This is a genomic window from Sheuella amnicola (assembly GCF_010499255.1).
GTDB classification, from domain to species: domain Bacteria; phylum Pseudomonadota; class Gammaproteobacteria; order Burkholderiales; family Burkholderiaceae_B; genus Zwartia; species Zwartia amnicola.
Genome location: NZ_JAAGRN010000005.1, coordinates 285,544 through 343,214 on the forward strand (window position 1 = coordinate 285,544; position 57,671 = coordinate 343,214).

Genomic DNA, 57,671 nt, shown 5'->3' on the forward strand with positions numbered 1-57,671 from the left:
CGCTTCAACATGCTGGTAAAGAGGTTTATTTTGTTCTGAATATTCCAATCGGCTCTGAATTAAATCCCAAGCATCGAATTCAGCGCTCTATCCTTCATTTCCCAAATATATTAAGTACACGTGAAGGGGGATTAAGCTATCAGATGCTGAATAGTCGCTATGGTCAAATTCGGTCTGACCTGATTGAAATGGCTAATCAGAATGGTGCAATTTTGATCGATCCAGAAAAGTCACTTTGCAGTGAAGATCTTTGCCCCAGTGTTGATCGCTCTGGAACCGCGATTTATCTCGACTCAACGCACTTACACCCTACCTTCGCCCGCCAGCAAGCCAATTTCATTGATCAAACGGTTATTGAGACAGTGACGAAATAATGCAGCCACAAACTCACCCTAAATATCGTTCTGACATTGATGGTCTTCGCGCTGTTGCTGTGCTTTCAGTAGTCGGTTTTCATGCTTTTCCTTCCCTGATACCTGGGGGATTTATTGGTGTTGATATTTTTTTTGTCATTTCCGGCTTTTTGATTTCCAGCATTATTTTTCAAAACCTTGAACTCAATCAGTTCAATATTCTTGATTTTTATGTGCGTCGGATTAAACGGATTTTCCCTGCTTTATCACTTGTTCTTTTCGCTTGTCTTACCTTTGGGTGGTTTACACTTCTCGCTGATGAGTATGCACAACTTGGCAAACACACCGCAGCAGGTGCGGGATTTGTCTCTAACTTTGTTTTATTGAGCGAGAGTGGTTACTTCGATACAGCGTCCGATACCAAACCTTTACTCCATTTATGGAGTCTTGGTATTGAAGAACAGTTTTATATATTTTGGCCTTTATTAGCGTGGATCGCCTGGCGTTGTAATCGATCACTTTTAACGACGTTACTTTTTTGTGTGGCTGTTTCTTTTGGATTGAATGTCTTTACCATTCAGACTGATCAGGCATCAACCTTTTACCTTCCTCAGACACGTGTCTGGGAGCTTTGGATTGGCGCAGTGGTCGCCTGGTTAAATCTTTATCGAAAGAATCTTTGGCAGAGCTTATCTAATTCACAGACCAATTTTTTATCTTTTACTGGGTTTGCACTTATTTTTTTAGGCTTAGGTCTAACCAATAAGCAATCTTTATTCCCTGGGGCATGGTCCTTATTACCTTGCCTAGGTGCCGCCTTGATCATTTTTGCAGGCGAGCACACTTATCTGAATAAAATATTTTTAACATCTAGACCCGTTATTTGGTTTGGTTTAATCAGTTTTCCGCTCTATCTTTGGCATTGGCCTTTACTGTCCTTCGCTCATATTCTTGAAAATGAAACACCTTCTAGAGAAATTCGTCTAGCAGCAATTATTTTGGCCGTCATACTTGCATGGTTAACTTACAAACTCATTGAACGTCCTATTCGCTTTTCGCGTGCGAATAAATTTGTCACCATCACCTTGGTGGTCATCATATTTTGTCTTGGGACTTCTGGATATCTGATTTTCAAAGACGATGGAATCTCTTCTCGAGGGATTGTTGTTCGGCATAGCGATCCACGTCAAACAGCAGACTTTGCTTCATTTCCCGCCTCTTCTTGCCTTCCTGAAACGAGTCCATTTTTAGCTAATCAGTTTTGTACTAAGTACTCGCCCCCTCACCCCAGTAAAACCCTTCTTCTTTGGGGCGACTCGTCTACAGGTGCCTGGTTACCAGTATTTCAAAAAATTGGCTATGAACAAGGGTTTGCTGTTATCAACATCATGCACCCTTCATGCCCACCGATTTTGCACGCCAGGAAAACAAGATTTGATTATCCTGAAAGCAGAAAATATTGTGAAAACGGAAACACTCAAAGTGAAGTGATTGAACTCATTCGGAAGATTGAGCCTGATGAAATTATCGTCATTGCAGCTTGGAATTCTTATAGCGCTTATAGCAAACGCGAATTCTTGACTGACTCAAGAAGTAAAAGTGCCGACACTGCGACAACCTCAAAAGTTTTGGAAACTCGCATCCCGGAAACATTGAAGACACTCTCCAACATTGCTCCAACGATTATTTTTAAAAGCTGGCCGATCTTGCCTTACATGCCAATGAATAGGAACGTGGAGCTTCTTGGAACGCGCAAACGAATTGTTTATGTTAATAAAAATGAATTTATTCAAGATAATGCGCAGATCAATAGAATTTTTGATCAAATTCATGATCAGAATATTATATTTTTTGATCCCGCCTATAAAGTTTGCCAGTCCGATCAGTGCACTTCTGTTTTGAACGGCGTCAATCTATACACCGACAAATACCATATCACGCCTCAAGGTACGTTGCTATTTAAAACAGAAATTGAACAATTGCTTAACTCTAAACACCAGATAAATAAGTAATCACAATTCAGTAATTGATCTTCAGCGCCCGGGGATCAGAACTACTTGATCAATAATTGTTGTTCGAGATAACTAGCCTGCTCTTTCACAAAGAATGGTCGTAAGTGATGGCTATCCTTATATATCGGCTTTTTATCTTTCGTAAGACGCAGACATTGCCCCTGCGGACAGAGTGCTGCCTGCTGATCAATCACATTGACACGTGCTTGTTGCGCAATTTTTTTAAGTCTTTCGTTTAATTCGACCTGCTCAGGATCAAGTTGGATCTCTTCTTTTAAGTGTTGGTCCCCTTTAAAGTCAAGTCGATTTCCTATCAAATTACGAGGGTTATAAGACTCTCCAAAGGGGTTATCCAGCAACAAATAAACCTCATGGCCTTTTGAGAGCAATTTCAAAAATTGCTCAAGCTCCGCTATCGCCATATCAGCCCCAGCACCTCCTCTAAAAGGGTGGCGCACCTGTCCCTCATTGAAGTAATAATTCAGGCCTTTATCAGTTGAGTTTATTTTTTTAGTTTCGTGTAAAAAATAACAATTCCAACATCCACCCAGAACAACCTTCTTAATGGTTTTCGATTTTTTTAATACATCCAAAATCGAGTTGAAGGTGTCGTCACAACGCTTCAAACTGTCTTCTCGCACCTGAGGTATTAAAGGACAGCCTCCCCCAATCATGACGATGGTAGGTGGAAACTTTCCTTCTTCACTTAGCTTCTTGATACGCGGTAAAAACTGCTCAATATGTGAATCTCCAATCATAAGAATCTCAGGGGGCAAAGTTGAATTTGCCATCACTTGATGACCAAGATAATTCAAATCTTCTAAATTTCGTCCCCCCTCCCAGTCTTCTATTGCCTCAGAAACGTTTTTAAATTCTGCGGCAAAATTTCGTTCCGGATATCCGTCCGCACGATAGGTCTGATAACCAAGCACACCAACGAGGATCATGGCTACCGTCAGGAACGACGTCTTGAGTCGTGGAAACCTTCCAAATCTCAAGGGCTTTTCTATCAATAAATAAGTTGCGATCGCTAATATAAATGTAAAGGCAACAGCAATGAGGCGATGGAAAACAGAAGGTCTGGTTCCCTCAATGATTGTCGCAATTGACAATAACGGCCAGTGCCATAAATAAAGAGGGTAACTAATCAACCCTACCCACACAAGTATGGGATGTGTTAGTAAGGCTCGATTCACCCAGCCCCTAATACCAATCGCAATCAGTATGACTGCACCAACTGTTGGCAACAAGGCCCACCAGCCCGGAAAATCTTTTTGTGGATTGATGAAAATCAGACCCGAAATAACCGCTAACAAACCTACCATTGATAAGAGGTTGGCACGTTTTTCCAATGTATTGCTAACAATTTGAGAAAAACGAATATTGATCCATTGGTTTCTTGATTCTGTATGCTGGCACAACGCCAGAAGCGTTCCTAACAACAACTCCCACACGCGGGTTTGCGGCGAATAAAATTTTGTTGTCGGATCTGCCGTTGTGAATACATTCAAAAAAAACGAGACAACTGCCAGCAGTCCGACAATTTTGATCATGTTAGATTTTGATCGCCACAACAACCACAATAGTGGTGGTAAAAATATATAAAACTGTTCTTCTACGCCTAAAGACCACAAATGCAATAACGGTTTGGTCTCGCCAGATACATCGAAGTAACCACTTTCTTGCATATACGCGATATTTGAAAAGAACGCAGCTCCAGCAGCGATATGCTTTCCAAGTTGCTTGAATTCACTACCCGTAAATAAAAAATAGCCTGCCACATAGCAAGCAATCAACATACATAAAAGTGCTGGAAATATTCTCCTGATCCTTTTTTGATAAAACGTCTGCAAACTGTATGTGTTTGAGCTTAATGACTTAATCAGATTTGAAGAAATTAAATATCCAGAGATGATGAAGAAGACATCTACACCAACAAAACCACCTTTGAAAATACTCGGAAAGGCATGAAAACCGATCACCATCATCACCGCTATTGCACGTAGTCCATCGATATCTGAACGATAGGGGTGATCCAGCGGCATTTTGGGTGTCAACGCTGGTTTGTATTTTTTAAATAAATTCATTTCGTCGCTAATGCTTCTTCACATAATTTCGGAATATAAATACTCAGGGAAGCATCACGATATAAAAATGTTGTTTTAGGTGTTTTGTATTTTTTAAACAAAACAAAATCTTCAGGAATTTTTGCAATGTCTGAACCGTCATTTGCGAGTTCCTGAAGGATCAAAATATCTCGATCTTTTTTTAACTTTTGCTCAATATTCAAGTCCGGACGCAAATTACTAATCGCATCGGATGTCCAATGCGCAGCAATCTGATACCGTTCAAACGGACTAATCACGACTAAAAAACTGTCTTGCGTCATGTTGTAGTGATATTTCAGCTTGCATACAGCATGTACCTTTTTCAGATCTGCTTCAATTTCATTATAAAAACCTATTGCATCTGCTTCCCATTTCTGATTTCTGAAATAGCTGGGGGTGAAAACTGTTTTGGTATTTTTAATTTTATTTTCATTCGGCCAAAAATAATTAGTTGTACTGAAGCTATCACCTGACCCAGTTGGTGCAATCGTTATCGAAAGGGTGATGGCAAGAACAGCAAAAAGCGCGAACTGAGCCTTGATTTTTCGGCCAACCATGTAAACGTTCACCAGTCCAATCATTCCTCCAGTCGCAAGGCGAAAAATTTCGGGCAAATGCAACGCGCTCGATATCAATAACATAGACAGCAGCGCAACTTTAAAATTATTCGAATAACTTTGCCTGTACTGACTACTGAGTACCCCCAAGACGACAACCCCTCCATTGATCAGTACTGTCATGAGGATCAACATCCACCGCACATCCAGTCTCAAAACCCCACTCACAATTTGCTTGATAAACGGGACAATCAATCCCATTCCCTTCATGTGAGGAAAAAACTCTGCTGCATATAACTGAGGCAAGTTCCACGACATTGTTTTCCAGTAGTTAAGAATGTCGTGACTATATAAATACGCAATAAAAATGAGTATCGGTAGTACAAATCCCGCTAGGCTGACGAGCCCTTCTCTAATTTTTTTAATCTTGCTTTCTGATTCATTCAAAACATCAATAATGATCACCGCCACCAAGTACAAAAGCACTGGAGGCAATAAGCCTTCTCTTGTCAGTACAGCCAGTGCAAAGGCAAAGCCGCTAATAAAATATCTGATTGATTTTTGTTCTTTACTCAAACTATTGAATAGCCCAAGCATCAACAGAGGGAATGCCAGGTAGTTTGACCACGGATAAATAGCAAAGGGATGTACTAGAAAATAAGTCAGTACGATAGCAAGCGCAATTTTCTGATTTGATTCAACTCGCTCAGCTATGAAATAAACAAGCAAGAGCCCACACGCATAAAAAACCGAAGTCACTAAAATCAATGACTGTAAATTTGCACCTAAATATTTATATGCAAAGGCATGTATCGATGTCGTCAAAAAACCATACAAAATATAAATATTTTTGTATGGTGCTAGGCCCTCAGCCATATCTTTGGCATTGCTGATCATTGATCCCCAATGCGCATGATCAATACTGTATTGTCCTTGCCAGACGGCGCCAAAGACAGACAATGCAAACATGACAGCCAATGACAGATAAATTGTCTTGTTGAATTGGCTTTTCATCCAAATCCCTTTTCAAAGCAAGCTTACGCCAGTATCAGGCCGAAATCATTCTAGTAAGCTTGTTCGTTATTCGTGTTGCCAAAGACTTTTTTTCTTCGCTTTGAATCAGATATTTGTTCGTATCAGGGATTTTCTTTCGAGGTGATTCTAGAATGCCTTCAACAAAATTCGGGACGACCGATTGAACAACACCCGCTGCTTTCCATAATGCGTGGCGATATGGTTCGTAAATGCTGTAAGGAATAATTTCATTATCCATGTAAACACGGGGCATCGCCGTAAAGCCACCGTCTTCTATCATTTTGTACCCGTGGTAGTGGTAAAAAATTAATGGGTGTTCATTAATTGTGACTCGGCCATTATTTTCTGCGATCTGATAAGAAGCAAAGTTCCAGGGACCAACCCCTGCACCAAGGTGCTGTATGACGTGGACGCCATTAAAGTATGTTGTCCAGTTATCCAGATATTTTTGATCGCCAAAGCGCCCATCCTCTGAGCGATTGAAACACCACTCTAAACACTTTTCCCGCCACCAGTTTAGAGTTTTCAAACCATCTTGATCTCGTCGAAATCCAACCCACTGCACGTTGTATTTGCCATTGACGATCGACTCTTCGAAACCTTTTGAAAATCGATGCTCAATAATGCTGACCGAGGTTTGTCCCAACTCATCAAATATGGGCTGCGGATCACTAAAGAACAGCAGGTCTGCATCTAAATAGGTCAGATACTCGATGTCTGCGTGCTGATTCATGACGTAGCTAATAATACTTGGGGTGCATGTCCAGCAATACTCAGCTACAGATCGCTCCGACTTAACTGCAAGCAGCTCCGGACTTTCAAAGTCAATTCGTTTGATCAGCACTGCTTTTTCAAGCTTAAGTTTGTCAAGTATCTGATAGGTTGTTTCGTCCATGCACAACACAAACAAACACATATTCTTTGTATGTGCGGCAAGTGATTGATACATTGCCAGGCCTTTAATCAAATAGTTTTGATCAAATAGCGTACAAAACCATTTTTTATCGTGGGCCTGTATATTCATTCTGAATTCACTCTTCAGTCGTAAAGTCATTTACCGCAGCGATGACTGTCTGTACGTCACGGTCACTCATTTGAGGATGGCAGGGTAATGACAAACACGTATTAGCATGGCACTCACTGTGACCCAACCCTTGTGGATCACGAGCAACTTGTTGACACGGCACTTGGTTATGTATCGGAATCGGATAATGAATCAATGCCTGGATACCGTTCTTGTGCAGATGTGCTTGCAATTCATCACGCTTCTCACACAGCACGACAAATAAATGATACACATGCGCCGTTTTGAACTGAGGCTCTGCAAGCAAACGAACTGCTTTGTTATTCAGACCTACTCGATATAAGGCAGCAATCTCTTGACGGCGTTGGGTATTAGCCTCAAGCCACTTCAAACGCGTATGTAATATTGCGGCCTGCAACTCATCCAGCCGGCTATTCATGCCCAGTTCCGGATGCTGATAGCGAACACTTTGTCCATAATTTCTAAGACATTGTGCTCGCGTTGCAATTGTCTCTGTATTTGTAACAAGCATCCCCGCATCACCTGGCGCACCAAGATTTTTAGTCGGGTAGAAACTATACGCGCCTAAAACCCCAAAATGTCCTGCCACACGACCATTCATACTTGCAAGGTGTGATTGTGCACAATCTTCAACTAATGCAATTTTATTTTTATGACAAAAGTTGACCCAATTTTGCATGTCACGTATTTGTCCATACAAATGGACAAGAACAACTGCTTTTGTTTTTTCAGACAGACAACGGTTGACGCTTTCCAATGATAAGAGACCTGTTTCCGGGTCGATATCCGCAAGCACAGGCGTTGCACCGGCTCTAATCACCGCAAGTACAGTTGCAAAAGCCGTCATTGGTGTCGTGATAACTTCATCTCCCGGACCGATATCTAAACAGCGCAGACCGATTTCAATCGCATCGACCCCATTGCCTACACCGACACCAAAATCCACACCACACAGCTTTGCCCATGCAGCTTCAAACGCTGCAACTTCGGGCCCAAGAACATACCAACCTGAGTCGAATACTCGCTTAGCCGCCTCAAGCATTGCATCACGAACCTCTACCGGTTCGGCCTTGAAGTCATTCATTAAAATCATGACTGTATATCCCAGTAGTGTCTGTGGTGTTCTTTGTAATATTGAAGTGTCTTTTCAAGACCATTTTTCAGACTCGTTTTGGGTTGCCACCCAAGTTCATGACGAATCAACGAAAAATCACTGTAATAATCCCCAATATCAATCGCTTTACGCTCAGGAGGAAATGGAATCATCTTGTATTGTGCGCCAGGAGATATTCCTATCATCAGTTGCGCCAAACTCTTTAAATCTATGACTTCCTGACTGCCAAGGTTATAGACTTTTCCATTTGCTGTTTCACTTTGGCCAGCAAGCAATAAAGCCTCTACGCAATCATCGACGTGATTAAAGTCTCTTTTTTGTAATCCATCGCCAAATATCTCAATTGGATCCCCCTCGATCATGCGTCGAATCCAAATACCCAAAAATGTCTGCCGCGCGTCCTTGACGCGCATTCCGTTACCGTAGGTATTCGTTAGCCTCAAGGCACACGTTCTCAAACCGTAGACATTGTTGTAGAGCAAGTGATACCACTCACCGGCCAGCTTATTAATTCCATTGACATCAACCGGTCGGATGGGATGTTTTTCATCCACGGGAAGATAATCAGGTTTGCCGTACAACTGTCGCGTGCTGGCAAATATAATCTTTGTCTGGGGATTCTTGGCGCGACAGACTTCCAACAGACTCAACTGCGCAGCAGCATTAATATCCAGATCCGTTTTAGGATCTGTCATTGAATCTAGATGGCTAGTCTGTCCTGCTAAATTAAATACATATTCCTGATCTTTAATCAGATATTCCATCGCATAAGTATCGCGAACATCACTGATGTTGATGACGACTTCATTTTTAATATCATCAATATTGAAGTTATTACCGCCATACTGCGGAATCAGACTATCGATCAGGGTAACTTTGGCGCCCTGATTTACTAAGGATCGAGCAAGATTTGAACCAATAAAACCTAATCCTCCAGTAATTAAAATTTTTTTATTTAAGTAAAACATTACTTTAACCCTTATTCGTTTTACAAAAAATATGACCTTTCCATACTGCTCTATCGTCTAAATTATCTATTGCTAGGAAATCTTCAATTAAAGTATAGTTATTATTAACTAATAATTGGATTACTTTATTTTCAATTAAAAACCAGCACGGATACGTAGCAGAATATATACTGTCAGGAACAGTTTGGATTCTTAATAAATCAATTATTGAATTTTTATAATAACAAGTTCTATCTAAAACAATAACATCAGCATTTATTTTAATTAGATCTTTTAATATTTGGTATGGGTCAGGTAAATATTGCAATACGGAAGACAACAAAATTACATTTGGAATATTTTCCAATAAACAATTAGATAAATTATCATAAAAATTTATGGTTTTATTTTTAAAATATTTATTTCCAGCAACGACATAATTTGGTTGCTCAATCACGTTCCATTTAATAGTAGGCAGTAAATTAAGAAATTTTCTATTTTGATAATAACTACTACCTAAAGATCCACCATAGTCAATAACATTTAGATTTCCATTTGAACGCGAAGAGGCAAGTAATAGTCCAGCAAGCAAGGGCCATGAATATTCGATATGATCAAACAGCACTGAGTCTCTTTCATATACGGCAGCCCCACTCGCAACTAATTTAGTTGATGAAATGACCTTTTCTAAAATATCTGAACTATTGTATCCAATACAATTCTGAAGCGCATCTTCCCATTTAAAATATTCACCATTAAAGACAATTTGCTCCTGAGGTTCAGAGTTTTTAGTATCTTTAGTGCTTTTTTTTATTAGAAAAAAATTATTGTACAAAGTAAAAAAAATTGGGGGTGTAATTAATCTAATTATTGATTTTATTTTATTCTTGATTTGAGAGTTCGTTTGAATAAAGCCTTTATTTCTCATGAAATTTTCAAATGCAGTATATGCTCTTTTCGATACCTCAATTTTGATATCTTGAATTTCTATAGGATCACGACTCGTAATAGATTCGTATTTATCAGTCATGCCCGAGTGAGTGCCAGAATTATCATGTCCTATATTATTGACTAATGTTTTTCCAGGATATAAAGTCAACATATTCTCAAGATACATAGACGCATGCCAACGAATTGCCCAAGATTGATTTTGACCTTTCACCTGACTGGAAAGCATTTCTGAATAAGGATAAGCGCCATGAAAATCGAAATCTTCGATCAAATCACTATTTTTTAACTTTCTCAAAAGCTCCATACCATCGGGATTAAATTTTTGCCACGCTCTACGCCAAGTGGCCCATCCCCAACAATCGGCCCCCCTTAAAAAGAAAGTATTTGGTAATTTTTGTTCTACCGGATATACATATCCATGGATACTAGCTACTTGATTTTCATATTTATATTTCACTAATCCAGTATTCATGAAACGTAAAAAGTATGGTGAAGTTAAAATATCATCTTCTAAAACAATAATATTTTCATACTTTTCAAGAATTTCTGTAACCCCATTTATTATTGACTTTGCCAATCCATAATTAATATTACGTTCAATTATATGTATTGATTTAAAACCTCTTACAGTTCTTACGTAATCTCTTACCTGTGAAACCAATTCTAAATCCTGGTTTCCGCGCGGGCCATCACAATATATATATAATTCCGATTCACTTGCCTCTTTGTTTAAGAGTAAAGCATCTATTACTAATTTAGTATGATCAGGACGACGGAATGCAAATAAAGCTATTGGAGCAAACATTAATTCCATTCCCATTTAATCTAAAGATCGACTACTTCATTATTAATATTAGAAATATTCAATCTCGGCTTTCAAAAAATATTGTGTTATACACTTTGCAAATCGGATCATACCCAACACTACTTAAATACATTGACAAAGGACACTCACTTATTTTGTCAATATTCGTTCGAAGTGTTTCTGCCAAAATATACTTTGGTCTATATTTTAACCAATTATTAGACTGTAAAACTTCAAGATCTTTACCTTCAACATCTATTGACATGAAATCGATACTTTGACTTGGACTCAAATGAATATCTAATATCTCTTCAAGTCGCCTGACCTCAACCTTAACCACATTAATAATCTTGTATGGAGAAACACTTTTTATTTTTGCTTCTTCCTGATCAAATGTATTTAAAGCAGGTTCATTAAATTGATAATAATTTTCTTCTCCTTTCGATAGTCCAATTCCGCACTCTATATTTATGTCTCGAGGCCTATGTTTCTTAAAGACATCCATCGATTCAGGTTGAGCATCAACGTTAATACCACTCCAACCTCTTAAATAAAATAAATACGTATTTGAAAACCTTGTTGGGTGATGAGCGCCTATATCTATATAAAACCCTTTTTCATTATTTTCTAACAATCTTGCCAAAACCAAATCCTCACCATCTTGCGCATAACAAATTTGAGGTGGAGTTAATCCTGACTTTAATATCTCTATGGTTGTTTTTCCATTTGAATTTTGTTCCAAAATACTATTATCTTTTCCTTTAAAAAATTTTTTAAAAATAAAATCAATTTTTTTATATGCTTTCAAATCATTGGCCTTAATTTATAGTTATGTATTTATCAGATTAACGAAAAATTAAATAACATCACCAAAACTTGGTGATAATCTCTTAAAGAGTAAACTTCCAATTGACATAAAAATGATAACCAAGGACCAAAAATATAGCGTTGAAATAAAAAAATGCGGTCCAAAAGGCTCACCTAATATTGATGCGCGATAGCCATGGATTGGATAATAAAAAGGATTAGCGTACATCACGAAAGCAATTGCTTTGGGAAACCTCTCGGGTTCCCAAAATATTGGTGATATCCAAAAATCTAATTGTAAAAAAATACTAACTATGTGTCTCGTATCTTTCCAAAATACACCTAAAGTTGATACTATCCAACTAATTCCCAGCAGCAATGTACTAACACATATAAAGTAATAAATGACTCCAAAAATATTATATTTAATATTTAAATCAAATACTAAATATAGAACTATGATTACTCCAAGAATTAAAAATATGTGTATATATGTCGAGGCATAAATTTTTATAAGACCAAGTAGTCTCATATCAAATGATTTATGCCTATTTAAATAACCATACTCTCTTATCATGTTTACAGACGAGTTCATTGTCGCACTTATAAATGTCCAAAGAATAATCTGTGGTAACACCCACGCTACGAATGGAATGTCGCTTGTAGTAGTGTTTTTCATTGTGAATTGAAAAAATACTAACGTGACTAAAACACTAATAAGTGGATCAATAATCAGCCAAGCATTCCCAAACACCGAACCCGTGTAAGCCGATGACATATCACGTTTTGCCAATTCTACGATTAGAGTTCTCTTCGTTATTATGGACTTAAAGAATTCAAACATTTTTTACATACTCAAAATCACCTTGTGGAATCAAAACGTAGCCGCCTTGATTTTCTGTAATATGATTTTTCTTATGATTTATATAAATCGTTGAATCATAATCATATTTTTCTAACAAATGTCCATCATTACCTTCTGAACAACCAAGTGTAATAGAATAATCATCAGATGCTAGGAAAGGAATTTCAAATTTGAATTTTGCTATATTTAAACTTTGAGATTCAAATTTTTCTTTTGTTTGATTAAAGAATTCAGAGTTTATATGTATTGCAATCATACCTTGACGATTATGTATCGTTACACCAAAAGAGTGCATCTCAATAAATTCTTTCGTTCTGAATTCAATCTGAAACTCAACCCATTTACCTGCACATAACTCTGACAGGGACGATTCATTTTCAACATCATAAAATCTGTATTTAGTTATCTCTATCTTTGTACTTTTAACAGTATGTCTATTTTCGTTTGGTATGGTCCATAATTCTTCATTAATATCTCTATTATTTTGAATTTGAGACCCTTTTTTTTGAATTCTTGTACTCGGCATTGTGCCATGCATCATGTAACTTCTAAAATCTTCCGATACAGTTTTTGCATCGCCTGAAGATATTAAGTGACCTGAATTAATCCATGCTGCTTTATCACAAAAGGTTTTAACCGCATTGATGTCATGCGTTACCAGTACTATAGTTTTTCCAGCATTTTTAAATTCCCGCATTTTTGCTAGACATTTTTGCGTAAAACTAATGTCACCAACAGAAAGTACCTCATCGGCGATCAAAATATCAGGGTTACCTGCGATTGCTGTTGCGAATGCTAGTCTTGAATACATTCCTGATGAGTATGTTTTAACTGGATAGTCAATAAAATCTCCTAACTCAGAAAAATCTGTAACAAAGTCTGTGATCTGCTCGTGATCACTGACTAAATTTTGAGCCATTCTTGAGTACTTTATATTTTCTTTTCCTGTTAACTCAGGATCAAATCCTAAACCTAATTGCAATAATGCAACATTACCAACGCAATTAATTTCTCCGCTTGTCGCGCTTAATTGCCCTGCAATTATTTTTAATAAGGTTGACTTTCCAGATCCATTTTTACCTAATATTCCCCAAAATTCACCCTTATGAATTTCAAACGATACTGAATTTAATGCTTGAAATTCTTTAAATTTTACATTTAGTCCAAATGCCTCTTTTAATCGATCCTTGGGACTCGAATATATTTTATATTTTTTTGATACATCTCTAATATCTATCGCTAAATTATCAATTTTCATATTGGCCGCTAATTTAAATTTCAGTATCTGTATTTTGCCGATATAAATCAGTAGATATTTTATTAGTTTATTTACTTTATTTGTAATGTTTATTTTTTTATAAATATCGTTCGCCAGCCGTGATCATTGTACGGGCCTGGGCCCCAATATTCTTCAATTTTGAACCCACTAGATTTTGAAACTTCTTCAACAATTCGGTAAGCTTCTCGCTCTGCATTATCTAGTACGATATAACCACCATCCTTGATTTTCGGTAATGCATGCATGAAACACGAAGGTCTAGATCTTCCATCTATAAGAATTAAATCAAAATATTTATCTTCATATTGATCAATCGTTGTTACATAGTCTTTGAATGATTGGCCTGACATCGACTCATCTGTTGTTGTGTACAGAGAAGGATCTGCTCCATCACCAGTTATTGGTATTTCTGTGACTCTCGGTTGTTTCAAATAACCTGTCCATTTCAAATCTTTTACATCAGACATTACATTTTTAGTTCTTAAAAACCATTCTGAATCATGTTCAACGCTTATTAATTCCCCAACTCTCTTTGAAAAAAAGACTGTTGAGCCCCCGATTCCAAATTCGAAGACCTTACTTTCTTTATTTAATAATGTTTCCATGTACTCCATTGCATTAAATGGCACCCATGGATAACCATCCTGTAAAGGTCCACCAACAGATTGCTTTGTTATTAACCATTTTTTTTCATATTCTTTTGCTTTTTCTTGACTAACGCAATTTGGATGTTCTTTTAGTAATTCTGAAATAAATTGCCAATAATTGTTTTTTAGTTTTGTTTCTTGTTTTTTTTGCTTCAATATCTTTAATAATGCTGAAATCATTATCATTCCTCGTCTATTCAAGACGCTAAGTCTACTAATCTAATTAATATAGAAATTTTTATTTTGTTATCTCATAATAACTTCTAAATACTGGCCAGACGACCCCACCTTGCTTTATATTTTTTCTTGCCAACATTACCCACTCATCATTGCTTGTTGGAATTGTTATATTTTTTTTGTTTATTGCTTCATTATTTTCAAATAATTTATTTTTTTTAATATCTTCTATTTTTTCAATTACTTTTATTTTTACTTTTGGCTCAACTTCGGCCATAAGGTATCCCATTATAAGCAAACCCGATACGACGCTGATTATTTTATTTATTTTTTCAACCTTCTTCATTACAATTCCAACTATCCAAGCATAACCTAGTACAACTATTGCTTGTGATGCAATCCATTGTCTTGGTAATATCCAATATGATTGAGTGTATGATATAAATGCTAGTAGTGAAGAAATAATTAATGCGCCTATGATCATAATTGATGGCTCTACAAACTCTTTTATATTTATTTTATTTTTTCTTGGCAGAATTACATAAATCAATGGGCAGAATACCGCTAGAGAGATATATATCCGCGCATTACTTATAAATGCAAAGTGACTAAATGCCGTAAACTCCACCCATAATGTTTGTGTTATCCACTGAAATGGATCGAATTTAAATATTTCAGTTCTTGTTCTTAACCACGTCAAACTTCCCAAACCAATTGTCAGTACTAATACTGTACATGCTAATTGAACATTTATTAAATTAGCCAATTCCTTCATTTTCAAACGTTTTTGATTATTGAACCATTTACTCCATATCGAAAAAATACATACTGCGAACCAATATAAAATAAAATAGGGATGCATTAGAGCACCCCATAACACCGAACTCCAACCTAAAATATTTACTATTGCTTTATCTCTATTGTCTTCAGTTATCGAGTAATAGGCTAACACTCCCACTACTGAAGATGCCAATGGCATGTATGGCCTTGCCTCTCCAATATAATTCATCAAATTAACTTGTCCAAATAATGCAACTACATAAGCAATTTGACCTATCAACCCTATTTTTTTTGCCCTTAAAAAAATTATTCCTGCAATGATTAGTAAGCATCCGCTAATTAAACTTGGCAATCTCATTGCAAACGCATTTGCACCAAAAATTTTAAGCAAATAGTAATCAATTAACATATAAAAGCCAGTCTGGCCATGATTAAATGTTTTCGTGGTTTTATCGATTACTTTTAATACTTCTACTGTACTTTCAAATCCGCCGAGTGCAAAATGAAGGAACTCATCAATCCATATTGGCTTTGCGTAAGGAATATACAGCGCTAACAATGCTACTGAAATTATAAACAATATGCTGTTTGTGCACCAAGTATAAATTAAACGATTTCTCCTCGTTCTTTCTTTTATTAAGAATGAACTGATGTCATTTAATTTATTTTTTTTAATATTCATTCTCTTACTACATATAATTTAATTTTTTCATCTTCGAATACTGAATCAAAATTTCCACTTTTATTCAGTATATTCGCAATATTGATCCATTCAACATCATTACATTTGTCTATCAGAATATACTTCGGACGATATTTCTCAATAACTAATAATCGATCTTTTTCTTCCGTTTTTGGATTAAAAAATTCTTCTACATCACTAAATCTCTGATCGTGATCTTTTACAAACGCATGAGGCAATGTCAACGTAATAATCTTTGCACCAAATGTTGGCAGAATCCAACTTGTTCTTGCATTTGCTAAAATTAAATCATCTGGATTAATTTTATTTATTAATATATTTAAGTATCCAAAAGTTTGTTGATTCAGTATTTGTCGTCCGTGCACAATACTATTTGTTATTGTCAATAATCTCGTTATCGACGATTTTATCGTTGCGTAAAATGCCATGAATAAAATCGTGATTATTAAAATATGAATATATTTAACGATGTAACGATTTTTTTGGTATATATAGCTCTCTAGTTCCGCAATACGCAGGGCAAATATTATTTGAATCAACATGACGATATAACTTATAACTCGACCATATGAATATTTATTCGTAATCCACGCTAATATATATATTCCCATTAATAGCATTATTAATACTAAAATCTTTCTACTTTCTACCTTAAAGATTTTTTTTATAAAAATAGGGATTGTGATAAATACTGGCCATAATGTCAATATCACATTGTCATATACGCCTTTGTTTGAAAGGTGGTACACATTTGCTTCTCCTTTCAATAAATCTATAAGTGGGTAGTATGGCCACAACAAGGCTCCACACACAGCACAAAGGAGCAGGCTTATTAAAATTACTGTTTTTTGAGTCTTATTTTGATTATGAACTACTGTTCCGGCAACAACTCCAGTGCAAAGAAATATAAATGCAACCGCATGCGTTAATAAAACGCATATTGTTATCAGTAAAACTCCAATTAAATATTTGCTTTCTCTTGTCGTGTTTAATTTATTATTTAGTGCAATTCCTATTAATGCTAATCCTGTTGCAAATGATGAAGGATATGGAAGAGAAAAATTAATTATATTGCTGTGAAAAAAACCACTGTAATTCCACGGATTCTTGCCCCAGAAATATAGAATCAATAATAAACTATAGAAATAGGTGGCCCTTTTATGTTCTTGATAATTTGTACTAATAAATACTTTTACTCCGTAGAGCAGTAAGCTCAAATTTATAATCCCAAATAGGCTTAAACTTTCTACTGAGTTCAAATGACATAGCTTTGCCACCATTGCAACTAGCAAGCTATAGGGCGTAAGAAATACATGAGGTAAATCGATACCTAGCTGAGGATGATGCGGGTGCCACGGACGACGAATGAGTTCACTGACAGCAGCGCTGTGGTCCCAAAAATCATCTACCCACACCCCGTTGGATGCATGGAGTAGATAACCAAGAAAAACACCCGTTAGTAGTAATGGGGTGCGGAATCTATATAACCATTCGTCCATAACACCGCCAGTGTTTGATGGCAATGCTGCCATTACGGTGCAAAGTCACCCTTTTAAATGCTTCGCTCACTTCACAACCTTTTTGTACACACTCAAAATACTTTTACCTAGTGCGTGTCCAGTCAGAGGGTCAGTGATTCGTGAGACAGGTACCATCAGACGATCCCATATTTTTACTTGTCCCAGTGTTGGATTTCCTGATTTGAGCAACAATTTATTGCCCAAACTCGCTAGCATTCCAACGCTATCCATGTACTTCAAACAAACAATCTCGAGGCTATCAGGTTTGATTGCTTTTAGTTTCTGCTTGTTATAGCGGCGACAGTGTCCGACCTGTCGATCAAATTCTGTAAACAGGTATTGATGAGCAGGAGACAATACGATGACATGTCCACCCGGTTTTAAGTGCTTTGCAATATTTTCAAGCTCGGTTCTATCTTCTTCGATGTGCTCGAGCACATCGATATATAAAACAGTATCGAACAATTCGTCAGCGGACAAATCATGTGCAGTACCGACTCTCACCTCTATTGAAGACGGGATTGTTCCATTTTGTTGCCCTTGCACAATTCGTTCGACGAGCTTGGGGTCCGGTTCTAGTTCGACCCAAGTTTTGTATGTTCTTCTGCTCAGGTTAATTGCCGTCGCGCCAATTCCGGCACCGACATCCAACACTTCTTCTCCCAGATAGGGTGCAATCATTTTGGCCCAGTAGGCCTTCCAATTTTTGACATGACTGAACACATCAAGCTCAGAGCCAACGTAATCTATTTCTGTGCCCGAACGATTGGTCATGTATGGATATTCCTGTTTTTTTATTTCGTAAAAAGCAAAAATCTATTATTTACTTCTGGTTCATCACTTTGACGGTGTAGTAAAAATCGTTCGCGAGTCCAAACCGGTTCAAATTCAAAAATATATTCTTTTGCTTTGCTAAATTTTCATTAAATATTGATGCACATGGCAAAGCTTGATCCCAGCACTGGGCACCTGTTGTCGGTACCCAAACGGTCAATCCCGTTGATGTTGTCTTCCCTTCAACTGCTTGAGTTGGGATCTCTTTCCATCCGCTCAGTGATATTGAATTCAAGCCTGTCAATTTCAGTGAAGCTAGGCAAATACACACCATTCCTATGTTGATCAGTGCTTTTTGACTTCCACACCAAGTTTTGTGTGTCTGAACAAACAACAATCGAATACCTGCTGCCCAAAACCAAATAGACAATGCAATGCTTAACACCGGAATCGACCCTAGAAAACGGGGATCAGGTGCTGTTGTAAACCAAAAAATCAATGTGGCGATTAGCGGCAAATAAAGCGGAGATAAAACGCCCACGACTCGTCGCATTTTATCAACTAACAATAAAAGAAACGCCGCCAACATCAGGGTCACTGCTGAACCCAGAAAGAGCGACGTCCAAAAGGACATCGACTTAATCCAGATGGGTACCCACGCCCAACTTGCCAAAGCCCAGCTCGGATCCAGCACCCCAGGCATACGCGCCCAACTTTTGATCAGATCCGCCTCAAACCGGACAAACTCAACCGGCATGGACCAAGGTAAATCCGCTGCTCCGAAAATAATCCCTGGAAACAATGGAAATCCTGATAACAAATACCCTCGACTAAGGTGAACAACTGCCATCAGCAACAGAATGACGAGCAAAATCATCCACTTTACTAAATGTTGCTTTATTTCCGCTTGACACTTCCACATCAAGATTGCAATGCACGTCAGAGCAAATAAAGCGCCCGTCAGTTTAATTGTCGTCATTGTTAGGCAAAGCACCATCAACGTGCTGACATCTCTTAGCTTTTGTTCTTCTTCGTCCAATACTGGTCGTGCAGAACCGCCGAGTATTCTGAAAAGTAAAAGAAAGGCGGCTACCTGAACCAAGCCAATCACGCCATCAGGAGCCGGATTCGCTACACTGCTTGCAACATAGCCAAAGTAAATAAATAGCGTTCCGCCAAACACCCTCCGCCATATCCGGTCTTGTCTGAGCCCTACCTCAACGACTGTGGCTACCGACAAAAGCAGCAAAAACAATCCACCGCTGGCGTACCCCTTACCCCAGAAAGGTGCGAGATTTAATAAAGCCAAAAAATTAAAGTGGGATTGGTTAAACGCAAAACGCCAGTGGAGATTACCCAAACCTGGCACGAGTGGGTACTCGTTTAGCCAACGAATCGTTTCAAAATGGTACAGCCCAGAATCATAATTGTTTGGCACCCCCATCGCGCGCAAACACCACAAGAAAACAATCAAGCCACCCAACAGCGCGTAAAACCAATGTTTACGAATTGAATGCCTTATTGAGACGACTAATGACATGCAATGGAGGGGGGCGCCGGCCTTGCAGCCAATCAATCCAACCACGCCAATGCCTACTGTCATTTTCCAGTCAACCGGAAAAAATACGTGTAAAAAATCGATGAGACCTAGGACAATGCCAAAACCGAGCCATATGGTGACCGTGTCAGGGCGTGAACACAATTCAAAGCCGATTAGTTTGAGCGTCAGTCGACCCCACCCCAACAACACAACTGCAGTCAGGCCCAGCATCATCGCCAGGGGCAACAAACTCAGCAGAAGATTGACGATCTGCTCAATCACCTTTTTTATCCTGTACCGGTCGATTGTTTTGCTGACGGCTCTTTAGAGTATTCGTGAACAGATACTCGGCCATCATTGACGCGGCGACAGGCGTAATATGATTTTCATCGGCAGTCAGAAAATACGGGGTGAAGTTACCTTCTGCGATACGAGCCTCAAACGATGACCGCATATATTCCGTTGGATCGATCAACTCCACACCCAGGCTTTGGGCAAACTCTGCAAGCTTGGCTCTTGGATCAATGGTTGCACAACTAAAGTCATAGTTCAGATAGTTGTATTGCGGGTGATACCCCTTGCGATCAATATCAAATAAAAGCGGCGAGATCACAATGCTGAGCTTCGCTCCCTTTGCATCGGCGACACCTTTCAGCTCTTCGAGCGCTGTTCTGAAATTCTTCCACAACAACTGACTTTCTTCAGCGTATTTTTTGCTTCCGTACGTCCATGTATAAGGACCAAGAGCGTTTAAATCCCGTGCCATGCAGTCGCCCGACGTTTTACGTGTCATTTTGCCCGCATAGTGCTGAGCCACGCGCAGAAATACCGAATAATTCATGTATTCCGCACGAACTGATGATAAAAAGCGGGCCTTCTCCGACGTGTGAGATGCCGCCGCATCCGCATTCGTTGAGGTCACCGTGGTTGCAGCGCTATCCGATTTCGCAACCGGAGTAGTCTCATTTTTGGGGGGCTGTTGCGCCTGATGCAGTCCCTGGCGGCCATAGACTTCTGGCACGACATCATTGAAGTTGAATTGATAAATGATTTCTTTCAGTTCAAGCTTTTCATGCTGCTTTAAATATTTTTCTATCTGACCGACTGAATCCTGCAAATTATTACCGTAGTAAGAGAGAGATAGAAACTCTGGAGCCTGCTGACCTTGCTCAAGCTTCAACATCTGTTGCAGGCGAACCCAGTAGATATCCTCATAAGCCATCCCGTAACCATGGGATATTGAATCGCCCAGAATAATGACCAGAGGCTTTTCAATTTTTAAGGCGTAGTTTTTGGTAGGGATTCTGATCGGCGGATTTTCTGTCAGATAAAAGTTTTTACCGAGCGTCTTACTGGCCGAATGAACTTGCCCCTCAAACTCGGGAAACACTAAGCGAGCAACGATCTCTGCAAAACCAAATAAAACAAACGTGACGAATAACGTCGGTAGGCAGGCCTTAAGCAGGTTGATCAGTTTATTCATCGGGTATTTATTTTCGGCAGGATTTAATTAACAGATTCAAGAGTGACAACCTTGCCATCTCGTGAAATGATTTTGTAGACGCCTTGCTGACTATTTTGCGTATTTACCGGAAACAAGCCAGCATTGTCATTCCAAAAGCGCTGATCGGCATTATAAATTGCAAGATAAGCATAGCCCTTGATTAACTGTTCGAGCGGCTGATTGCAGGACCAGACGTCTGCTTCGCTGTATTTCGCCCCGACTGACCAACAATTATTCGGTAAAAACGGAATCATGGCGTAATCGAACATGTGCTTTTCGTAGCCATTTGTGTTCTGTGCAATGAAATAGACCTTTTCGCCGGTTTTAATGTGCTTTTTTACTTGTTCAGCTAGGGCGATTGCCTTTTTCTTCTGCGCTAAGGCATTGGGCTCAGACTGTATGCTTTTTAAATCAGCGTAAAACTTGCCAGGTACCAAATAGAGCGATACTGCGACCAGTAGTGCAGGCGCAATCCACTGCATGGGACCTGTTGTTTGTGCACGGCATCTGCCAAGCTGACATACCAACAATAGGGCCCAGGCGAGCATGTACGTCCACGAATAGCGCTCAAAAGAAGCTAACCTGACCCCTTCGTACTCCGTAAAATAGACCAGATAGGTCCACAAGAGAAACACATGGTAAGCCAACGCCCCTGTCACGATCGTCAAAAGTACGAGCAATTCCTTTCGGCGCTGACCATGCGGTGTCCAGGCAATCAGAAGGACGCCTAAGGCCGTCAGCCAGGCAAACAACTGAATCAAAGAAAGTTTGACGCCCAACGCCACCGGGCGGGACTCAAAATAGCCAGGTTGTTTGAGCGCCTCCAAAAGCTTGGCGACTGTTTTTTCGAGTCTGGGACGCAAGGCTTCTTGCCCGTAACTACTGAGACTCAAGGCCGGCATCCCATTGGGCTCAATCGCCAAGGTGTTCACATACCAGCGCCAGGAGAGCCAAACAAATACGATCGGCAAGGTAATCACGACAACAGCGACGCTTGTCGTCTTCAAGCGCGACCAAAAAGAGTGCAGCGGCTGTTTTTGACTAAGTAACCGCTTCAGTACGTAAACAGCTAAGACAATGGCTGTAAAAATGACGGCAACTTCTTTGATCAGTACAAAAGCACTCAAAACAAGCAGCAAGCTCAGATCATCCTGAGATGACTCGCTTTCTTTGGCTGCTAAAGCTAGCCCTACCGCAAAAAAGATCGCAACGAGTGAGTCTGAATAAATCGTGACGTAGTCGGCATGAAAGAAATAAATCAACGTCAGCGCGGCGACAAAGGTCAATAACGCCGGACCTTCTTTTTTAACAACGGTCGCAACTACTGCAAGCACTCCACTCAAAATAAAGAGATTCTGCGCAAACAGTATCTTTTTTTCGGACCAGCCTGCCATCACGGTCACGTAGTACTGGAATAGTTGCTGCCCGGGTGGATAGTTTTTAAAGCTAATCGGCGATTGGGCCTGAATCAAGGCATTTGAATCAAAGATCAAGCGCTGACTTCTGGCCCAAAATGACAGCTCATCCCAAATCAAAAACATGAAATCATTTGCGATAGCCTGAAACAACAGGACAAAAGGCACCAAAAAAAGCAAGTACAGCCAAGTTTTTTTGATGCTGAACCGTGCTGCGAGCTCATCTTTACCGGTAATAACGGCATAGATCCCCAAAACAAGTCCGGCGCCAGAGACAAACTGCACGCCTAACGCAAGCTGACCAAATAGGGCAAAACCATATAAGCCAACGACGATCAGACAAAAAGTCAAAAATGGGGCAACCAATGCACGCTGACCGCAACGCAACGTTAAAAACAGAACATAGCCCAGCGTAGAGGCGCTCAGTAAAGCTAGTTTCCAAATCATTTAGAAGTCTGACCTCTAGGTTGTTTGTTAAAATCGCATCGAATCAGGTTCACTCTGCAAAGCACCTTATAAAAGCACACTTCGAATGGACATATCCAAAGTCTGGCTGGTCATCGCTGCCTTCAACGAAGGCGGCATGATCACGGAAGTGATCAAACTATCAGGCGCCACTTTTCCGAATATTGTGGTGGTCGATGACGGTTCTAGTGACTCAACCGCTACTTTAGCCTGCGAAGCGGGCGCCACAGTTGTCTGCCACCCAATTAATCTGGGACAAGGCGCGGCGATTCAGACCGGAATCGACTTTGCCTTGCAATCCGGCGCGGATATTATTATCACCTTCGATGCCGATGGACAGCACCGCATCGAAGATGCATTAACACTTGCCAGAGCCGTCGCTCAGAATGAGGCAGATATTGTCTGCGGCAGCCGCTTCTTGGGGATCGAGTCCACTACGATGCCCAAAGCCAAGCGCCTGACTCTCAAACTCGCCGCCTTATTTACCCGATTTTCCTCAGGTGTCCCGGTGACGGATGCGCACAACGGCCTAAGGGCCATCTCCCGCAGCGCAGCAAAAAAACTCAGGATTACTCAAAACCGGATGGCGCATGCCTCGGAAATCATTTCCCAGATCAAAGCACTCAAATTACGCTACAAAGAATACCCCGTACAAATCCTTTATACCGACTATTCGATTGCAAAGGGACAGAAAATTTCAAATGCAATCAATATCCTGATTGACCTTTTGTTCGGACGAATCAGCAAATGATCTCTATCTTGATGGTTATCGCGCTGCTTTGTGTGGCGTTTTACGCATATCGCGTCATGGCCCAGGGCAATATGATGGCTTTGCTTCTGCTGGTGATTTCACTGGCTGCGATTTTCTTTGTTTTCTTTCCTGAAGAAACGATTGTGATCGCCAATATGCTTGGCGTCGGACGCGGCACGGACCTGCTGCTTTATTTCTGCTTTATCGCCGGGATCATTCTGATTTTGCTGATTCACGTCAAATTTAGACATCAGTCCATCATGATCACTGAATTGGCCCGCGCGCTAGCGTTGTCTAACCCCAAGCGCCCCGCAAAAGATTGCGCCAACCAAGCACCCAATCGCTTAGCCGAATAAGCGCCGGCCCAAGACACGTTGAATCCGCTGGTATTGCGTCAGCAATTTATCAAGCGTATTGCGCTTACGACCGAGGCTTTCTTCAAAAAGCTGATCCAGCTCTTTGTAATAACGCTCTTCAAGTCGCCCTGAACCTGAAATCGACCCTTGATAGAGCCTGAACACGGCAAGTTCTTGTTCAATCACCTGATGTGTGGCGCCTTGCAACAAAAATCTCAAGAACAACTCGTAATCCCAGCAAGTACTGTTTTGATCATTAAAGCCACCGGCTTTTTTATACAACTCAGCGGGGAAAAACGTCGACTGCTGAAAGACGACGCCAGAACGATGAAGCATGTTTGATGACGTCAGCCTGTTGGGATGAATAGGCGTTCTAACGCCATGCTCGTTCTCGGTATACCCCTGCCCTGTCACAAAAACATTGTTGCCATGCTTGGTAAAAAATTGCGTGACCGTTTTTAATGCCCCCGGCAAGAGATAATCATCTGAATTAATGAAACCGTAGATATCACCCGTTGCTCGCGCAAATCCTCTATTCAAACCATCCGCAGGACCGGCATCACGCTCAAACACTCTGACGATCCGGTCGCCGTAAGATTCGATAATTTGACGACTATCATCCGTGCTACCTGGATCAACCACAATGTATTCGAGCTCGCAATCTGTCTGAGACAAAATGGACTCAATGCAAGCAGGCAAGTATTGCTGCTGATTAAAGGAAATAGTAACGATCGAGATTTTCATTGATTGACGCGTGAAACACGCTGATAGGTTTGTACGATATAGCGCCAAGTCTCGCTCGCGCAACGCGACCAGGAATAAGATTCTGACAGCTTTCTGGCACGAGCGGCTAAATGCGCACGCTTGGCTGGGTCATCAATCAGCGTCTTAAGCGCCTGTGCGATTGAAGCATCGTCCCTTGGATTGAAATACTCGCCGCCATCCTGCAAAGTTTCGGGCAGACTACTTTGGTTGGAGCAAGCAATCGGCACTCCAACAGCCATCGCTTCAAGTAGTGATATTCCAAAGGTTTCGCAACCAGAAGCGAAGATAAAAATATCTGCCGCAGCAATCCTTCGGGGAATTTCTTCGTGCGGCAAAAACTCAAGGACCTCAACAAACTGATGATCGGGATCTGAAATTTCAATTTGTCTGGCCAGGCGCTGACGGGCACGCAGCCCCCCACCACCGAGCAAGGTCAACGTCACGTCCAGACCTTGATCGCGCAGACGCTTGATCGCCTGAACAACCACCCACTGATGCTTGTACTCAAGAATTGGCGAAACATACAGGCAGTGAATCGGTCGCTGGTTCTGCTCAGGCCACGTGCTGGTCACGGGTGATTGCTTGAAAACCTCGCCAACACCGTGTGGGATCACTGTATAGGCGGGAAGATTCCCGCTGTAGAGCTGAATTCGGGTCGCGGCATGCTGGGTCAGAAAAATCGAGGCATCAGCGAACTTAAAAGCGCGCTTCTGAACTTCAAGAATGAAGGCCTGTCGCAAGCGATCTTTAGAAAATCCGTACAAAGGCATAATCCCTTCTTCGTAGGGAAGCATGTTCTGGCTGAGCGCAACCATCGGACTAAACCGACAAACCGTACTGGCATCAGCAGAAAAAAGAATCTGGCAACCAGCCTGCTTGATTTCTTTTTCAAGCTGGATCGCCTGCCAGAGCAATTGGCGCGGCAAAGAGGCCTCTGTTTCAGGCGGATGATGCTTAATCAGCCAAGGCTTATCGGGAACCGCGTCCAACAGCTTTTGGTAGGACCACAAATGAATCTCTGCGATTCCGAAGAGATCGATCCGCTCTAGATCGAGAATGCCAATCAGGTGTGCAACACCTCCGCCCGACCGGACGCGCGAGGCATCGACGGCGACCTTTAACTTAACCATTCAGTCCTGCCCTGTTTTGCGCAGCCATCAAACTCGCGGCACTGATCTCTGGATTAATGTGAGCACCTAACTTGGCGCTCACCCGCCCCATCTCTAGAAGTTGCTCCGTCGTAATCGTTGCAATCTGGTGCATGTGCAAGGCGAGTTGCTCGGGTGAGTTCTGATGAAACGTGTAGCCATTCAGTCCATCAATCAAGAACTGAGGACGGGCGCCAACAAATTCAGACAAGATCAAAGGCAGCCCCGCGGTCGCAAACTCATGCACAACCACTCCCCAGGGATCTTCTCGACTGGGCAAAACAAAAGCACCCGCGTTCTGAGCCTGTTCAACCAAGTCGGCTTGTGATGAAAACGCTTTTAACGTGATTGCTTCCGGATTTTGCTGTTGCGCACTTTCAAGCAAATTTGCCATTGGACCGTTACCAATACAGGTCAACGTCCAGTCACCACGGTATTGCGTGCGATAAAGTGTAAAAGCCTCAAGCAGGATATCAATCCCTTTAGTCTGAGCGAAACGTCCAACATATAAAAAATTCTTCGGGTAGTTGACTTGCTTGTCATGCTGCAAACTTTCGGCCGCATGCTTAAACAAACGTGAATTCCCGGAGAGCAAGTTACATAAAATCTCATTTTTGCTAAAACCAATGCGAGCAGCATATTCATACTGCATCGGACCTGGTACTAAAGCATACGAAAAATAGCGTTTTTTATAAATCCATTTGATCAGGCGCGAACCAATCTGCTGCCGTAATGAGCCGGTCCACTGCGTATCCAGTCCGACAACGATGGGCGTCCCCAGCGCTTTTAACTTTTGAATGACCGGTAAATAACCCTTGTCCATCCAGCCCGACACATAAACTAAATCGGGTGATAACGATTCTGCAAAATCCAGCAATCCCTGCTGCGTGAAGGACGAGCGTTCATGATATTTCACACCGGATGCGGGGTCAGGTACAAAGGGGGTCAATTTGTTCTGATTCCAGTGCACGACATCGACAGATGCGTCGTAGTGCGAAACAAGCCGTTCAAAAATCGGCAAGTTATAGCCCATCACTTCGGTGTAAAGATAAAGGACTTTCATCTGTTCAATCCGTACCGCTTGAAAAAATCAACTCTTTATAGACACGCAAGGTTTCTTGCGCGCAGCGCTGCCAGGTGAACTCTTTCAGTCTGGCCTGTCCTTTTTGACGCAACTCATCCGCACGTTCCGTTGAAAAAAGCACCCGCTCAAGTGCGAAGGTCATTGCATCGATGCTTTCAGGATCAAAAAATTCTGCTGCTGAACCGATCACCTCCGGCATTGAACTGCGATGACTGCTCACCACAGGACAATTGTGCGCCATCGCCTCGAGTGGTGGCAAACCAAAGCCCTCATAAGTTGAAGGATAAACAAACGCGGCCGCTTCTGAATAAAGCCGGCTTAATTCCTGATCGCTTCCTGCCTGTTGCCTGATCTGCGACGGAGCAAAACCAAGCTGCTGAATCAGTGCTTGCTCTTGTTCTGAAAAAGCATCGCCTCCGAAGGCAATCAAATCAAATTCATGTCTGATTTGAGAAGAAGCCGCGATAGCCTTGACCAGTCGTGCGAAATTCTTATATCCACCTCGCAAACCTACATAGAGTAAATACGGACGAGGATGATTTTGGACCGCCACAGGATTTGTCTGAGCAAACTGTGGCACATCACATCCAAGGTGGATCACAGAGGTTTTTTGTTTAGGTATATTAAATAATCGCAACAAATCCTGTCTGGTGTGTTCTGAAATACAAATCACATGATCCGCCCGACTAACTGCTGCGAATTTAGCGCTTACTTCTAAGTCAGTCGCTGCTTCTTTTTTTGCTTCCAGTTCAAGTTCGCTAATCATGTCAAAAACAGTAACAACACGCGGACACGCTGCTTTAGCCCCAGAGACTAAAGGCGCCGGACCCGTTGCCTTGAACGAAAAGTAAGTCTCATGAACGACGTCCGGCTGCCAAGCGCGCATCAATGGACTCGACAGCATCGCATTCGCACCAACGAACAAGCCTGCAATCTTAGGAGGATAGTCGTTGACGGGATAACCGTGCACTAAAGCTTTAGACAGCGCTTTTAAATACTGATTACGATAGAAAGGCGCAAAGATCCCCACTTGCTGTGTCAAAGCAAGCTCTTCTGCGAGACGACAAAAATAGCGAGAGATTCCTCCCGTTTTTTGAAGACAAAATGCCTGGTGATCGTATGCAATACGCATTGCAGTTATCTTTTCAGTAACTTTCTGAGTTTGCGCAATTGCCTTTCAACGAAGGAGGGTGCGATCTGATCATCCGAAATAAACTGATCCCCATTAGGATCTGGCAAAACAAAATCGGGATGGACCAACGGAAACTGCATCGCCTGCGTCGGCATATTGGCGTGTATTCCGATTGCATGTGTATGCGTCGCGCCGGGACCGAAACCAATATTTGAAATCAGATTCACATTCGGTACGATTTGCAGCATGCCATTAATCAGTGCGGCAAATGTCCACTGGCAATCCCAGGTATCTAAGGATCCATCATGAACGGCATTGAAAGAATGGCGCCAGTAAGCCTGCTCGCCTGGTTTATTAAAAAAAGCCTCTAGCCAACCTTGCTCTCGAAAGGTTGGCCACAGCTTCATTTCGCGGTCATAGCGTTGCCACGCACGACGCCAGGTCGCCCAACCCCAAATATGGGTATACCGCGAAAAGTAATAACTCCCCGTGCCCCGCGTCCTGCCAAACTGGAGATTGCCTCCCGACACCATTCCGACTCGCTCGTTATCACGATATCGCGTCAGCATTTCTTCACAAAATCTGAAAAAACTGTGTTCAGGCAAGCAGTCGTCTTCGAGAATGATGGCTTCTTCGACTTGCTCAAAAATCCAGTCGATTCCACTTGATACACGCATTTTGCAACCCATATTGGTCGTCGCGAAATGTGTGATGACCTCACACTCCCAATCTACCTTTTGAATGATGGCGCGAGTCTGTGCGCATTTCTCAGCCTCTCCTGGCCGGTTGTCGCGCGGACCGTCAGCCACCACCAGTAATTTGGGCGGTTTGGCCTGAGCGATCGCATCAAACACGCGTTGAGTCGTATCGGGTCGATTAAAAATCAGTAGGGCAACTGGCGTGTTGAGCTTGAAATCCGGCATACGGCCTCGTTATTTTTGATTCGCTTCAGCTGTGATGCATTTCTGAATAAAAGATACCAATCTGTCCTGAACAGCTCGCGGGCTGACGTCCTGACGATAGGCTTCAAAATTGTTCGCAAGATCTGGCAAATGCTCGAGCGCTTCAAGTCCTTTGAGCATTGAGCGTGGATCATCTTGTTTTACTGCAAGCCCAATTCCATATTGTTGCACTCTGGTCGCCATTAAGGTGTCTTCAGTCACAAGAATCGTTTTTTCAAAATAAGCGGCCTTAGACAGCATGTTGCTACTACGACCAAAGTCACGATAAACAGCATAGATCACATCAGACAGAAAAATAATCTCATTAAACGACCGTTCATCGGGCAGATACTCTGACCAGATAAGCAGATTTTCAGGGAATTGGGCCTGAACTCTGCTCAACGCCTCATCATCTTCTGTCATCAGATTGTTTTTATTGATCCGTCCGATTTGTACAAAAAACCATTTGTCAGCATCCGCTAGTGCAACCAATTCAAGCCAGCGAGCAAGATTTTTTTGCTTGCCAATCGATCCGCCCAGAAAAACGATCTTTCTGCCTCGCGCGCGACGTTTAATCTGCTCTGCGAGAGCACTCGCCTTTTCAGGAAGGGCTGTCTCGGTGATGTCAGGTAAAAATTCAAAGTTTCGTCCTGGCATCCTTTGCTGATATTGAAGACGAACCGCCTCATCCAAAAACAAGGTGCCTTTGTAATTTTGCAACTGATAATAGGCCTCAACAGGCTCAGTACGAGGCGTGATGCATAACCCCATCCAGGGCAGGTTGTCTTTGAGACTAAAGTTCCGCCAACTTGTGAGGTCTGGCGAATACGCATCCACATACATGTTCAACACCCCGGCAATGTTGTCAGGATATTGTTCAATCAGTTGATTGACGCGATGACAAAACAGCTGTGGATCCAAATGTGTTGCGCTCGAGGGCGGATTGCTCATGATAACGGCTTGGGGTCCGCTATTTTTTCCCGAGTAGATTTGATGCAATAACTCAAAAATACGCTGAACAACCTTGAGCAACCATAACGGCAATAATTCGCCCTTTTGGCTTTGCTGAAAGCGTCTTGCATCACAATACGCATTCCATCTTTGCCAGAGTTGCCGCAATCGTGACCGTAGGCTCAGAGGCTTGTTCTCGATACCAAGTACGGTCAAGCCTTTCATAGAACATTTTTTTTGAGCCAGCTTTTGCTCAAGCCCCTTAGGATCGTTTGTTACGGCGATGACAGAGCAACCCGCTTGAAGCAGTAAATCGATAAACATGGCATGCCAAGAGTCAAGATGCCCTTCGTTTGATATTGGGTTAAAAACGATCAGTTGTTTCATTTTTATTTGCGACTCGTGCTTACTTTGCCAGACTGCTGACGCGCCGCTTCATAAACATTCAGATATTGCGCAACGATCACCTCTGGCGAATAACGGTCTAACGCGAGTTGCCTGGATGACTGAGACAGTGATTGCCAACGCTCTTGATCTTCAAGCAACCACAAGATGCCTTGAGCAAGCTGATCCGTATCGAAGGCGGGAGCTAGCCAGCCATTTTTCTGTTGCTGCACAATATCAGGCAAGCCACCAATATTAAAAGCGGCGACCGGTGTACCGCAGGCATTTGCTTCCACTGCCGTATTGGGTAAGTTATCCTGCCTTGACGGCACCGCCATGACATCGGCCGCCGAATAAATCAGTGCCATGATGTGATCATCGCGCACGGGACCAAGCCAATGTACGGGACAGGGCCATGGTTCGACACCTGCAGGTTGATATTGACCAAAAATCAATAGTTCAATTTGCTCAGACGGATTTTCTGCAGGCTTTCGATCTTTCTGAGACTGTTCGTACGCGATTTTTTCCATCGCACGCTTGAGCAAATCTTCACCTTTCAGATGCGGCATACCTCCTGCCGATCCCGACAGTACATATTTTTTGTTTGGATCCAGACCAAGCGAAGCACGCGCAAAGGCCTTGGGGTAAGGGCGCCATAGATGCTGCATTTCTAAGGGATTAGGAATTACATGCACTGGTGTCTCTTGAAACAAGACACTGTCTCGGACACAACCAGCCATCCAGTGGCCTGGTGTCACCAACTGAAACTTCTGCTGCGCCCAAGCCGCACGCTTCAATTCCCATGCCTGTCGATTCAAATCCGGACCGGCTTCACCTGCGGGTCGATTTCCGGCTAAATATCCTTGGCGAAAGCGCGATGTCGGCTCGTCCGGCGCAACATGCTCACCGCCACAAAAAGCCCACATATCGTGCAGCGTCCAGACAAGAGGCTTGGTCAGCTTACCAATATCTTGAATCGAAAGAAAGTTCACAATCCAGTGCAGATTCAGCACATCAGCCTGACTTTGATTGAGCTCTTGGACTAAACCTGCGCTGACTTGTCCGAAGGAGTGCATAATCGGATTATCAGTTTTAAAGCTGCGCGTCGAATATTCACGCCACTTCGTTTGCAGGCGATTTTTTATTTTCTCTTCTAGACTACGCGGCGCACGTCCCGCGACCACTCGATCATTTGCAGTTTGATGCCTCAGCACGCGCATCGTGCTTTCAACGTCTGTCAGAGAACACGCAACATGCAGACGATATGCCGCACGCGACGCACCGCCGCTGAAATCATCAGTCGAAAGCTGGGTGACTTTCATGAACGATCCTCGACGCGCTGGTTCAAACCATTCTTTAGATAATTCACAAACCGGTGCTGAAGCGCCTCAATACTAAAATCATTTCGATAGGATCGGAAGCGATCACGCATCTGCGCGATTTGTTCATCGCGGACGAGCATCTCGAGAGCTGCCTGCATTTGCGCGACATCGTCTTCCGGTACTGCAAGCCCAATTCCATAGGAAGTCACACGCTGGCCCATTAAATAATCTTTTGCAACCAGAATCGGTCGGTCAAATGCGGCCGCTTTCCCCGGCATATTGCTACTGATTCTAAAATTGCGATAGACCGCAAACAACACGTCCGACAATTGAATGATTTCATTAAAGGTTTTTTCGTCGGGTAAATATGCGGGATGGATAAACAGATTTTCTGGCATATCCTGCATGACGCGCTGACGAGCAGCGATATCTTCTGGCGTCAGGCTGTTCAGGTGTACTTCGCCAATCTGCAAAAAAAACCATTTCGCCGGGTCCGCGCGCTGAATTAATGCATACCAGCGAGCAAGATTTTTTCCGCCGCCAATCGTTCCACCAAGAAAAACGGTTTTTCGACCTTTCGCAAGCGCTTTGATTTTTTGTGCGATATCGCTTGGTTGCGAAGGCAATGCTGACTCAGTGATATCCGGTAAATATTCAAACGTCTTTTTCGGCAGGCTTGCGCGGTATTGCTCGCAAATACTTTCGTCAAGAAAACACATCCCGAACAGAGAAGGGCTTCGGTAGTAGGCCTCTGTCGGATCTTGCCTTGGCACAAATCGAATTCCAGACCAAGGAAGTTGGCAGATGGCATCAAACGCTTGCCAACTCGTCGCATCCGTTCTGTACAAATCCATGTACATGTTGAAGACAACCTCAGGCTGCCACTTTGTCTGTTTTAGTGCCTTTTTCACTCGCAGCGCAAACTCAAGAGGCTTCAGATAATTCGCTTCAGGATCATCCTGGCTGAGTGTCTTTTGCTGCTTAAAAAGCCGCTTCACGCGCCCAAGTATCCTCTGCACAAATGATCTACGTAACGCGTCCCACGGAAGAATCTGCAATGAAGAGCAAGCCGCCAAACCTTTGTCTGTTAAACGCACTCGCAAATCATCTACATCGGGAGTGAGCGCAATGACGCGCCAGCCCTCCTGAAGCAAGAATGAAACGAACAAGGCGTTCCATGAGTCAAGATGACCATGTCCGGAAATCGGGTTGTAAACGAGAATGCACGGACCGGATGGCTTCATGCGGCGACAACCTTCTGATACCAGAACTCAAGCAAAACCAACTTGTAAGTAAAGAATAGTTCCGTCCATCCCCGCTTGGGCAACTCAGTACACAGGAAATCAACTTTCGCGGCATCTAGAATGCCTGCGGACACCAGCTGACCATGACGCAAGACATGTCCATAGCGAGAGACGACGCCAGAGAGCCACTCTCGCACAGGGGGCTGGAAACCCGCCTTTGGCCTCGCTAGCACTTCATCAGGCACGACGCCTTTTAACGCAGCCCTCAACCATGCTTTTTGACTTAATTTGTGGTCGGGATGCGTTTTGCGCAAGTCCATCACAAGCTCAATTAAGTGCACATCCAAAAAAGGAACGCGCGTCTCAACCCCGACAGCCATACTGACACGATCCCCCAGAGACAAACAATTGGAAGTCAACCAAGTCTCAAACAACATGCGAATGACTGCTGCGGGAACCTTTTCACGCGACCGCAAGCCAATCGCTGTTGGCTTGAAAGGGTTAAAGGGATTGAGTACCTGCATCGCAGAACCATACACGGCCTTTTTAAGTTCGAAAGGACCATCAAACTCAGGATGCAGCATGTAGTACATCAACTGATCGTGCGGCTGATGCGTGTCCCCAAGCTTTTGCAAAATGCCTGCCCAGCGCCGGATTTCAGGATGAGCGTGCGGATAATGTGACACTTTCACCAGAAATTTTTGTGCGCTCGCCGAACCGAGCCAGTTCGCAATTTGTTTGATGCTGGGATGATCCATTACGCGCTGGTTCATCTGAACCGCTTGCGTCACATAGGGGTACCCCCAAAAAACTTCATCACCACCAATCCCCGACAGCATGACTTTGACACCTTGGTCAGCGGCAGCGCGCGGAACTGAATAGTGTCCAAAAGCAGCTGGGTCGGCGATTGGCTCATCCATAATGCCGACAAGTTCTGGAAAGAACTCAACGAAACTATCCACAGGCAATTCAACCTCGTGAACAATCATCCCTAGCGATTCGGCTAAGGCGCGCGCCTGTTCTCTTTCATCGTAGGGTGGTCGCCCAGGGTAGCCAACACAAAAAGCATGCATAGGTTCAGAATAGTTTTTCTGCGCAAATACGGCGATCGCACCTGAATCGACACCACCCGAGAGCGCAATACCGACCGGGACGTCGGATCGCAACGTCATCTTGACCGCATCTTCAATGCCATCGCGGATCAAAGTCAGGATCGCTTGCTGATCCGCATCTTTTGGCTGAATGCGATTTGATTTTTCAAGCACTAGCGAGTCTGGCATCTGTTGTGCTGCGGTCTCGACTGACCAGTATCGAACAGGCTCAGCCTGCCAATGTCCAACCTCAAGCAGCATCGTATGGCCCGCAGCCAACTTATGCACACCCTTCAATAAGGTATAGGGCTCAGGCACATACTGATAGTGCAGATACATATCAATCGCTGACGAATCCAACTCGGGACGCTGATCAAGCAAAGGTATTAACGCTTTTAACTCCGACCCGAACACCAGTCTTTGTTGATTGAAATGATAGAAAAGCGGCTTTTCTCCGCACCGGTCCCGGCCCAAGAATGCTGTCTGAGTCTGATGGTCCCAGATCACAAAGGCGAACATCCCCCTGAATCTGTCGACACACTTCTGCCCCCAGACTTTATAGGCACTGAGCAATACTTCTGTATCGGAGTGGCTTGTGAAAGTTTCACCTAGCGACTCAAGTTCTGCGCGCAACTCAAGATGGTTGTAAATCTCACCGTTATAAGTCACAACGAAGCGACCATCCTGACTCAACATCGGCTGGTGCCCGGCCTGCGTCAAATCAATAATCGATAATCTCGCGTGACCAAATTGCACGTGATCGTTTGTATAAACACCCGTGCCGTCCGGTCCCCTATGCGAGAGCCTGGATAAATCGCGTTCGGTTAAAGGCGCTCGCGTTGCGGCCTGGCGATGGATGATCCCAAGGATCCCGCACATATCAGCTCCATCGCCCTAAAATTTTTTGCATTGCCAGTCGAATTTTTTTGAGCAGCCATTGCGGTGATCTCAATAATTGGTCTCGGCGACGTCTGAGTCGGCTACGCATTCTGTCGGGATGATGACGTCCGCCAAAGTTCTGATTAAAAACATGGCGGTCAGCCACAGTATCCTGCCGAATCGAGACTGGGTGCGTGAGCGGACCAAGCGGCTGAACAGGCATCCCCTCTTCATCACCAGTCGATACCGTGTGCGTCGCATCGGGGCCAAAGCCAATATTCGTCACGAGATTGACATTAGGCGTGGCGGTTAAGCCACCGTAATACCAAACACACGCAGTCCATTGATAATCCCAGGTGTCGATCTCACCACGTGCTAAGCGATCCAGAAGATCAGTCCATACTTTACGTTCGACCGGATCAGGTGTCTTGAGACGCCAGTCATGCGACTTCTTCCATTCAGGCCAGAAGGGAATATCGACACGATAGTTTTGCCAACAACGACGCCAGGTGGCCCAACCCCAGCAATGGTTATATTTTGAAAAATAATACGCGGCTTCCCCGCGTTTTTTCCCATTTTGGAAGTTATTGCCAGTAATGACCCACACGCGAGAATCCTCGGCATAGCGATCCAGCAGCGCATCGCAATAAGGAAAGAAGTCGTCGTTGGGCACGCAATCATCCTCAAGAACGATGGCGCGTTCAACCTGCTCAAACACCCAGTCCAGACCACTACTGACCCGAAGCTTGCACCCCATATTTTTGTCTGCATAGTTGCGCAGGACTTCGCACGGCCAATCAATCTTCTCGACTATTTCCCTTGTCTCGCGACAACGTTCGGCATCGGTGGGATGCCCCTCTCTCGGACCATCTGCAATGATCAATAATTTTGATGGGCGTTGCGCGCGGATAATCGCAAAAGTTTCGCGCGTATGACGCGGTCGATTAAATATGATGTAAGCAATGGGAGTAGTTGTCATCGAGTATTCTGTTTGCGCAAGTGTCAGACTTACGCATTACGAGTCAGAAAATCCTGATATGCCACACTCAATCCAGTCTCTAGCTCAACCGTTGCTTTCCAGCCCAACGCATTCAAACGGCTGCTATCCATCAATTTGCGCGGTGTGCCATCCGGCTTACTCGTATCGAATGTGATTTGCCCAGGATAGCCAATAACCTTCCCGACTGTATGCGCCAATTCGGCAATCGTAATATCTGAACCAAAGCCCACATTGATATGGCTTTGCATCGGACTTGTATGCCGATCGTAAATATCTTTCGGAAGGTTCATCACATGAACACTTGCCGAAGCCATATCATCTACATACAAAAATTCCCTGAACGGTTTTCCAGAGCCCCAGATAGTAACGACTGGCGCTTTAGATACTTTTGCTTCGTGAAATCGACGGATCAGTGCAGGGATTACATGCGAATTTTCAGGATGATAGTTGTCACCCGGTCCATAAAGATTGGTTGGCATGACGCTGCGATAATCGACACCATATTCTGTGCCATATTGGCGATTGTAACTTTCACAGATTTTAATACCTGCAATTTTTGCAACGGCATAGGGTTCATTGGTTGGCTCAAGAAATCCAGTCAGCAGTGCACTTTCTGCCATAGGTTGCGGCGCGAGTTTCGGATAAATGCAGCTACTTCCAAGAAATAGTAATTTTTTTACACCGCTTCTAAACGCTGCATCAATTACATTTGCCTGAACCATTAGGTTGTCGTATATAAATTCAGCGGGGTAGGCATTGTTTGCGTGAATGCCACCAACCTTTGCAGCAGCCAGATATACCTGATCAGGTTTTTCCTGATTAAAAAATTGTCGGACAGCAGCCTGATCTGTTAAATCCAACTCCGCGTGGGTACGTCCAATAATTAATTCTGGATCATGGCCATGCCCAATAAGCTGACGTACTATTGCAGATCCCACCATTCCACGATGTCCTGCAACATAAATTTTGGGGATGCTGTTATGGTTAGTCATGATTGAGATAACTGAAAAGTTTTTTGTACAAATTGCATGAAACTGTCATAGCACAGCCAGCATCTAATTCGCAAGCCGCAGCTTTGGAACCACCCATTTAAAATGAACTAGTCTTGCGTAAACTAGTGCATAAATCAAGCCGCATGCGATGAATGCAACGATCAGGGTGGCCGTGTTTTTTCTGAATAGCAGTGACAGTGCAGAGGGTATGGCTGCGTATAGCATCATCAGAGGACAAACTGCAGCATTTTGCGTAATTGACGATTGGTGTATTAGCCATTTACGCGTCACACGTGACCATACCAAACTATGAAGATGCAACCGGTCTGGGCGACCAAGCTGAAGTGTTCTTGCTTTTCGTCTTGCCATCGAAAAGAGCACTTCAAATATGGGATATCCACAAGCAAGCATTGGCGCCCAAGGAGAAATTCCGGAATTACGCATCGCCACCATTACAGCTAACCAACCAAGTAAAAAGCCGAGCAAATAGGCCCCGCCGTCTCCGAGGAATATTTTCCCAGATGGGTAATTGAGCAGTAAAAATCCAAAAGTTGCTCCACCAACAATAAAACAAATTTTGGCCATTTCCGCATCGCCTGACAAATAGGACATCAGACTAAGCGTTGCCAAAGAGAGCAAGATTGTTGATCCAGCTAGTCCATTGAACCCATCAATGATGTTGATAGCATTTGCCACGCCGCCGACAGCAAAAGCAGTAAATACAATTGATACAGGCAAGAATACCAGTAAGGTATCTATACCAGACAAACCGATCCGAGTCAGACTGTAGCCTGTCAGCCACCAGGCAAGTAAACCGCTTGAAAATGTCGCAAGTAGTCTTTCGGTCACTCGTCCTCGTTTGGTAATGTCTTCAATGACCCCAGCAAAAAATGCTGGCAAAGCAGCTAAAAGCATCGGTCCGAACAACATCGTGACTTCGTGTGGCGTAAAAAACAAACTGACTGCCAGACCAATCAGAATTGCTAAGCCACCAATGCGCGGGGTCGGTTCAGCATGAACTTTTTGTACGCCAGATTCAAAGTCGAGGGTATGAAGCCCGTGCCACCTTTTCGTCAGCACAATACCCAGACAAATCGCGAAAGTCGCAATACCCGCGGTTGTTAGTGCAAGGTGTGGGATAGCAAAAACCACTGTTGTCATGCCTCAAGGTAAAACCCCATGATCATAACACGCTCAAATGCTTTTAAGGCTTATGTTTTTAATGTAGGTTATTGATTTATCGATATTTTATTGCCTCAACTATTGATTTATCGATATTTTATTGCCTCAACATCACATCCATTTTGGCTTAAGATCTTTAGCCAGAATTCTTCACCATATCTTTCCCAAGCATGGCATCCAAAAGGCAATTTTTTGCCGTTCAATTCATACAAAAGTTCGGGATGGGCTTCAAATGCAAATGCAATCGCTTCCTGTGGCATGGGTACTTTGAAGAAGTCGCACTGTGGAGAAACAAATAATCCCCAAAATACGTCTTCATTAACTTTTAAGTTAATTTGAGTATTTTGGTATATGAATGAATGATAATCCTTCAGATACCGATAAGTATTGGAAATAATATTTCCTGGCCAAGTTTGCATCAAAGTATTTTTAAAAATACGCGGTTTGGATAGCACTTTTAAAAAATCGCCAATATTACGTAATGAATAGCCCCCATTACCAACCGTTGTCAGGGTTAAAGGAGCGGTTGGCTTAGTAAAACCTTCAAACCACGGCGCACCAATATACGAATATCCTTTATCTGCCCATACATCGAGTTCATCTTTGAAAACCAGAGCATCAGTCTGAACTAGCAACATATAGCGATAAGAAGCGAACACCTGGTAAAACAATGCAGAAAGCATCAGCTTGTTGTAACCATCAATACTGGCGAAATAATGATTTTCGAAGGTTTTGCAATGCAATCGGCCTCGGTATTTGGTAATGAGATACTCAAAAAAATTAGTCATTTTTTTGGGACCAACCAAATAGATATCGTGAACGGCAAGGATGTCAATCGTCCTTCGAAGCGAATAAAGCTCCCTCACACTCATATCTGGCTTATAGATCGGGATGACAACAACATGGCGACTTTGCGTCATTTTTAAATTTGTAATTACAGCCACAATTTAAGGTTTGCCCTTCAGCATCCGAATAATCTTGTTTTTAATTCGAATCGGAAATTTCAACAACCGGCGAGGGAATTTTTGATAAAGTCCGCCAAGCAAATGGTCAAAAACATATTGATCGGCCGCTAGATTCTGAACAACCTCAGCTGGATGCGATATCAACCCAAGTGGCTTGACGGGCGTTCCAGGCTGATCCTCATCGGCAATCGTATGCGTTCCATCCGGACCGATACCAATATTTGTCACAAGATTGACCCTGGGTGTAACCGTCAATCCACCGTGGTACCAAAGGCAGGTCATCCACGGGTAAGCCCAGGAATCTATTTTTTTCAAGTAAATGCGATCAAAAATATCAATCCAGTAAGCTTGTTCATAAGGATCTGGAGTCTTTTGACGCCAGTCATCCGAGAGCTTCCACTCTGGCCAGAAACTGATATCGCCATCGAATTGCGACCAGGCTCGTTTCCAAGTCGCCCAACCCCAACAATGCCCGTATTTTGAAAAATAGTAAGAAGCATTACCTCTTTTTTTACCATTTTGGTAATTGTTCCCTGTAATAGTCCAAACTCGCTCATCATCTTCATATTGGTCGAGCATTTCCGCACAAAATGTAAAAAAATCCGGGTGCGGCAAGCAGTCATCCTCAAGAATAATGGCACGATCAACATGCTCAAACACCCAATCTAACCCGCTTGATATTCGATTTTTCAATCCAAGATTTTGTGAAGCAAAATTGCGATGCACCTCACAAGGCCAGTCAATAGAATCAACTATTTCCCTTACAGCCGCACAGCGCTCGACATCTGTCGGATGTCCAGGACGAGGCCCATCGGCAATCAAAAACAGACGAGCAGGTCGAGCAGTCCGAATCGCCTCGAAAGTTTCTCGAGTGTGCCGTGGCCGATTAAAAATAATATATGCAATAGATAAATCATTCATATGGAGATTGTAGCCTCTGGGTATTCACTCACTCTCGTTTGACTGCGTTTATACTCGCCACATTGATTGAATAATTCAAAAATCGCTTAAAGCAACAGCTATTATTCGTATAAATTAAATTTATAGTACTTAAAAAAAGTGAAATCAATTTGATGACTGCGCGATTTAGATCATTCACGGATATTGTTCGCTTAATGCTTTCTGTGATCGGTTTTAGTATTTCTTTCTTAACCTTGGCAGTTGTGATTTACAACGCCTATTCAAATTTAATGGCCCTGCAATCACCATTTCGAATCACCATTTCCACACTCCTTCTCTTATTTGCTTTTGTCATTACTTCCTTTAATAAAAGACTAGGCTTAATTTCTTGTGTATTTTTATTGCCCTTACTTCCCACTCTGACATTTCAAATACTTGCCTATACTGGCTACGGTCGAATTCTTCACCAAGACTCATCTGGATTAGATCTAATATGCGGCTTTGTCTTAGGCTGCATTATTAATCAGCATTTTGTGCAGCGAAAAAAATCCTTTAGTGCAACATTCCCTTGGCCGGCAGCTTTGCTCTTGCTCTTCATTACAATCTCCGTTGCCCTTGCCATCTTTAGAAATTTATCTCAAACCGCTTCGCCAATAAATTATTATGGATTTCTTTACTCTCTATCGGATATAAGAAGTCTGGACTGGCACGATGACTTCAGACCCATATTTGACTGGGTGGCGTACGGAACGTCAATAGCAGCATTTGTTTTTTCACTACCCGTTCTTAAATCCTCAAAAAATCGCAATGATCTTGTTTTTGTTCCATTAATCTTTAGTTTATTCATCTCTTCCGTGGTAGGACTCATTCAAAACAGATTTGGCATTGGACTGACGCCCTCACAACTTCAATTTCGAAGTAACAGGTTAATGTCCGGGTATGATGTGACTGGTTTTTCATCCGTTGGTTTTCAACCAGATATTCATTCCTACGCTGGTGTATTAATGATGGGTGCAATCGGACTTCTTGGTTATTGGTTTTACTCAAAAAACAAAACCCTGAAACAACTGATTCTTTTTGTAATCATGCCACTATCTTTATTGGCAATGCTAGCCAGTAAATCGAAATCAAGTATTGCGCTAACGATATTATTTTTAATTATTATTTTTTGTACTTTGCAATTCAGACACTCGCTAAATCTGAAGAAAACTTTCTTAGGGTTTGGCGTCGGAATTTTGGTGCTATTTGCAAGTTTTTATTTCTTTCAATATGCTTGGAAACTAATTTTTACATTCCTAGCACACAAGCTTGGATTTGCAGATCTCTATGCTCTGAATTACAGCATGGCATTTAGACCTGAAATCTTTTTGTCTGCGTTTCGAATGTTCGCAGAGTTCCCATTAATGGGATTAGGGCAAGGCGATTTTTATCGCCTCTCTTCCATTCCTGATTTTAGCCATTCTTACTTTCTAACACAGACTCTGAATGGTGAAAATTCGCATAATTATTTTATTCAAATTCTTGCTGAAAATGGTCTGATTGGATTTTCACTTTTTTGCTTACTTATTTTTTATCCAATTACAATCATAAAAAATAAGGCTCAAATTATTCCTGCTTTCATCGGTTTATGCAGTATTTTTTTAGGCAATATTTATTCTCATTCACTGTTGGTGAGAGAAAATTTAATACTTTGTGCTTTCCTAGTCTCTCTTATGTATGCATGGCAGGAAACGACTGAAAACACCACAACCAATACAAACTCAAAAAACAAAGTCATAAAATTTGTAATATTTTTAACGACGATATGTTGTTTTTTATATTTTGCATATAAAGAAGTTCGAGAGTCCTTTAAAACATTTCCTTTTACTGAAGATTATCAATGCGTTAAGGAAAGATCTCTAACTCCGGACGGTTGGACGTCTGGCTTATTTAAATTTAACGTTGAAAAAGATACTTCAACCATTGTTATTAATATAAAGGCCGCGCAACCGAATCCAAATCTTATGATTTTGAGTCAAATTGTACATCCCTCCCTAGGTGTCATTTCATCAGTCAAAACTCAATTATCCGGAAATGATAAGAATATAATCACGATTAACTTACCAGCAGACCATCAAATCACTGACCATCAATATCAAGCGATATTAATTTTGCAGCGTTGCTATATTCCAAAAAACTGGGGGATCAGCAATGACTCTCGCAGACTGGGCATACAGATCGAATCGATCAAAATGACCAAATAAAATGATCTACACAATATTTTTTATTTGCAAAGATAATCTACTGCACCAGTCTTATTTTCATTTCTGAAAGGATCGGTTAAATCATTTGAATACTGCCCCATTAATAACCGTTGCTTGGGCAAAAAATGATTTCTGAAGTATTTGCTAAATGTTGCCAATGTATTGCCCCATGGGGTTAACTTAACACAACCGTTCTTGATTTGTACTGTTCCCGATTGCTCTTGCTCTGTCAGTCGAACATCAACTAGTCGATGCTCTTTCATATACTCCTGAACATAGACGCGCTCAAACGCTGCAAGTTGTATACCCCCCCCGCGCTGTTGGATTTTTTCAAGGGTATAAAAAGACAAAGATCGATCGATTACTGTTGGAACTGAAATAGCAACTGCGTAACCGAGCAAAATCCAAATAAGGGTTAACAGGAGCTTTTCAAATTTAGAAAAGATATTGAACCAACTCATCAATGAAATTACAGTGAGCGTCAACATGCTTGCAATGAAAGCGTCGGCTAGGGCACTATAAAAAACAACATTTACCTTGAAATAGATAACGTGTACAAGATAGATTGCAATTAATACAACAATAAAAATCAGATTTGCAGTGAAGAATTTTAAATACTTCATAATTTAAATACCAATAATTTATTACCCCAGTAACTTAGTATGACTTGCACTATCATCGTCACAACAAATCCAATTGCATAATTTAAAACAAATACATCTACCCACCAATGCATTAATACGCCATGGAATATGGCAATCAATATGTAAAGCAGAAAAAAACGAGAGACTTGTTGATTAAGTGGTTCAGATGATTCCTGAAACACAAAATATCTGCTACCAACAAAAGAAAAAGTAATTCCAAAAAGTGAAGCAATTAAATTTGCCCAACCAGCTGATGACCAATTCAAAACCTTAAGGTTTAGTGTCAAAACTGAAAAATGTACACCCGCTGCAATAAGTCCATTAATTACGTATCGAACTGAACGGTTCTTTAATATTTGAAGCTTTCCTTCAAGTCTTTTGATTGACATGCTGGACTCGCTCGACGTAGGCCTGATAATTTATTTGATTGGGGGCACCACTACGCACCACACCGGTTAACATCAACGTCATCAAGGTTACAGCACCTGTTTGCAAAAACATTAACAGCAATATACCGAGCACTATTGAGAACCATCCCGGTGTGGCAATATTAGCTAGCTTTAAGCCTATCGCTAGAACACTTGCCAATACAGTCAGTGCAGCAACAAGTGCGCAAGCAATCCCCACTCGAACTAATACATCTTCAGCAAAAACCATTAATGCTCTAAATCCATGCAGAGCGAGGCCAACAAAATTCATTTTGCTCTTGCCCGCATACCTAGGACCTCGATCAATTAATACAGTTTTTACCCGAAGCTTGGAGGTCAGCACACAACCAGCAATATGCATCCACAATTCTTGCATTGCAGCTAATCGCTTTAGTGCCGAAGGTTTTAAAGCCATAAAATTACCAAAACTGATCCTTCGACCAGTAAACATCTGAAACAATGCCTTATAGATCAAATAGAACGATTTAAAGCGCAAAGTTTCCACTCTGCTTTTACGCTGAGCGACAACCACATCAATTTTTGGGGACTGCATAGAAGACACTAGTTCTCGTATGGACTGCGGCGTATCTTCACCATCTGAGTCCATGACCACCGTGCAAGGCATATCCGGAAAATGATCTGCAACATAATTAATGCCGATCGCTATCGCTCTTTGATGCCCTACATTGCGCTTTAACTGAATCACAACACCATTTAAGCCATTGGTTTGAAGCGCTTCAATGTGCACGGGTTGATTGATCGAACCATCATCTACAGCCACTACATAAACACGATCGCCGTATTCTGCAAAAAGCTCTCTGAAGAGCCTAGTCGATGCTTCTTGATCTTCATAGATCGGCATCACCACTGCAAATCGGGAATCTGTCATATTGGTCGTAGATTCAGTCATTACGCCACAACCCCTTTAAAATAATCTATTGTGCGCTGCAGACCTTGCTCAAGAGCAATAGTTGGCTCCCAACCTAATAACTGTTTTGCTTTGGTAATGTCCGGACGTCTTTGTTTTGGATCATCTTGTGGTAACGGCATATTAATAAGTTTACTTTTTGATCCTGTCAGTCTGAGAACCTTTTCGGCCAATTCAATCATGGTGAACTCGCCTGGGTTACCCATATTGATCGGCCCGACAACATCATCTCCAGAGCTCATCAATCGCAGGAAACCTTCGACGAGATCATCGGCATAACAAAAGCTACGAGTCTGTGAACCGTCACCGTAAACGGTGAGATCCTGACCTTTCAACGCTTGAACAATAAAATTGCTTACAACCCGACCATCATCAGCAGCCATACGCGGACCATACGTATTGAAAATACGTACAATTTTTATTTTTAGCTTGTATGTTCTTTGATAGTCAAAAAACAAGGTTTCGGCGGCCCTTTTGCCTTCATCATAACAACTGCGAATACCGATAGTATTTACATTTCCCCAGTAGTCTTCAGGCTGAGGATGTACTGATGGATCACCATAAACCTCTGATGTGGATGCCTGAAAAATCTTTGCACCTGTTTTCTTAGCAAGCTCAAGAACATTAAGTGCCCCAATCACCGATGTTTTCATCGTATGAATGGGATTGAACTGGTAATGAACCGGTGATGCTGGACAAGCCAAATTATAAATCTCGTCTACCTGTTGGACATTAATCGGATCCACTACATCGTGCTTGATAAACGTGAAGTTAGGATTCTTGGATAAGCTTTCGACATTTTTACGGTTACCGGTAAATAAACTATCCAGACACATCACACGATGACCTTGTTCGATCAATCGATCACACAGATGGGAGCCAAGAAATCCCGCTCCACCAGTCACTAATATTCTTTTCATATCAAGCACGACCTACGCCGGAATATGCAAAACCAATCGCCTTCAAAGCTGATGGATCCAGATGATTGCGACCATCGAAGATCACTGCTTGACGCACTGATTGTTTTACCTTGTTGAAATCAATTGTTTTGTACTGCACCCACTCTGTTACCAAGACAACTGCATCAGCATTTCGTGCTGCTATGACTGGGTCTTCGACGATTGTTAATTTTGCGTTACGCAACAAATCTGCAAACACATTCTCAGCAACTTCTTTAGCAACCGGATCATGTGCAGTGACTGTTGCGCCGGCAGCACACAAGGCGCGAATGAGGTCTATTGAGGATGCTTCGCGCATATCATCGGTATCTGGTTTAAACGCAAGACCCCAGACACAGATATGACGACCATCTAGGTCCTTACCCATTTTGGCGACAATTTGTTCAAACAAATATTGCTTTTGCTTTTTGTTACGCGCCTCTACACCATTCAAAACAATGGGATCCACGCCCACGCTTTGTGCAATTCGAACGAGTGCTTGAACATCTTTCGGAAAACATGATCCACCGTAGCCACAGCCGGGACGTAAGAATGCCGGGCCAATTCGAGAATCAGTTCCCATGCCAACACGAACATCTTCAACGTTGATTCCGAAACGATCGCACACATTTGCGATTTCGTTCATGAAAGAAATACGCGTAGCAAGCATTGCATTGGAAGCATATTTGATTAACTCAGCCTCTTTGACGCCAACTGTCAACAACTGACTGTCGTTTTTGACGTAGGGCTTATATAGCTTAAGTAACTGGTCACGTGTCTTATCTGATTGTGTACCGATGACAATTCGATCAGGATTGAAGAAATCATCAATTGCGGCGCCCTCTTTAAGAAACTCGGGATTACTTGCCACATCAAAATCAATAAAGCATTTACGGTTAAAAAGCTGCCAAGCAACTTCACCTTTGACCAGGTCAGCGGTACCTACAGGGACAGTTGATTTGTTGATAATAATGGCTGGTCCGGTTAAGGCTTGACCTATTTCTTTTGCTGCAGCCAAAACATACCTTAAATCAGCAGACCCATCTTCACCCTGAGGCGTACCAACAGCAATAAAAATCAAAGTCGGAACATCGGCTTCAGATGTCAGGAGAGTCAATCCTGATTTAATTCCGTCCGCAAACTTTAATCGTCCTGCTGCGATAGAAGCATCCACCACCTCTTTTAGTCCAGGCTCGTAAATTGGAATAATGCCTTTTTCAAGTCGAGCAATTTTGGATGGATCCGTATCGACACACACCACCGTATTGTCTTTACTGGAAAGACAAGCAGCAGTAACCAATCCAACATATCCGGCACCAACAACAAGAATATTCATATTTATATCTCAATCAAGTTTGAGCGCTAACTTTGAAAAAATCCGGAGCAATTTTATTCAACAATTGTTTCGAGCTTTGTTCCCAACTTTGCCATTTAATAGTTTTTGATTCTGGTATTTGATTTTCCTGCTTTAAAATCAACCAATTTTTGATCGCTGTTGCAAGCGAATCTGCATCATTACCTGCAAAATAGAAAGCACCATCTTGTGCAACCTCTCTAAATACAGGTATATCCCTCGCAATAATCGGTAACCCATGCTGCGCGGCCTCGATAAGAGGCAAACCAAATCCCTCGGCCTGGCTAGCTGCAATTAAACAGGATGATGCTTCATAGATTTTTTCAAGAAACTCGTCGCTTGCAACCTCGTACCAGAATAACGAGCTTCCGTACTTTTCGTGAGTTGTCATCCTGGTAGCCAATCTTTCGGTCAACCAACCATGTCGCCCAACGATCACTAAACTAACTTGTTGACCTTCATTCCATAATTGATCAAAAGCATCCAATATCTGCTCATGACATTTTCTGGGTTCCATCGTACCTACCGTTAAAAATGTCTTACCTGCTGAAATCAACTCTAAAGCTTCCTGCCCATTGAGTGGAATACCCGTTGTCGGTATCGAACTTTGGATATCAGCACCCAAATGAAACCAGTCGACTTTAAAGGAGCGTGCTCGATCAGGATAATGTTGTTCTACCCATTGTTGCAGCTCATTGGCTACTGTGCGCGAAATACAAATTGCGCCATCTTGTTTTGCGACAATTCTCAGCCAGTTTGAATAGTTTTCAACAACTTCTTCAGAGAATGTACTTTTAAGACTGATCGGGAGCAGGTCATAAACCACAAAATAAAACTTAATTCCTAGACTTCTAAAGTAGTCGTAGAACTCTTCATGGGTAATAGCAATTCTGTCCTGAAAATCCAAGCCCAGAAAAATATCGCCATCTTGCGGACAGATGACATCATCCTGAATATCGGCATCTTCGTTTTGTACCGAATCCAAAAGCCGATTTACAAATCCTGTAGCAAGTTTAAAAGTTTGAAACTCTGTCGCATAAACCAGTTCAACTCGATGTGAACCCGAGGTCCATTTCAATAGATAATGAATAATACTTCTGACAACTCTTTGAATTCCCGACTTGGAATCTCGCTCATGAAGCTCTGAAATATCGATATAAAGTCTAGGCCTTGGATCTTGCCGAGGCTGCAACTGTGACAAGATATTCGCAACTATTTTTAAGTCAGCCGACTCTATCGATTCATCTTTTGAAATTTCAGTCACGCGCCTGAATAGTTCTTGATTTATTTCATCAGATGAACGAATCAGCTCAAAAGGTTTGATCGTGCCATTCTCTTGCAGGGCACTCAGTGCCTCTAGCGCACGTATCGCCGTCAGGTTCCACGAAAAATTTTTGACCTGCCTGGAGCCATGCTCAAGCAATTCGTCCCGATATGTCTGATTGGATAAAACAAGACGAATTTTTTCAGTCATATCTTTGACAGAAAATGGATCAAATAGTGCTTTATCAAGTCCGATGACTTCAGGCACGCTTGATGCGTTTGATCCAATCACCGGAGCTCCGCAAGCCATTGCTTCAAGTGCAGTCAGTCCGAAACCCTCGTGATATGTCGGCAAAATATAAGCCTTACACATTCGATAAAGACTTGACAGCTCCTCATCCGAAATTCGATCGGTGATGATCACATCATCTCTATTTAAGCTCGTGGATAAGATCTTTTTTTTAATGGACTCTTTTTGCCAATCCTTGATACCACCAGCCAATACGAGTTGATGTGATCTTTTAATTTCTTCGGGAAGCCTGTCGTAAGCCTCGATCAAACGCTCAATATTCTTTCTAGGATCGAAAGCCCCGCTATACATTAAAAAGGGTTTCGTAATCTGAAGTTTCTGTTTAATTGCTACGCCTATCTCATTAGATACGGTATCTATATTGAACTCTTCTCCGATTGCTGCAGAAATATTAACAACCCGATCTTCTCTTAATCCCAAATGCTGAATACCCTCGGTTCGGGATGACTCAGAAATTGCGAACCAAAAATCCGCCTTTTTCAGTTCGTTGACGCGTTCTTCATACCAAGCAAGTGATGTAGGATGAGGTAAGTATTCCTTTTTGTAAATCAGCGGTATTAAGTCGTACAAAATTGCACTTGTGAATACTTTTGTGAATTTACCGATCGTAATGATGGCATTATCCGCACCACCTTCAACCACACTACTGATTAATAAAACATCAGGTTTTAAATTTTCTATAAATGCTTCGCGCAATAACTCCGAGACTTGTCTGCGCCAGTTGTTTCTTGAATCGAGATAAGCCGTGGGACCGATTCCGGACCAAACCTTAATGGAACAATGCTGTGCCTCTTCGCCCAGAGATTGTTTTGCTTGCTCAATGGATTCTGGAAATAAATCGCTTAATAAAACGATGATCTCATGATGGCCACGATGACGAATCAAAGCCTTTGCAAATGCAATTGAATAGCGACCAATACCGCGAAAACGACTATCGTTTTGTATGCCTTGGAGATCAATCACAATCCGCATTATTCGGATCCTTCTTTGTGTTGGATTGCATTCTTCAATTCAAAATACATGGCCTTTGCATTCGAATCCATATAATCTAGACGTAAATTGATTCGATTAGCCTCAATTTCTTCTTCAATTGTTGGCGGCAGAATTACGATCTCAATCGGAGCTTTAACAAGATATGTACATAATCTGTCATACAGACCAGATTTTTTAATGACCGCCGTTCCAATCTTGTAGACCTTTGGACGCGTCGCGGAGTAATTAAATCCTCGATTCACTATACTGGTGATCGCTCTTCGACCAAAAGCTTTAACACGGCCTGAAGGGCCGTGCACTTTCAATAATTTAATTTGATGATCAAGCCATCTCAAAGGCTTAGTTAAGCGCCAGGAAAGGGAACGATGAATATAGTCAAGTTTATTCTCGGCATCTTTTGCCAATTCAAGTGCACTGGTCGCAATAACTTTTAATTCGGCATACTGTTGATTCAAATGATGATCATAAGAATTCGTTAAAGCACTTAGCATTACGCCAGGCAAGGGTGCGATTGCATCTATATCCAAGCCTGTCAAGCCATCAGTCACCGACCTCTGTGCAACCACTGCATAAGTCGAACTCACTCCACTTAAAGCTTCATACAAAGACAAGTTTGGTTGATTAGAAGACTTGGCCTGCTCGTGCATTCTAAGGATTTTTATTTTAGAAAATCCGTAATACTCAGGCACAAAGGCCAACAATAATGGCGGAATAGGTTTGATATGTCTAGGATCAAAATAAAAACCATTACTACCAACAAACATGTTCTCGGGGTTTGGCGTCTCGAGTATAACGATGCCGCCGGGTTTTAACACTCTGAAAGCTTCTTTTATGATCGCCTTGAGATGGTCAAAGGGAATATGTTCGACAAGATGAAATCCTGAAACGAGAATTTGGCTTTGATCTTTAAGCGCTTTCAGGCCATCCAAGGGATCAATCTGGCGAACATTCAACCCACGTTGCTTGCATAACTCGACCAAACTTCGATCCGTATCGAAACCTAAGGTATCAAAACCAGCTTCATTCAGAATTTCTAACCATTCGCCTTTTGAGCAAGCCAAATCTACTGCAGCGCCATCTGGGCAGGTTACCCGCAATGTATCAACATAAGGCTGATACACCTGCAGTTGAGCTTTAATGTACGCTCTTGAACCGCGATATTTATCTTCAAATGCCTTATAGAATGCATCGCTCACTGGTCACACTCCATCGTGGTGGGCAACCAGGCCATCCCCACAAAACGATTTTTATCCGTATTAACAACGTTAAAAATGATGACCCGATCCCGCCATTCATAGTTGGCGCCAAGATGCGAGTCTTGGTTGTGTAACGAGAAGGAAATGGAATATGAGCCTTCACCGATATTGGCGGGGAATTTCAAAACGTAATTTACGATCTCGCCTGCATGAACATTTTCAAGCATCTGATGCATTAAAAATGTGTTCGTCCCGAATACAGGCTGGCCGAGTCGATCTTTAATCTGATATCCAAAAACCAGTTCAGGTAAATCTTGATTAATCTTGATCTGGGCGTGGATTTTTAACTGCTGACCAACATTGACTATCTCAACACGTTCGCCTTGTTCATTGAGCAGAGTAGCTTCTACCAGAGTAGCCTCTCCAGTGCCTGAAATAGTTTGCACTTTTCCGTCATCAGAAGCAATTTGGCGCACCGTCTCATCACTTTGATCCGTCAGCATGCCGTTATAGAAATCCATCACGGCTTCTGGATCTCCCTGCATAGCAAGCTTGCCGCCGTTGAGCAAAATCGCACGATCGCAAATGCCTTGAACGGCTCCCTTATCGTGAGAAACAATTAAAAGAGTGGTACCTAACTTGTTATACGTTCGGATACGTTCAAAACTTTTATGCTGAAAATACGTGTCACCAACTGACAAAGCTTCATCCACGATCAGAATATCTGGCCGATGTACCGTTGCCACGCTGAATGCCAGACGCATTTGCATTCCACTGGAATACACACGAACAGGTTGATCCAGATATTCACCGATCTCGGCAAACTCTTGAATTTCAGGCATTAATCGCTGCATTTCTTCGGCACTATAGCCCTGAAGCTGCCCGGCCATAATGGCGTTTTCGCGACCGGTAAAGTCGGGGTGAAACCCCATGCCTAGTTCCAGCAAAGCGGAAACTTTGCCCTCGACAGATACGGATCCTGTCGTGGGCATGGTTGTCCCCGTGATCATCTTGAGAAGCGTGCTTTTGCCCGCACCATTAATACCGACAATACCAACTGCTTCGCCCGCGCCGATGGTGAAATTAAGGTCTTGAAGCACCCATTTCTGAATATGTCTCGGCCGGCTAAAAGGGATGAGCCACTCCATCAGGCGAGACCATCTAGTTGGATATTGCCTAAAAGCTTTGCCTAAATGACGGACAACAATTGTGCTCATTAGAGTTCATCCACCATTTCGCCAACATGCTTACGGAAAAGATGAACACCCCAAAAGCATAAGAATATTGACAAGGCTGTCACCGGCCACAATGAATACCAATCAGGCCATTGCTGATTCACCAGGATGCCTTGATAGGCATTGATCAAATTCGTCATTGGATTAAGTTTGACCAGACCTTGAACAAACGATGGGAGAATGCTCATAGGATAGACCACAGGTGTTACCCAAAACCATAGCTGAAGGACAACCGCAAATAATTGGCCGATGTCGCGGAAAAATACATTCATCACGCCAATGGTGATACCTAGCCCTGCCGAAAACAGGATCTGAATTGCCAGCACAGGAAAGATTGCAAAATAAACAAGCCCGGGAAACGTCCCTGTCACGATCAGGAAGACCGTAAACAATCCAAAAATAATTGCAAAATTAATGCTGGCATTGGCAATCAAAATAACGGGCAAGCATAATCTGGGGAAATTGACCTTCTTGATGAGGTTTGCATTTTCGATAAAAATGTTTTCGGCTCGACCTACAATCTCTGAAAAAAATGACCAGGTCAAAATTCCAGCGCACAGATAAATACTGTAAGCGAATGGGGTATCTGCACCAGCAAGTTTCGCCCGCATGATTTGCGAGAAGACGACCGTATAAACAATGATCATCATCAGTGGACGGATCACCGTCCAGGCCGCACCTAACAATGAATTGCTATATTTCGACTGAAACTCTCGTTTGACGCTTCCGACGATGAAGCTTCGGTGCCCCCATAAGGCTTGAATCATTCGCATCGGCTATTCACTTTGATCGGGTTATGACGCATACCGTATCAAACACGCCCATAATGGTCTTCAAAACGAACGATATCGTCCTCTCCTAGATATTGTCCGCTTTGAACCTCAATCAGCACCAGATCAATCTTGCCCGGATTTTCAAGCCTATGCTTATGACCAGCAGGAATGAACGTCGATTCATTTGTTGCGATCAACAGGTCTTGCTCACCGTTCACCACTTTTGCCATACCATCGACAACAATCCAGTGCTCGCTGCGATGATGATGCATCTGTAGAGACAGAGAGGCGCCAGGTTTAACCACAATACGCTTCATCTTGAAATTGGGGCCTTCTTCAAGAACAGTGTACGTACCCCAAGGACGATGGACCGTACGGTGAAGGCGATAAGCTTCGTGACCAATTTTCTTTAACTGACCCACAATTTGCTTCACATCTTGGGAACGTGTTTTGTCGGCAATTAACAAGGCATCAGGTGTGTCGATGACGATCAGATTTTCGACACCAACCGCCGCAACGATACGATCATCTGCCTGTATGTAACAATTTTTAACGTCATGTAAAAACGCTTCGCCCTCAATGCTGTTGCCTTGGGCATCTGGAGGTACCAGATCACCCAACGCATTCCATGAGCCAATGTCACTCCATCCAATTGAACAGGATACGACGGCTGCCTGTTTAGTTTTTTCCATCAAGGCAAAATCGATTGAGATACTTTCGGCCTGAGAAAAGGTTTTAGCGTCCAACTCGATCTGATATTGACCACTACCTTCAACCCTACGCGAGACAGCTAGGCTATTCGATACAGCCGCCAATACTTCAGGCGCATATTTCTTTAACTCCGACATTGCGGTCGCAGTAGTCATGCAGAACATGCCTGAATTCCATAGATATTTACCGCTATCCACATACGATTGTGCAGTTTCGAGATTGGGCTTCTCGACAAAACGGCGCACCTCATGACCGTCGGCCTCGATATATCCGTAACCCGTCTCTGGAGATTCGGGCTGAATACCAAAAGTGGTCACTTTGCCCGACCCTGCCAACTTAACCGCCTGCTGAACTGCCTTCGTGAATGCAACCACATCTCCGATTAAATGGTCGGCAGTTAAAAACAGCATGATGGCATCGGAGCCATAAGCTTGGTTAATGGTTAATGCCGCTGCGGCTATCGCCGGTGCTGTATTGCGCCCTTCAGGTTCCAAAATAAACCCCAAAGGCATTGGGATTTCACCTGTTTCGCGATATTCATCCGCTGTTTTAAAAAATAAATCCCGATTTGTGACTGTTAATACTTCAACAACACCGGGCAAACCTTTTGCTCGCAAAAATGACTTCTGCAATAGGCTTTGTCCGTCTGCCAAACGAATAAATGGTTTCGGATGTAATTCACGAGATACCGGCCAAAGTCGCGTACCGGCACCACCAGAGAGAATCACAGGGACTAATTTCATACTTTTCACCAAGAATTAGTTAGCAAATGCTTTATGCCAGTTTGTCTAATAGTCTCACTTTAGAGACCCAAGCCATTATCATAACCAGACAATGCGAAGTGAAGCGGATATTGAAAATATCAAATAAATCAATCAAATACTGCTTTTTTCAATTGTTCGGCACTTTGTTGCCACGTTATGTACCGAACCCCATCACTTTTCGGGTGCTTATTTTCTTTATTCAGATCAATCCAAATTTTAAATTGATCGGCTATCGAGGACTTGGCTCGATCTGAGAAATAAAAAGCTGCATCTCCGGCAACTTCGCGAAACACTGGGATATCACGCGCAATAACCGGTATATGGTGGTGGGCAGCCTCAATTATCGGCAAACCAAACCCCTCTGCCTCGCTCGCCGCAATCAAGCAAGAACTGGCGGAGTAAATGCCTTCAAGATATTCATCACTAATACCTTGTAACCAATACAGACGCCGCCCCAATTCAGGATGTGTTGAAATTTTATCGACAAGATTCTGTATATTCCAACCTACCTTGCCCACAATCACCAAATTGACGTCTGCGCCTTCTGCCCATAATTGGGTAAAAGCCTGAAGCATTTGTCCATAACCCTTTCTGGGCTCGATGGTACCGACTAGCAAAAAGGTAGTTTTTGACTTTAGTTGCTTAAGTACTTCGGGTGCATCGGGTGGTAAACCTTTTGTCGGCGAAGAGTTACTTAGGTCAGATCCCAAATGGAAATGCTTAATTTTGAAGTCTTTATTGACTGAAATTCGTTTTTTATTAAGCCAGGCTTGATATTCATTAGCGATGGTTGCTGAAATACAGATTACACCGTCAAACTGCGAAATCGTTCGCAGCCATTTCGCATGAAAGCGATTGGATACTGGCGGAAAATAAGAAGGAAACTGCACAGGCAATAAATCGTAAACTACAAAGTAAACCTTTACACCGATTGAATGAATCTTGTTAAGGTAATTTTTTTCAAGAATGGTGGGGTAGCAAGCAAAATCCAGTCCCAAAAAAATATCGCCTGGGTGGATTGCAATCAACTCATCCGATTCTTGACTTCTTAATGAAAGACTTTCGAAGTTTTCACACTGAACTTGAGCAATTTTGTATCCAATATCCTTGTTCGCATAGACTACTTTGATGTCATAGCCCTCAGGCGGATTCGACAACAATTGCAGCAAGATGCTGCGAGATACGCGCTGAATACCTGTTTTTAAGTCTTCTTTAATTAAAAGTGAGGCATCAATAAATAATAATTTATCTGAGCCGGGTTTGCGTATTTTCAACTCATCCACTTTTCGCATCTGAAAATGGATGAAGGACAAACTTACACTCCGAAGCGCGCCTTCAACGAAGGCTGATTTAAGCGCCAAATTTTTAACGACTTTTTTGAGTGGAGAATTGAATAAGAATCGATACAGCGAGTGGCCAGCAGGTTTGATCGCATTTTCAAATAAATAATTCTTAATCCGTCCCCGTGTGGTTGGGGGCGCCGCTTTGTTCATATCACTCGCCAGATTTAAAACGATCGCAACTAAGCCTGTGACGCCCATCTGGCTAAAACTTCAGTGGACGCAGTTAAGCGTAAGTATAATAGGAGCTTAACTTAAATTAATAATGGGTCTCGGCGTGTCAAATCCAAGTTCAGCGTTAATTGCAGTCGTTACGGGTATTACAGGGCAAGATGGAGCCTATCTGTCGGAATTGCTTCTGTCTAAGGGTTACACGGTTTATGGTACATATCGTCGCACTAGTTCGGTCAACTTCTGGCGCATTGAAGAACTAGGAATCGAAAAGCACCCCAACTTGCATTTGGTCGAGTACGACCTGACTGATTTGTCATCTAGCATTCGTTTGCTGCAAACCACACAGGCTACAGAGGTATACAACCTTGCTGCCCAGAGCTTTGTAGGTGTTTCTTTCGACCAACCGCTGACAACCGCAGACATTACGGGTATTGGCCCAGTCAATCTGCTTGAAGCAATCCGTATCGTCAACCCCAAGATACGTTTTTATCAGGCCAGCACCTCCGAGATGTTTGGTAAGGTACAGGCGATCCCGCAGATCGAAAGCACACCTTTCTACCCACGCAGCCCCTACGGTGTAGCCAAACTGTACGCCCACTGGATGACTATCAACTACCGAGAAAGCTACGGCATTTTTGGCACAAGCGGTATTTTGTTTAATCACGAATCCCCACTACGCGGCCGTGAGTTTGTTACCCGCAAGATCACCGACTCGGTTGCCAAGATTAAACTCGGCAAGCTGGATGTACTTGAACTCGGCAACATGGATGCCAAGCGCGACTGGGGCTATGCCAAGGACTACGTCGAAGGAATGTGGCGTATGTTGCAGGCCGATGAGCCTGACACGTTTGTATTGGCCACCAACCGCACAGAAACCGTGCGTGACTTTGTAACCATGGCATTCAAAGCCGCCGACATTACACTGGACTGGAAAGGTAGCGCCGAAACCGAGCAAGGTATCGACACCAAGACCGGTAAAGCATTGGTCAAGATTAATCCTAAGTTTTACCGTCCTGCCGAAGTCGAGCTTTTAATCGGAAATCCAGAGAAAGCGAAAGCTAAATTGGGTTGGGTTCCGCACACAACTTTAGAAGAACTTTGTCGCATGATGGTTGTCGCGGACTTGGCACGTAACGAGCGCGGATTCTCGTTCTAAATGTCTCTTAACTCACGCGCTTTAAACTCTGGTGTTTTACCGCGCGTACTCATTACCGGTTTGCAGGGCTTTACCGGTCGCTATATGGCGGCCGAGCTTGAGCAAAATGGTTATGAGGTTTGGGGTATTGGGAGCTCAAATCCGGATGAACCTCGTACGCTTCAAGCCGACTTAACCGACACAGCCTCACTAATTGCTGCCATACAAAAAGTTCAACCACAATATGTGGTTCATCTTGCTGGGATTGCGTTTGTGGGGCATGGTCAGCCCAAAGCTTTTTACGACATCAATTTGGTGGGCACCCGCAACCTGCTTGAGGCTCTTGCACCCGTTTCTGACCAACTTAGGTGCGTATTACTTGCAAGCAGTGCCAATGTTTACGGCAACCTGCAAGGTGGATTGCTAAATGAAACCAATCCTACCAACCCCGCCAATGACTACGCTGTCAGCAAGCTGGCCATGGAATATATGGCCAAGATTTGGGCACCACATATCCCGGTTGTAATTGCTCGCCCGTTCAACTATACGGGAGTTGGGCAGTCGGATAGTTTTTTGATTCCAAAGATTGTTTCGCACTTTGTGCATAAGCGTGACACGATCGAGCTAGGCAATATGGATGTCTGGCGCGAATTTAATGACGTGCGTGACGTAGTGCATGCCTATCGCAAATTGATTGAGGCTGCTCCTGTCGAACAAACCATTAATGTGTGTTCGAGCAATCTGGTCTCTTT

48 protein-coding genes (2 of these 48 only partly in view) are annotated in these 57,671 nt (G+C 42.7%); 7 read left to right on the forward strand and 41 right to left on the reverse strand.

Annotated features, from left to right (window positions below; genetic code table 11):
• Window positions 1–374: the 3' portion of an acyltransferase family protein gene (locus G3I67_RS09510; protein ID WP_163654650.1), read on the forward strand. It extends 1,639 nt beyond the left edge of the window; the window shows 374 of its 2,013 coding nt (coding positions 1,640–2,013); its start codon lies off the left edge, out of view; its stop codon occupies window positions 372–374.
• Window positions 374–2,365: an acyltransferase family protein gene (locus tag G3I67_RS09515; protein ID WP_163654652.1), complete on the forward strand. Its 1,992-nt coding sequence runs from the start codon at window positions 374–376 to the stop codon at window positions 2,363–2,365. Before G3I67_RS09510 ends, G3I67_RS09515 begins: the two co-directional genes overlap by 1 nt.
• 41 nt (window positions 2,366–2,406) lie before the next feature.
• Here the strand turns inward: G3I67_RS09515 and G3I67_RS09520 are convergent, their stop codons facing one another.
• From G3I67_RS09520 to G3I67_RS09595, 16 genes are all read right to left on the reverse strand, one after another.
• Complete coding sequence (locus G3I67_RS09520) at window positions 2,407–4,452, reverse strand: acyltransferase family protein (protein ID WP_163654654.1); 2,046 nt, start codon at window positions 4,450–4,452, stop codon at window positions 2,407–2,409.
• Window positions 4,449–6,044 carry a glycosyltransferase family protein gene (locus G3I67_RS09525; RefSeq protein WP_163654656.1) on the reverse strand — a complete coding sequence of 532 codons (1,596 nt, stop codon included), beginning with the start codon at window positions 6,042–6,044 and terminating at the stop codon, window positions 4,449–4,451. The genes G3I67_RS09520 and G3I67_RS09525 overlap by 4 nt, the downstream gene beginning before the upstream one ends.
• A 34-nt stretch (window positions 6,045–6,078) precedes the next feature.
• Window positions 6,079–7,089 carry a hypothetical protein gene (locus G3I67_RS09530; protein ID WP_163654658.1) on the reverse strand — a complete coding sequence of 337 codons (1,011 nt, stop codon included), beginning with the start codon at window positions 7,087–7,089 and terminating at the stop codon, window positions 6,079–6,081.
• Between the two features lie 7 nt (window positions 7,090–7,096).
• Window positions 7,097–8,203 carry a DegT/DnrJ/EryC1/StrS family aminotransferase gene (locus tag G3I67_RS09535; RefSeq protein ID WP_163654660.1) on the reverse strand — a complete coding sequence of 369 codons (1,107 nt, stop codon included), beginning with the start codon at window positions 8,201–8,203 and terminating at the stop codon, window positions 7,097–7,099.
• Window positions 8,200–9,192, reverse strand: coding sequence for an NAD-dependent epimerase/dehydratase family protein (locus tag G3I67_RS09540; RefSeq protein ID WP_163654662.1), 993 nt, complete (start codon window positions 9,190–9,192; stop codon window positions 8,200–8,202). The genes G3I67_RS09535 and G3I67_RS09540 overlap by 4 nt, the downstream gene beginning before the upstream one ends.
• A gap of 4 nt (window positions 9,193–9,196) precedes the next feature.
• Window positions 9,197–10,936, reverse strand: coding sequence for a methyltransferase, TIGR04325 family (locus G3I67_RS09545; protein WP_163654664.1), 1,740 nt, complete (start codon window positions 10,934–10,936; stop codon window positions 9,197–9,199).
• Window positions 10,937–10,985: 49 nt separating this feature from the next.
• The gene (locus tag G3I67_RS09550; RefSeq protein ID WP_163654666.1) at window positions 10,986–11,735 is read right to left on the reverse strand and encodes an FkbM family methyltransferase; all 750 of its coding nucleotides are present in this window, start codon (window positions 11,733–11,735) and stop codon (window positions 10,986–10,988) included.
• Between the two features lie 48 nt (window positions 11,736–11,783).
• On the reverse strand, window positions 11,784–12,578 hold the full coding sequence (locus tag G3I67_RS09555; protein WP_260074357.1) for an ABC transporter permease: 795 nt from the start codon (window positions 12,576–12,578) through the stop codon (window positions 11,784–11,786).
• The gene (locus G3I67_RS09560; RefSeq protein WP_163654670.1) at window positions 12,571–13,857 is read right to left on the reverse strand and encodes an ABC transporter ATP-binding protein; all 1,287 of its coding nucleotides are present in this window, start codon (window positions 13,855–13,857) and stop codon (window positions 12,571–12,573) included. The genes G3I67_RS09555 and G3I67_RS09560 overlap by 8 nt, the downstream gene beginning before the upstream one ends.
• 89 nt (window positions 13,858–13,946) lie before the next feature.
• The gene (locus tag G3I67_RS09565) at window positions 13,947–14,705 is read right to left on the reverse strand and encodes an O-methyltransferase (protein WP_163654672.1); all 759 of its coding nucleotides are present in this window, start codon (window positions 14,703–14,705) and stop codon (window positions 13,947–13,949) included.
• A 58-nt stretch (window positions 14,706–14,763) separates the two neighbouring features.
• Complete coding sequence (locus G3I67_RS09570) at window positions 14,764–16,164, reverse strand: glycosyltransferase family protein (RefSeq protein WP_163654674.1); 1,401 nt, start codon at window positions 16,162–16,164, stop codon at window positions 14,764–14,766.
• Entirely contained in the window at window positions 16,161–17,717 is a 1,557-nt protein-coding gene (locus tag G3I67_RS09575; RefSeq protein WP_163654676.1) for a hypothetical protein, read from the reverse strand. The genes G3I67_RS09570 and G3I67_RS09575 overlap by 4 nt, the downstream gene beginning before the upstream one ends.
• Before the next feature lie 33 nt (window positions 17,718–17,750).
• Window positions 17,751–18,479, reverse strand: coding sequence for a class I SAM-dependent methyltransferase (locus G3I67_RS09580; protein ID WP_163654678.1), 729 nt, complete (start codon window positions 18,477–18,479; stop codon window positions 17,751–17,753).
• Between the two features lie 49 nt (window positions 18,480–18,528).
• Window positions 18,529–20,301, reverse strand: coding sequence for an LIC_10190 family membrane protein (locus G3I67_RS09585; protein ID WP_163654680.1), 1,773 nt, complete (start codon window positions 20,299–20,301; stop codon window positions 18,529–18,531).
• Entirely contained in the window at window positions 20,294–21,502 is a 1,209-nt protein-coding gene (locus G3I67_RS09590; protein WP_163654682.1) for an SGNH/GDSL hydrolase family protein, read from the reverse strand. The genes G3I67_RS09585 and G3I67_RS09590 overlap by 8 nt, the downstream gene beginning before the upstream one ends.
• A gap of 23 nt (window positions 21,503–21,525) precedes the next feature.
• Window positions 21,526–23,385 (reverse strand): hypothetical protein, encoded by a 1,860-nt coding sequence (locus G3I67_RS09595; RefSeq protein ID WP_163654684.1) that lies wholly within the window; start codon window positions 23,383–23,385, stop codon window positions 21,526–21,528.
• A gap of 85 nt (window positions 23,386–23,470) precedes the next feature.
• On the opposite strand from G3I67_RS09595, the gene G3I67_RS09600 reads away from it, so the two are divergent.
• Both G3I67_RS09600 and G3I67_RS09605 read left to right on the forward strand, forming a co-directional pair.
• Complete coding sequence (locus G3I67_RS09600; RefSeq protein WP_163654686.1) at window positions 23,471–24,154, forward strand: glycosyltransferase family 2 protein; 684 nt, start codon at window positions 23,471–23,473, stop codon at window positions 24,152–24,154.
• Window positions 24,151–24,510, forward strand: a complete 360-nt coding sequence (locus G3I67_RS09605) for a DUF2304 domain-containing protein (RefSeq protein WP_163654688.1) — start codon at window positions 24,151–24,153, stop codon at window positions 24,508–24,510. The genes G3I67_RS09600 and G3I67_RS09605 overlap by 4 nt, the downstream gene beginning before the upstream one ends.
• On the opposite strand, the gene G3I67_RS09610 is transcribed toward G3I67_RS09605, so the two are convergent.
• The 14 genes from G3I67_RS09610 to G3I67_RS09675 all read right to left on the reverse strand — a co-directional run bounded on the left by G3I67_RS09610 (window position 24,499) and on the right by G3I67_RS09675 (window position 40,511).
• Entirely contained in the window at window positions 24,499–25,254 is a 756-nt protein-coding gene (locus G3I67_RS09610; protein WP_163654690.1) for a glycosyltransferase family 2 protein, read from the reverse strand. The genes G3I67_RS09605 and G3I67_RS09610 overlap by 12 nt on opposite strands.
• Window positions 25,251–26,405 carry a glycosyltransferase gene (locus G3I67_RS09615; RefSeq protein WP_163654692.1) on the reverse strand — a complete coding sequence of 385 codons (1,155 nt, stop codon included), beginning with the start codon at window positions 26,403–26,405 and terminating at the stop codon, window positions 25,251–25,253. Before G3I67_RS09615 ends, G3I67_RS09610 begins: the two co-directional genes overlap by 4 nt.
• On the reverse strand, window positions 26,398–27,486 hold the full coding sequence (locus G3I67_RS09620) for a glycosyltransferase family 4 protein (protein WP_163654694.1): 1,089 nt from the start codon (window positions 27,484–27,486) through the stop codon (window positions 26,398–26,400). The genes G3I67_RS09615 and G3I67_RS09620 overlap by 8 nt, the downstream gene beginning before the upstream one ends.
• A gap of 4 nt (window positions 27,487–27,490) precedes the next feature.
• Window positions 27,491–28,639 carry a glycosyltransferase family 4 protein gene (locus G3I67_RS09625; protein ID WP_163654696.1) on the reverse strand — a complete coding sequence of 383 codons (1,149 nt, stop codon included), beginning with the start codon at window positions 28,637–28,639 and terminating at the stop codon, window positions 27,491–27,493.
• 5 nt (window positions 28,640–28,644) lie between these two features.
• Window positions 28,645–29,562, reverse strand: a complete 918-nt coding sequence (locus G3I67_RS09630) for a glycosyltransferase family 2 protein (protein WP_163654698.1) — start codon at window positions 29,560–29,562, stop codon at window positions 28,645–28,647.
• Window positions 29,563–29,571: 9 nt separating this feature from the next.
• Window positions 29,572–30,918, reverse strand: coding sequence for a glycosyltransferase family protein (locus tag G3I67_RS09635; RefSeq protein ID WP_163654700.1), 1,347 nt, complete (start codon window positions 30,916–30,918; stop codon window positions 29,572–29,574).
• A gap of 2 nt (window positions 30,919–30,920) precedes the next feature.
• Window positions 30,921–32,237, reverse strand: a complete 1,317-nt coding sequence (locus G3I67_RS09640; RefSeq protein ID WP_163654702.1) for a glycosyltransferase — start codon at window positions 32,235–32,237, stop codon at window positions 30,921–30,923.
• Window positions 32,234–33,481: a glycosyltransferase family protein gene (locus G3I67_RS09645; protein WP_163654704.1), complete on the reverse strand. Its 1,248-nt coding sequence runs from the start codon at window positions 33,479–33,481 to the stop codon at window positions 32,234–32,236. Before G3I67_RS09645 ends, G3I67_RS09640 begins: the two co-directional genes overlap by 4 nt.
• Complete coding sequence (gene asnB / locus G3I67_RS09650; protein WP_163654706.1) at window positions 33,478–35,451, reverse strand: asparagine synthase (glutamine-hydrolyzing); 1,974 nt, start codon at window positions 35,449–35,451, stop codon at window positions 33,478–33,480. Before asnB ends, G3I67_RS09645 begins: the two co-directional genes overlap by 4 nt.
• 1 nt (window position 35,452) lies before the next feature.
• Complete coding sequence (locus tag G3I67_RS09655) at window positions 35,453–36,430, reverse strand: glycosyltransferase family protein (RefSeq protein ID WP_163654708.1); 978 nt, start codon at window positions 36,428–36,430, stop codon at window positions 35,453–35,455.
• A 29-nt stretch (window positions 36,431–36,459) separates the two neighbouring features.
• Window positions 36,460–37,443 carry a GDP-L-fucose synthase gene (gene fcl / locus G3I67_RS09660; protein WP_163654710.1) on the reverse strand — a complete coding sequence of 328 codons (984 nt, stop codon included), beginning with the start codon at window positions 37,441–37,443 and terminating at the stop codon, window positions 36,460–36,462.
• A 63-nt stretch (window positions 37,444–37,506) separates the two neighbouring features.
• Window positions 37,507–38,604 carry an MraY family glycosyltransferase gene (locus G3I67_RS09665; RefSeq protein ID WP_163654712.1) on the reverse strand — a complete coding sequence of 366 codons (1,098 nt, stop codon included), beginning with the start codon at window positions 38,602–38,604 and terminating at the stop codon, window positions 37,507–37,509.
• A gap of 107 nt (window positions 38,605–38,711) precedes the next feature.
• Window positions 38,712–39,545, reverse strand: a complete 834-nt coding sequence (locus G3I67_RS09670) for a DUF5672 family protein (protein WP_163654714.1) — start codon at window positions 39,543–39,545, stop codon at window positions 38,712–38,714.
• Between the two features lie 27 nt (window positions 39,546–39,572).
• A complete protein-coding gene (locus G3I67_RS09675; RefSeq protein ID WP_163654716.1) occupies window positions 39,573–40,511 on the reverse strand; it encodes a glycosyltransferase family 2 protein in 939 nt (312 codons plus the stop codon).
• 194 nt (window positions 40,512–40,705) lie between these two features.
• Here G3I67_RS09675 and G3I67_RS09680 point away from each other — a divergent pair, with 194 nt between their 5' ends.
• Window positions 40,706–42,733, forward strand: coding sequence for an O-antigen ligase family protein (locus G3I67_RS09680; protein ID WP_163654718.1), 2,028 nt, complete (start codon window positions 40,706–40,708; stop codon window positions 42,731–42,733).
• Window positions 42,734–42,753: 20 nt separating this feature from the next.
• Here the strand turns inward: G3I67_RS09680 and G3I67_RS09685 are convergent, their stop codons facing one another.
• The 11 genes from G3I67_RS09685 to G3I67_RS09735 all read right to left on the reverse strand — a co-directional run bounded on the left by G3I67_RS09685 (window position 42,754) and on the right by G3I67_RS09735 (window position 55,811).
• Complete coding sequence (locus G3I67_RS09685) at window positions 42,754–43,356, reverse strand: hypothetical protein (RefSeq protein ID WP_163654720.1); 603 nt, start codon at window positions 43,354–43,356, stop codon at window positions 42,754–42,756.
• A complete protein-coding gene (locus tag G3I67_RS09690; RefSeq protein WP_163654722.1) occupies window positions 43,353–43,766 on the reverse strand; it encodes a GtrA family protein in 414 nt (137 codons plus the stop codon). Before G3I67_RS09690 ends, G3I67_RS09685 begins: the two co-directional genes overlap by 4 nt.
• Window positions 43,747–44,715 (reverse strand): glycosyltransferase, encoded by a 969-nt coding sequence (locus tag G3I67_RS09695; protein WP_203583596.1) that lies wholly within the window; start codon window positions 44,713–44,715, stop codon window positions 43,747–43,749. The genes G3I67_RS09690 and G3I67_RS09695 overlap by 20 nt, the downstream gene beginning before the upstream one ends.
• Window positions 44,715–45,653, reverse strand: coding sequence for a UDP-glucuronic acid decarboxylase family protein (locus tag G3I67_RS09700; protein WP_163654803.1), 939 nt, complete (start codon window positions 45,651–45,653; stop codon window positions 44,715–44,717). Before G3I67_RS09700 ends, G3I67_RS09695 begins: the two co-directional genes overlap by 1 nt.
• Before the next feature lies 1 nt (window position 45,654).
• Window positions 45,655–47,007 (reverse strand): UDP-glucose dehydrogenase family protein, encoded by a 1,353-nt coding sequence (locus G3I67_RS09705; protein ID WP_163654723.1) that lies wholly within the window; start codon window positions 47,005–47,007, stop codon window positions 45,655–45,657.
• 13 nt (window positions 47,008–47,020) lie between these two features.
• Entirely contained in the window at window positions 47,021–49,570 is a 2,550-nt protein-coding gene (locus tag G3I67_RS09710) for a glycosyltransferase family 4 protein (protein ID WP_163654725.1), read from the reverse strand.
• Entirely contained in the window at window positions 49,570–50,787 is a 1,218-nt protein-coding gene (locus G3I67_RS09715) for a class I SAM-dependent methyltransferase (RefSeq protein ID WP_163654727.1), read from the reverse strand. The genes G3I67_RS09710 and G3I67_RS09715 overlap by 1 nt, the downstream gene beginning before the upstream one ends.
• Window positions 50,784–52,004, reverse strand: a complete 1,221-nt coding sequence (locus tag G3I67_RS09720) for an ABC transporter ATP-binding protein (RefSeq protein ID WP_163654729.1) — start codon at window positions 52,002–52,004, stop codon at window positions 50,784–50,786. Before G3I67_RS09720 ends, G3I67_RS09715 begins: the two co-directional genes overlap by 4 nt.
• Window positions 52,004–52,795 carry an ABC transporter permease gene (locus tag G3I67_RS09725; RefSeq protein WP_235931832.1) on the reverse strand — a complete coding sequence of 264 codons (792 nt, stop codon included), beginning with the start codon at window positions 52,793–52,795 and terminating at the stop codon, window positions 52,004–52,006. The genes G3I67_RS09720 and G3I67_RS09725 overlap by 1 nt, the downstream gene beginning before the upstream one ends.
• Before the next feature lie 38 nt (window positions 52,796–52,833).
• A complete protein-coding gene (locus G3I67_RS09730) occupies window positions 52,834–54,249 on the reverse strand; it encodes a mannose-1-phosphate guanylyltransferase/mannose-6-phosphate isomerase (RefSeq protein WP_163654733.1) in 1,416 nt (471 codons plus the stop codon).
• A gap of 128 nt (window positions 54,250–54,377) precedes the next feature.
• Window positions 54,378–55,811, reverse strand: a complete 1,434-nt coding sequence (locus tag G3I67_RS09735; protein ID WP_163654735.1) for a glycosyltransferase family 4 protein — start codon at window positions 55,809–55,811, stop codon at window positions 54,378–54,380.
• A 76-nt stretch (window positions 55,812–55,887) separates the two neighbouring features.
• On the opposite strand from G3I67_RS09735, the gene gmd reads away from it, so the two are divergent.
• The gene (gene gmd / locus G3I67_RS09740; RefSeq protein WP_311197080.1) at window positions 55,888–56,940 is read left to right on the forward strand and encodes a GDP-mannose 4,6-dehydratase; all 1,053 of its coding nucleotides are present in this window, start codon (window positions 55,888–55,890) and stop codon (window positions 56,938–56,940) included.
• Window positions 56,941–57,671, forward strand: partial view of an NAD-dependent epimerase/dehydratase family protein gene (locus G3I67_RS09745; protein WP_163654739.1) — the 5' portion only. The gene runs 211 nt beyond the window's last position; the window shows 731 of its 942 coding nt (coding positions 1–731); its start codon is at window positions 56,941–56,943; its stop codon lies off the right edge, out of view.

Bases quoted from the DNA above. Each gene is read 5' to 3' on its own strand.
- G3I67_RS09635 (WP_163654700.1), bottom strand. From the start codon at position 30,918: ATGAAACAACTGATCGTTTTTAACCCAATATCAAACGAAGGGCATCTT.
- G3I67_RS09535 (WP_163654660.1), bottom strand. From the start codon at position 8,203: ATGATTTTAATGAATGACTTCAAGGCCGAACCGGTAGAGGTTCGTGAT.
- G3I67_RS09685 (WP_163654720.1), bottom strand. From the start codon at position 43,356: ATGAAGTATTTAAAATTCTTCACTGCAAATCTGATTTTTATTGTTGTA.
- G3I67_RS09580 (WP_163654678.1), bottom strand. From the start codon at position 18,479: ATGACCAATCGTTCGGGCACAGAAATAGATTACGTTGGCTCTGAGCTT.
- G3I67_RS09525 (WP_163654656.1), bottom strand. From the start codon at position 6,044: ATGAAAAGCCAATTCAACAAGACAATTTATCTGTCATTGGCTGTCATG.
- G3I67_RS09620 (WP_163654694.1), bottom strand. From the start codon at position 27,486: ATGAAAGTCCTTTATCTTTACACCGAAGTGATGGGCTATAACTTGCCG.
- G3I67_RS09595 (WP_163654684.1), bottom strand. From the start codon at position 23,385: ATGATTTGGAAACTAGCTTTACTGAGCGCCTCTACGCTGGGCTATGTT.
- G3I67_RS09515 (WP_163654652.1), top strand. From the start codon at position 374: ATGCAGCCACAAACTCACCCTAAATATCGTTCTGACATTGATGGTCTT.
- G3I67_RS09680 (WP_163654718.1), top strand. From the start codon at position 40,706: ATGCTTTCTGTGATCGGTTTTAGTATTTCTTTCTTAACCTTGGCAGTT.
- G3I67_RS09615 (WP_163654692.1), bottom strand. From the start codon at position 26,405: ATGGTTAAGTTAAAGGTCGCCGTCGATGCCTCGCGCGTCCGGTCGGGC.
- G3I67_RS09695 (WP_203583596.1), bottom strand. From the start codon at position 44,715: ATGACTGAATCTACGACCAATATGACAGATTCCCGATTTGCAGTGGTG.
- fcl (WP_163654710.1), bottom strand. From the start codon at position 37,443: ATGACTAACCATAACAGCATCCCCAAAATTTATGTTGCAGGACATCGT.
- G3I67_RS09625 (WP_163654696.1), bottom strand. From the start codon at position 28,639: ATGCGTATTGCATACGATCACCAGGCATTTTGTCTTCAAAAAACGGGA.
- G3I67_RS09575 (WP_163654676.1), bottom strand. From the start codon at position 17,717: ATGGCAGCATTGCCATCAAACACTGGCGGTGTTATGGACGAATGGTTA.
- G3I67_RS09675 (WP_163654716.1), bottom strand. From the start codon at position 40,511: ATGAATGATTTATCTATTGCATATATTATTTTTAATCGGCCACGGCAC.
- G3I67_RS09605 (WP_163654688.1), top strand. From the start codon at position 24,151: ATGATCTCTATCTTGATGGTTATCGCGCTGCTTTGTGTGGCGTTTTAC.
- G3I67_RS09670 (WP_163654714.1), bottom strand. From the start codon at position 39,545: ATGACGCAAAGTCGCCATGTTGTTGTCATCCCGATCTATAAGCCAGAT.
- G3I67_RS09690 (WP_163654722.1), bottom strand. From the start codon at position 43,766: ATGTCAATCAAAAGACTTGAAGGAAAGCTTCAAATATTAAAGAACCGT.
- G3I67_RS09645 (WP_163654704.1), bottom strand. From the start codon at position 33,481: ATGAAGCCATCCGGTCCGTGCATTCTCGTTTACAACCCGATTTCCGGA.
- G3I67_RS09735 (WP_163654735.1), bottom strand. From the start codon at position 55,811: ATGGGCGTCACAGGCTTAGTTGCGATCGTTTTAAATCTGGCGAGTGAT.
- G3I67_RS09555 (WP_260074357.1), bottom strand. From the start codon at position 12,578: ATGTTTGAATTCTTTAAGTCCATAATAACGAAGAGAACTCTAATCGTA.
- asnB (WP_163654706.1), bottom strand. From the start codon at position 35,451: ATGTGCGGGATCCTTGGGATCATCCATCGCCAGGCCGCAACGCGAGCG.
- G3I67_RS09560 (WP_163654670.1), bottom strand. From the start codon at position 13,857: ATGAAAATTGATAATTTAGCGATAGATATTAGAGATGTATCAAAAAAA.
- G3I67_RS09570 (WP_163654674.1), bottom strand. From the start codon at position 16,164: ATGAATATTAAAAAAAATAAATTAAATGACATCAGTTCATTCTTAATA.
- G3I67_RS09540 (WP_163654662.1), bottom strand. From the start codon at position 9,192: ATGTTTTACTTAAATAAAAAAATTTTAATTACTGGAGGATTAGGTTTT.
- G3I67_RS09590 (WP_163654682.1), bottom strand. From the start codon at position 21,502: ATGAATAAACTGATCAACCTGCTTAAGGCCTGCCTACCGACGTTATTC.
- G3I67_RS09630 (WP_163654698.1), bottom strand. From the start codon at position 29,562: ATGCCGGATTTCAAGCTCAACACGCCAGTTGCCCTACTGATTTTTAAT.
- G3I67_RS09700 (WP_163654803.1), bottom strand. From the start codon at position 45,653: ATGAAAAGAATATTAGTGACTGGTGGAGCGGGATTTCTTGGCTCCCAT.
- G3I67_RS09545 (WP_163654664.1), bottom strand. From the start codon at position 10,936: ATGGAATTAATGTTTGCTCCAATAGCTTTATTTGCATTCCGTCGTCCT.
- G3I67_RS09530 (WP_163654658.1), bottom strand. From the start codon at position 7,089: ATGAATATACAGGCCCACGATAAAAAATGGTTTTGTACGCTATTTGAT.
- G3I67_RS09610 (WP_163654690.1), bottom strand. From the start codon at position 25,254: ATGAAAATCTCGATCGTTACTATTTCCTTTAATCAGCAGCAATACTTG.
- G3I67_RS09725 (WP_235931832.1), bottom strand. From the start codon at position 52,795: ATGCGAATGATTCAAGCCTTATGGGGGCACCGAAGCTTCATCGTCGGA.
- G3I67_RS09665 (WP_163654712.1), bottom strand. From the start codon at position 38,604: ATGACAACAGTGGTTTTTGCTATCCCACACCTTGCACTAACAACCGCG.
- G3I67_RS09705 (WP_163654723.1), bottom strand. From the start codon at position 47,007: ATGAATATTCTTGTTGTTGGTGCCGGATATGTTGGATTGGTTACTGCT.
- G3I67_RS09720 (WP_163654729.1), bottom strand. From the start codon at position 52,004: ATGAGCACAATTGTTGTCCGTCATTTAGGCAAAGCTTTTAGGCAATAT.
- G3I67_RS09730 (WP_163654733.1), bottom strand. From the start codon at position 54,249: ATGAAATTAGTCCCTGTGATTCTCTCTGGTGGTGCCGGTACGCGACTT.
- G3I67_RS09600 (WP_163654686.1), top strand. From the start codon at position 23,471: ATGGACATATCCAAAGTCTGGCTGGTCATCGCTGCCTTCAACGAAGGC.
- G3I67_RS09520 (WP_163654654.1), bottom strand. From the start codon at position 4,452: ATGAATTTATTTAAAAAATACAAACCAGCGTTGACACCCAAAATGCCG.
- G3I67_RS09565 (WP_163654672.1), bottom strand. From the start codon at position 14,705: ATGATTTCAGCATTATTAAAGATATTGAAGCAAAAAAAACAAGAAACA.
- G3I67_RS09640 (WP_163654702.1), bottom strand. From the start codon at position 32,237: ATGAAAGTCACCCAGCTTTCGACTGATGATTTCAGCGGCGGTGCGTCG.
- G3I67_RS09710 (WP_163654725.1), bottom strand. From the start codon at position 49,570: ATGCGGATTGTGATTGATCTCCAAGGCATACAAAACGATAGTCGTTTT.
- G3I67_RS09655 (WP_163654708.1), bottom strand. From the start codon at position 36,430: ATGACAACTACTCCCATTGCTTACATCATATTTAATCGACCGCGTCAT.